Source organism: Nonomuraea sp. NPDC051298 (assembly GCF_055586305.1).
The window spans coordinates 285,809-343,479 of record NZ_JBVJIM010000011.1 but is presented as its reverse complement, the minus strand read 5'-3'; the positions used below and the strand labels follow the sequence as shown (position 1 = coordinate 343,479).

Annotated in this window: 46 protein-coding genes and 1 riboswitch (2 of these 47 running past the window's edge); of the genes, 19 read left to right on the top strand and 27 right to left on the bottom strand. The window is 71.4% G+C overall.

Annotation, left to right across the window (positions count from 1 at the left end; genetic code table 11):
• Positions 1-278: the 5' end (the start) of a permease prefix domain 1-containing protein gene (locus tag ACZ6S0_RS29965; RefSeq protein WP_465922648.1), read on the bottom strand. It extends 412 nt beyond the left edge of the window; 278 of the gene's 690 nt are visible here — the first part of the coding sequence; the start codon lies at positions 276-278; the stop codon falls past the left edge of the window.
• A 104-nt stretch (positions 279-382) separates the two neighbouring features.
• Between ACZ6S0_RS29965 and ACZ6S0_RS29960 the strand changes: the two genes are divergently transcribed.
• From ACZ6S0_RS29960 to ACZ6S0_RS29950, 3 genes are read left to right on the top strand one after another with little or no spacing between them, the layout of a single operon-like run.
• Positions 383-736, top strand: a complete 354-nt coding sequence (locus tag ACZ6S0_RS29960; protein WP_465922647.1) for a VOC family protein — start codon at positions 383-385, stop codon at positions 734-736.
• Positions 733-1,062 (top strand): ArsR/SmtB family transcription factor, encoded by a 330-nt coding sequence (locus ACZ6S0_RS29955; RefSeq protein WP_465922646.1) that lies wholly within the window; start codon positions 733-735, stop codon positions 1,060-1,062. The genes ACZ6S0_RS29960 and ACZ6S0_RS29955 overlap by 4 nt, the downstream gene beginning before the upstream one ends.
• Positions 1,052-1,510 (top strand): SRPBCC family protein, encoded by a 459-nt coding sequence (locus tag ACZ6S0_RS29950; RefSeq protein ID WP_465922645.1) that lies wholly within the window; start codon positions 1,052-1,054, stop codon positions 1,508-1,510. Before ACZ6S0_RS29955 ends, ACZ6S0_RS29950 begins: the two co-directional genes overlap by 11 nt.
• A gap of 86 nt (positions 1,511-1,596) precedes the next feature.
• Here the strand turns inward: ACZ6S0_RS29950 and ACZ6S0_RS29945 are convergent, their stop codons facing one another.
• Positions 1,597-2,961, bottom strand: a complete 1,365-nt coding sequence (locus ACZ6S0_RS29945; protein WP_465922644.1) for a pentapeptide repeat-containing protein — start codon at positions 2,959-2,961, stop codon at positions 1,597-1,599.
• A gap of 288 nt (positions 2,962-3,249) precedes the next feature.
• Between ACZ6S0_RS29945 and ACZ6S0_RS29940 the strand changes: the two genes are divergently transcribed.
• Complete coding sequence (locus tag ACZ6S0_RS29940) at positions 3,250-3,621, top strand: thioredoxin family protein (protein WP_344886924.1); 372 nt, start codon at positions 3,250-3,252, stop codon at positions 3,619-3,621.
• 156 nt (positions 3,622-3,777) lie between these two features.
• Here ACZ6S0_RS29940 and ACZ6S0_RS29935 read toward each other — a convergent pair whose 3' ends face one another.
• The 3 genes from ACZ6S0_RS29935 to ACZ6S0_RS29925 all read right to left on the bottom strand — a co-directional run bounded on the left by ACZ6S0_RS29935 (position 3,778) and on the right by ACZ6S0_RS29925 (position 7,372).
• Positions 3,778-4,545, bottom strand: coding sequence for an SAM-dependent methyltransferase (locus ACZ6S0_RS29935; protein WP_465922643.1), 768 nt, complete (start codon positions 4,543-4,545; stop codon positions 3,778-3,780).
• 195 nt (positions 4,546-4,740) lie between these two features.
• Positions 4,741-6,078: a class II 3-deoxy-7-phosphoheptulonate synthase gene (locus ACZ6S0_RS29930; protein ID WP_344886928.1), complete on the bottom strand. Its 1,338-nt coding sequence runs from the start codon at positions 6,076-6,078 to the stop codon at positions 4,741-4,743.
• A 91-nt stretch (positions 6,079-6,169) separates the two neighbouring features.
• A complete protein-coding gene (locus ACZ6S0_RS29925) occupies positions 6,170-7,372 on the bottom strand; it encodes an FAD-dependent oxidoreductase (RefSeq protein ID WP_465922668.1) in 1,203 nt (400 codons plus the stop codon).
• A gap of 76 nt (positions 7,373-7,448) precedes the next feature.
• Between ACZ6S0_RS29925 and ACZ6S0_RS29920 the strand changes: the two genes are divergently transcribed.
• The 3 genes from ACZ6S0_RS29920 to ACZ6S0_RS29910 all read left to right on the top strand — a co-directional run bounded on the left by ACZ6S0_RS29920 (position 7,449) and on the right by ACZ6S0_RS29910 (position 11,443).
• Entirely contained in the window at positions 7,449-8,432 is a 984-nt protein-coding gene (locus ACZ6S0_RS29920; RefSeq protein WP_465922642.1) for an anti-sigma factor, read from the top strand.
• Between the two features lie 214 nt (positions 8,433-8,646).
• A complete protein-coding gene (locus tag ACZ6S0_RS29915; protein ID WP_465922641.1) occupies positions 8,647-8,979 on the top strand; it encodes an alpha/beta fold hydrolase in 333 nt (110 codons plus the stop codon).
• A gap of 232 nt (positions 8,980-9,211) precedes the next feature.
• Positions 9,212-11,443, top strand: coding sequence for a M64 family metallopeptidase (locus ACZ6S0_RS29910; RefSeq protein WP_465922640.1), 2,232 nt, complete (start codon positions 9,212-9,214; stop codon positions 11,441-11,443).
• On the opposite strand, the gene ACZ6S0_RS29905 is transcribed toward ACZ6S0_RS29910, so the two are convergent.
• From ACZ6S0_RS29905 to ACZ6S0_RS29850, 12 genes are all read right to left on the bottom strand, one after another.
• On the bottom strand, positions 11,387-12,382 hold the full coding sequence (locus ACZ6S0_RS29905) for a phosphotransferase family protein (protein ID WP_465922639.1): 996 nt from the start codon (positions 12,380-12,382) through the stop codon (positions 11,387-11,389). The genes ACZ6S0_RS29910 and ACZ6S0_RS29905 overlap by 57 nt on opposite strands.
• A gap of 71 nt (positions 12,383-12,453) precedes the next feature.
• Positions 12,454-13,452 (bottom strand): LacI family DNA-binding transcriptional regulator, encoded by a 999-nt coding sequence (locus tag ACZ6S0_RS29900; protein WP_465922638.1) that lies wholly within the window; start codon positions 13,450-13,452, stop codon positions 12,454-12,456.
• Positions 13,433-14,842, bottom strand: a complete 1,410-nt coding sequence (locus ACZ6S0_RS29895) for a GH1 family beta-glucosidase (RefSeq protein ID WP_465922637.1) — start codon at positions 14,840-14,842, stop codon at positions 13,433-13,435. Before ACZ6S0_RS29895 ends, ACZ6S0_RS29900 begins: the two co-directional genes overlap by 20 nt.
• Positions 14,839-15,669: a carbohydrate ABC transporter permease gene (locus ACZ6S0_RS29890; RefSeq protein ID WP_465922636.1), complete on the bottom strand. Its 831-nt coding sequence runs from the start codon at positions 15,667-15,669 to the stop codon at positions 14,839-14,841. Before ACZ6S0_RS29890 ends, ACZ6S0_RS29895 begins: the two co-directional genes overlap by 4 nt.
• The gene (locus ACZ6S0_RS29885) at positions 15,666-16,622 is read right to left on the bottom strand and encodes a carbohydrate ABC transporter permease (protein WP_465922635.1); all 957 of its coding nucleotides are present in this window, start codon (positions 16,620-16,622) and stop codon (positions 15,666-15,668) included. The genes ACZ6S0_RS29890 and ACZ6S0_RS29885 overlap by 4 nt, the downstream gene beginning before the upstream one ends.
• Positions 16,623-16,679: 57 nt before the next feature.
• Positions 16,680-18,017, bottom strand: coding sequence for an ABC transporter substrate-binding protein (locus ACZ6S0_RS29880; protein WP_465922634.1), 1,338 nt, complete (start codon positions 18,015-18,017; stop codon positions 16,680-16,682).
• Between the two features lie 367 nt (positions 18,018-18,384).
• The gene (locus ACZ6S0_RS29875) at positions 18,385-24,579 is read right to left on the bottom strand and encodes an RHS repeat-associated core domain-containing protein (RefSeq protein ID WP_465922633.1); all 6,195 of its coding nucleotides are present in this window, start codon (positions 24,577-24,579) and stop codon (positions 18,385-18,387) included.
• Positions 24,580-24,780: 201 nt separating this feature from the next.
• Positions 24,781-26,031 (bottom strand): RNA polymerase sigma factor, encoded by a 1,251-nt coding sequence (locus ACZ6S0_RS29870; protein WP_465922632.1) that lies wholly within the window; start codon positions 26,029-26,031, stop codon positions 24,781-24,783.
• 55 nt (positions 26,032-26,086) lie between these two features.
• Complete coding sequence (locus ACZ6S0_RS29865; protein ID WP_465922631.1) at positions 26,087-26,527, bottom strand: YciI family protein; 441 nt, start codon at positions 26,525-26,527, stop codon at positions 26,087-26,089.
• A gap of 215 nt (positions 26,528-26,742) precedes the next feature.
• Complete coding sequence (locus ACZ6S0_RS29860) at positions 26,743-27,456, bottom strand: CHAP domain-containing protein (RefSeq protein WP_465922630.1); 714 nt, start codon at positions 27,454-27,456, stop codon at positions 26,743-26,745.
• A gap of 12 nt (positions 27,457-27,468) precedes the next feature.
• Positions 27,469-27,606, bottom strand: a riboswitch (cyclic di-AMP (ydaO/yuaA leader).
• A 116-nt stretch (positions 27,607-27,722) separates the two neighbouring features.
• Positions 27,723-28,676 (bottom strand): Gfo/Idh/MocA family protein, encoded by a 954-nt coding sequence (locus ACZ6S0_RS29855; RefSeq protein WP_465922629.1) that lies wholly within the window; start codon positions 28,674-28,676, stop codon positions 27,723-27,725.
• 94 nt (positions 28,677-28,770) lie between these two features.
• A complete protein-coding gene (locus tag ACZ6S0_RS29850) occupies positions 28,771-29,592 on the bottom strand; it encodes an aldo/keto reductase (protein ID WP_465922628.1) in 822 nt (273 codons plus the stop codon).
• 97 nt (positions 29,593-29,689) lie between these two features.
• Between ACZ6S0_RS29850 and ACZ6S0_RS29845 the strand changes: the two genes are divergently transcribed.
• Complete coding sequence (locus tag ACZ6S0_RS29845) at positions 29,690-30,634, top strand: hypothetical protein (protein ID WP_465922627.1); 945 nt, start codon at positions 29,690-29,692, stop codon at positions 30,632-30,634.
• Positions 30,631-31,809 carry a DUF6716 putative glycosyltransferase gene (locus tag ACZ6S0_RS29840; RefSeq protein ID WP_465922626.1) on the top strand — a complete coding sequence of 393 codons (1,179 nt, stop codon included), beginning with the start codon at positions 30,631-30,633 and terminating at the stop codon, positions 31,807-31,809. Before ACZ6S0_RS29845 ends, ACZ6S0_RS29840 begins: the two co-directional genes overlap by 4 nt.
• Here the strand turns inward: ACZ6S0_RS29840 and ACZ6S0_RS29835 are convergent.
• The 5 genes from ACZ6S0_RS29835 to ACZ6S0_RS29815 form a co-directional block, all read right to left on the bottom strand.
• Positions 31,793-33,034: an alpha-2,8-polysialyltransferase family protein gene (locus ACZ6S0_RS29835; protein WP_465922625.1), complete on the bottom strand. Its 1,242-nt coding sequence runs from the start codon at positions 33,032-33,034 to the stop codon at positions 31,793-31,795. The two genes, ACZ6S0_RS29840 and ACZ6S0_RS29835, sit on opposite strands and share 17 nt — an antisense overlap.
• On the bottom strand, positions 33,034-34,014 hold the full coding sequence (locus ACZ6S0_RS29830) for a glycosyltransferase family 2 protein (RefSeq protein ID WP_465922624.1): 981 nt from the start codon (positions 34,012-34,014) through the stop codon (positions 33,034-33,036). Before ACZ6S0_RS29830 ends, ACZ6S0_RS29835 begins: the two co-directional genes overlap by 1 nt.
• A gap of 31 nt (positions 34,015-34,045) precedes the next feature.
• Positions 34,046-36,082 (bottom strand): N-acetylneuraminate synthase family protein, encoded by a 2,037-nt coding sequence (locus ACZ6S0_RS29825; RefSeq protein ID WP_465922623.1) that lies wholly within the window; start codon positions 36,080-36,082, stop codon positions 34,046-34,048.
• Between the two features lie 73 nt (positions 36,083-36,155).
• Positions 36,156-36,830, bottom strand: a complete 675-nt coding sequence (locus ACZ6S0_RS29820) for a response regulator (protein WP_465922622.1) — start codon at positions 36,828-36,830, stop codon at positions 36,156-36,158.
• Positions 36,827-38,320: a sensor histidine kinase gene (locus tag ACZ6S0_RS29815; RefSeq protein ID WP_465922621.1), complete on the bottom strand. Its 1,494-nt coding sequence runs from the start codon at positions 38,318-38,320 to the stop codon at positions 36,827-36,829. Before ACZ6S0_RS29815 ends, ACZ6S0_RS29820 begins: the two co-directional genes overlap by 4 nt.
• Before the next feature lie 108 nt (positions 38,321-38,428).
• Between ACZ6S0_RS29815 and ACZ6S0_RS29810 the strand changes: the two genes are divergently transcribed.
• Positions 38,429-39,772: a cation:dicarboxylate symporter family transporter gene (locus ACZ6S0_RS29810; RefSeq protein ID WP_465922620.1), complete on the top strand. Its 1,344-nt coding sequence runs from the start codon at positions 38,429-38,431 to the stop codon at positions 39,770-39,772.
• 157 nt (positions 39,773-39,929) lie between these two features.
• On the opposite strand, the gene ACZ6S0_RS29805 is transcribed toward ACZ6S0_RS29810, so the two are convergent.
• On the bottom strand, positions 39,930-41,336 hold the full coding sequence (locus ACZ6S0_RS29805; RefSeq protein ID WP_465922619.1) for a sensor histidine kinase: 1,407 nt from the start codon (positions 41,334-41,336) through the stop codon (positions 39,930-39,932).
• Positions 41,337-41,434: 98 nt separating this feature from the next.
• Positions 41,435-42,928 (bottom strand): glycoside hydrolase family 13 protein, encoded by a 1,494-nt coding sequence (locus tag ACZ6S0_RS29800; RefSeq protein WP_465922618.1) that lies wholly within the window; start codon positions 42,926-42,928, stop codon positions 41,435-41,437.
• A 361-nt stretch (positions 42,929-43,289) separates the two neighbouring features.
• Between ACZ6S0_RS29800 and ACZ6S0_RS29795 the strand changes: the two genes are divergently transcribed.
• The 3 genes from ACZ6S0_RS29795 to ACZ6S0_RS29785 all read left to right on the top strand — a co-directional run bounded on the left by ACZ6S0_RS29795 (position 43,290) and on the right by ACZ6S0_RS29785 (position 45,437).
• Positions 43,290-44,540 carry a right-handed parallel beta-helix repeat-containing protein gene (locus tag ACZ6S0_RS29795; protein ID WP_465922617.1) on the top strand — a complete coding sequence of 417 codons (1,251 nt, stop codon included), beginning with the start codon at positions 43,290-43,292 and terminating at the stop codon, positions 44,538-44,540.
• A 68-nt stretch (positions 44,541-44,608) separates the two neighbouring features.
• Complete coding sequence (locus ACZ6S0_RS29790; RefSeq protein WP_465922616.1) at positions 44,609-44,905, top strand: hypothetical protein; 297 nt, start codon at positions 44,609-44,611, stop codon at positions 44,903-44,905.
• Between the two features lie 136 nt (positions 44,906-45,041).
• Positions 45,042-45,437 (top strand): VOC family protein, encoded by a 396-nt coding sequence (locus ACZ6S0_RS29785; protein WP_465922615.1) that lies wholly within the window; start codon positions 45,042-45,044, stop codon positions 45,435-45,437.
• 61 nt (positions 45,438-45,498) lie between these two features.
• Here ACZ6S0_RS29785 and ACZ6S0_RS29780 read toward each other — a convergent pair whose 3' ends face one another.
• A complete protein-coding gene (locus ACZ6S0_RS29780; protein ID WP_465922614.1) occupies positions 45,499-46,062 on the bottom strand; it encodes a TetR/AcrR family transcriptional regulator in 564 nt (187 codons plus the stop codon).
• A gap of 56 nt (positions 46,063-46,118) precedes the next feature.
• On the opposite strand from ACZ6S0_RS29780, the gene ACZ6S0_RS29775 reads away from it, so the two are divergent.
• The 3 genes from ACZ6S0_RS29775 (at position 46,119) to ACZ6S0_RS29765 (ending at position 51,454) form a co-directional block, all read left to right on the top strand.
• Complete coding sequence (locus ACZ6S0_RS29775; RefSeq protein WP_465922613.1) at positions 46,119-49,229, top strand: bifunctional cytochrome P450/NADPH--P450 reductase; 3,111 nt, start codon at positions 46,119-46,121, stop codon at positions 49,227-49,229.
• Positions 49,230-49,441: 212 nt separating this feature from the next.
• A complete protein-coding gene (locus ACZ6S0_RS29770; protein WP_465922612.1) occupies positions 49,442-50,101 on the top strand; it encodes an ACT domain-containing protein in 660 nt (219 codons plus the stop codon).
• Between the two features lie 189 nt (positions 50,102-50,290).
• Entirely contained in the window at positions 50,291-51,454 is a 1,164-nt protein-coding gene (locus tag ACZ6S0_RS29765) for an acyl-CoA dehydrogenase family protein (protein WP_465922611.1), read from the top strand.
• Positions 51,455-51,458: 4 nt separating this feature from the next.
• On the opposite strand, the gene ACZ6S0_RS29760 is transcribed toward ACZ6S0_RS29765, so the two are convergent.
• Entirely contained in the window at positions 51,459-51,815 is a 357-nt protein-coding gene (locus ACZ6S0_RS29760; RefSeq protein ID WP_465922610.1) for an ArsR/SmtB family transcription factor, read from the bottom strand.
• Between the two features lie 415 nt (positions 51,816-52,230).
• Between ACZ6S0_RS29760 and ACZ6S0_RS29755 the strand changes: the two genes are divergently transcribed.
• From ACZ6S0_RS29755 to ACZ6S0_RS29745, 3 genes are all read left to right on the top strand, one after another.
• The gene (locus tag ACZ6S0_RS29755; protein ID WP_465922609.1) at positions 52,231-53,232 is read left to right on the top strand and encodes a cation diffusion facilitator family transporter; all 1,002 of its coding nucleotides are present in this window, start codon (positions 52,231-52,233) and stop codon (positions 53,230-53,232) included.
• A 377-nt stretch (positions 53,233-53,609) separates the two neighbouring features.
• Complete coding sequence (locus ACZ6S0_RS29750) at positions 53,610-55,049, top strand: acyltransferase family protein (protein ID WP_465922608.1); 1,440 nt, start codon at positions 53,610-53,612, stop codon at positions 55,047-55,049.
• A 425-nt stretch (positions 55,050-55,474) separates the two neighbouring features.
• Positions 55,475-56,671, top strand: coding sequence for a CysS/YqeB C-terminal domain-containing protein (locus tag ACZ6S0_RS29745; protein WP_465922607.1), 1,197 nt, complete (start codon positions 55,475-55,477; stop codon positions 56,669-56,671).
• Between the two features lie 163 nt (positions 56,672-56,834).
• Here the strand turns inward: ACZ6S0_RS29745 and ACZ6S0_RS29740 are convergent, their stop codons facing one another.
• Positions 56,835-57,671 carry the 3' portion of an ABC transporter ATP-binding protein gene (locus ACZ6S0_RS29740; protein ID WP_465922606.1) on the bottom strand. Its footprint extends 453 nt past the window's final position, so the window shows 837 of its 1,290 coding nt (coding positions 454-1,290); the start codon falls outside the window, past its right edge — the gene reads right to left on this strand; its stop codon occupies positions 56,835-56,837.

Below are 57,671 nucleotides of genomic sequence, written 5' to 3'. Positions count from 1 at the left end.
ATCGCCACCGTGATCGGCACGCTGACCAGCAGCAGCACCCCGAGCCGCCGCCCCGTCGCGGCGGTCAGCTCGGCCTGGTAGCCGGGCGCGACCTCCGAGACCCGTCCGAACTCCGCCACGGCCAGCCGCTCGGCCTCCGCGCGGTCGAGCCCGTCGGCCTCCAGGGCGTCGGCGGTGTCGACCAGGCTGTCGCGTGCCTCGACGACCATGTCGCGCTTGGGTCCCTGGGGGCCGGACAGGGCGTCGTCCAGCTCTGCCATGTAGTCGTCGATGAGCATGACCATCAGTTTACGGACGGTGATCTCGGGGTCTCATCGGGGAATTCCCTGATATTTTCCTGAGGTCTTGATGTGTAGGAAAAAACCTACGTATAGTGTCTGACATGCTGATCTCCTCCATCCTCACGATCACCGTGCCGGTCGCCGATCAGGGTGCGGCACTCGACTTCTACACGCGCGCGCTCGACTTCGAGGTGCGTTCCGACAATCCCTTCCCCATGGGGCGCTGGCTCACCGTCGCGCCCAAGGGCGAGACGACCACGCTGCTGCTGGCCTCCTGGTTCCCCGACATGGCGCCCGTCGGCGGGCTCGTCGTGGGCTCGTCCGACCTCGACGCGCTCGCGACCCGGCTGCGGGAGCACGAGGTCGCCTTCGAGGGGCCGAGCGAGCAGGCGTGGGGCCGCCAGTTGCTGTTCCACGACCCGTACGGCAACGGCTTCGTGGTCAGCCAGGCGTGACCGCCGACCACGTCTTCACGGCCCTGGCCAGCCCGGCCCGGCGCGAGCTGCTGCGCCTGCTCCTCGACGAGGGCGCGCAGCCCGCCGGGCGGCTGGCCGAGCGGTTCGACATGAGCAGGCCCAGCGTGTCGGAGCACCTCAGGGTGCTCAAGGACGCGGGCCTGGTGGCCGAGACCCGCAAGGGGCGCGAACGGCACTACCGGCTGGAGGCGGGACCGCTCATGGACATCCGCGACTGGCTGACCCCGTACGAACGGTTCTGGCGGGAGAGGCTCGCCGACCTCACCACGCTGCTCGACGAAATGGAGGACGGCGATGTCTCATGACACGTCCCACGGCAGGAGCGCCGAAGACCTGGGCGCGATCAGGCTCGACCAGTTCATCGCGCACCCGCCCGCCAAGGTGTGGCGCGCGCTCACCGAGCCCGAGCTGGTGGCCAGGTGGCTGATGCCGAACGACTTCAAGGCCGAGGTGGGGCACCGGTTCACCTTCACCACGACGCCCAAGAAGCAGGTCGGGTTCGACGGCGTGGTCCACTGCGAGGTGCTGCGGATCGAGCCGGAGAAGCTGCTGCGGATCAGTTGGAGCGACGGCAAGCGCGCCGACTGGACGGTCACCTGGCGGCTGGAGCCCGAGGGGAAGGGGACCCGGCTGTTCCTGGACCACGAGGGCTTCGACCCGGGGGACGAGCTCCAGCAGCTCTCACGCCGCATCATGGGCGGCGGCTGGCCCCGCCACTTCGGCGCCATTGCCACCATCGCCGCCGAGCTGTGACCCACCTGCCGGACGGCCCAGGGCGGGCCGTCCGGCAGGGGCGTCCGGCGGGGCCGTATGACAAGGGTGTCCCGGCCGGGCCGAGGTCAGGGGTACAGGGACGGTGGTGAAGTCGCGGGGGCCGAGGTGGCGTGCGAGGTGGACGACCACAGGACGGCCGCCGCCATGAGCGCCGCCAGGAGCGTGAACCAGGCCGCCGCCCGGCCCATGCGCATCCCGTACCCGAACAGCAGCCACGACACCGACAGCCACCACCCGTGACCGGCCTGTCGCCGCATCTCCATGGCGGCGACGGCGAAGTCCGCCGAGGTGGCCCGGTCGCTGGGGCGCAGGCCCGCGTAGAGCGCGGCCAGCCGGTCGGGTGTGACCCCGGGTTCGTCGGGATCGGCCCCTCCCCGCAGGGGATGCTCGTCGGCCAGCGCCCGCCGCCGGGAGAACCACCGCAGCATGGGCCAGCGCAGGCTCACCCGCACCCCGCGCGGCGTGAGCGCGAACGTGCAGTCCTTGACCCGCACCCCCGCCGGATGGGACAGCCCCGCGAACCGGCACGCCGACAGGTCGAGCCCGGACAGCCCCAGGTCGTCGGCCTCGACCTGGCGCAGCGAGGTCAGCGCGGACGCGCCCCGCCCCGTCACGGTGGCCGGCCCGCGCAGCACCGCGCCCTCCAGGTCGGCCTGTGAGTCGGTCAGGCGTACCGTCGTGGGCCCGGCCACCTCCACCCCGCGCAGGTCGACGCCGCACCGAGCCGCCGCCACGTCGAGCAGCCCGTCGGCCCGCGCCCTGGCGACCGAGAGCCGCCCGGTCGCCGACAGGTACGCGTCGGCCGCGAAGTGCGCCGCCTCGAACCCGGCGTTCCCGCTGACCTTGCGAAACGACAGAGTACGGCCGAAGCGCGCCCCCCTGAAGACGGCCCCGTCGCCGAGCCGGGCCCCGTCGAAGGTGGCGTACCCGTCGAACCTGGCCCGCTCGCACGACAGCCCGTGACCGAACACGGCCTGGCTGAACAGCGCGTCGCGGGCCATCACGGCCCGGTCGAGCGAGACGTGCCCGCGCACGGTGACCCCGTGGAAGGACAGCTCGCGGGCGAAGCGGACGCCGGCCAGGGACACGTTCCCCTCGAACCGGGCGCCGAAGAACGAGGCCAGCCGGTCGAACGCGGCCCCGTCGAGCGACACGTCACCGGCGAACGTCACCCCGGACAGCCGGACGTCGCCGGTGAACCTGGCGCGGTCGAGCCGGGCCCTGCCGGGCCTGCCGCCCGTGGCCTCCAGGACTCTGGACAGCAGGTCGCTGGTGACGGTGATGCCGCGCAGGTCGAGCAGGCGGCCGGGGGAGAGGTCGCCGAGGGCCGCGCCGAGCTGGTCGGAGGTGAGGTGTGCGAGGCAGCAGCCGGACGGCCGGCTAGCGATTCCGGTGCAGGCAGCCGAATACGCGCAGGTGACCCAGTCCATGCATGGGTCATACCCGCCGGGGCCCGTGTCAAGGTTCGATGATTTAATGTTCTTTCCACTTTTATGTGGAAATATGCAGTCTAAATTAGTGCAAAAGTGCCGGATATGCGAAATTTGTCCTGAATATCCCTGTCTGTCCTGGTCGCAACCGGACAGACCGTGACCGGTCCTCCGGCCGTGATCTCCCGCCCGCTCCGGCGCCCGCGGGGCGGCGGAGCATGGAATGCTGGATACGGGTACGTGGTTGAGACGGATGCACTGCTAGCGACAACGAGCGAGGAGCCACTTGTGGCGACCATCGAAGTAACCGAGAAGAACTTCAACGACATCGCCGACAAGGGGATCGTGCTGCTCGACTTCTGGGCCGAGTGGTGCCCGCCGTGCAAGAAGTTCGGGCCGATCTTCGAGCAGGCGTCGGACAAGCACGACGACATCACCTTCGGCAAGATCGACACCGACGCCGAGCAGGGCCTCGCGCAGGGCTTCGACATCACCTCGATCCCCACCCTCATGGCCATCCGCGACGGCATCGTGGTCTTCGCCCAGGCCGGCGCCATCCCCGGGCCCGCGCTCGAAGATCTGATCCGGCAGGTCAGGGCGCTCGACATGGACGCCATCAGGACCGAGCTGAGCGAGGAGCTGAAGCAGGCCCAGAACTGACCGCGGGGGAGCGGAGGCGGGCCCGGCAGGAGCGGCCCCCGGCGACCGGCCCCGCCCGCGTGGCGGGGCCCGCGGGCGTCATGGCCCGCGCGTCAGGGTTTGCGCGTCAGGGTTTGCGCCTCGCCTGAAGCTTGCGCTGCGCCTGAGGCTTGCGCGTCAGGGCTTGCGCCCGACTCCTACGCAGCCGAAGGTGATGGCGTTCCCCGGCGGCTCGGGGTCGTCGGGACGCCAGCCCGCAGGATACGTCAGCCCCGGCGAGGCCAGCTCGTACCCGTCGAAGAAGCGCTCGATCTCCTCGGGGGTCCTGATGCTCAGCGCGGCCGTGGCCTTGCGGTAGATCTCCAGCGCCTGCGGGGTGGTGTCGGGCGTGGTGTCCACGGCATGGCTGATCACCAGGTGGCTGCCGGGCGCGCTCGCCTCGCGCAGCTTGGTGACCACGTCGTAGGCGCTGTCGTCGGGGATGAAGTGCAGGATCGCCAGCGCCAGGAACGCCACCGGCCGGTCGAAGTCCACCAGCGAGCCCAGCTTGTCCAGCAGCGCGTCCGGCTCGCGTACGTCGGCCTGTAAGAAGTCCACGTTCGCCGCCCTGGCCAGCAGCGCCCGGCCGTGCACGCACACCACGGAGTCGTAGTCCACGTAGACCACGCGCGCCTCGGGGGCGATCTCGTGGGTGTTGCCCTGGGTGGGCAGGCCGGCGCCCAGGTCCACGATCTGGGTCACACCCTGGCTCACCACGTGGCGGACGGCGCGGCGCAGGAACGCCCGGTTCGCGCGGGCGCCCTCCTTGGTGTCGGGGAACGTTTTGAGTATCTGCTCCGCGGCCGCCCGATCGGCCGCGAAGTTGTCCTTGCCGTCGAGGAAGTAGTCGTACATGCGTGCGACGTTGGGGATGTTCGGGTCGACCCCCTCCGGAGCTTTCTCCACGCTTTTGTCTCCCGGTAATTGGTCTCTTTTCGGGGGATCATAGCCGTGAAACGGTTGATTACCCGAGATTTCGGTTTATCCGGGAAATGAGACGTAGATCACGCCCGGCTTCCGGTAACCGCGTGGATGCCGGGCGTGTCCGGGGAGCGGGTGAGCGTGCGGCGGCCGCGTGGGGCGGCCGCCGCCCTGACGGTGTCAGCCGCGGTACAGCTCGGCCACGCGGAAGGCCAGGTCGAGCGACTGGCTGCGGTTGAGCCTGGGGTCGCAGGCCGTCTCGTAGCGGGTGGCGAGGTCGGTCTCGCCGATCTCGTGACCCCCGCCCACGCACTCGGTCACGTCGTCGCCGGTGAACTCGATGTGGATGCCGCCGGGGTGCGTGCCCAGCGACCGGTGCACCTCGAAGAAGCCCGCCACCTCGTCGAGCACGTCGTCGAGCCGGCGGGTCTTGTGCCCGCTGGGCGCCTCGAAGGTGTTGCCGTGCATCGGGTCGCAGATCCACGCCACCCTGGCCCCGGTCGCCGTGACCTCCTTGACCAGCGCGGGCAGGTGCTCGCGGATCTTGGAGGCGCCCATCCGGGTGATGAACGTGAGCCGCCCCGCCTCGTTGGCCGGGTTGAGCCTGTCGATCAGCGCCAGCGCCTCGTCAGGAGTGGTCGTCGGGCCGAGTTTGACGCCGATCGGGTTGCGGATCTTGGCGAAGAAGTCGACGTGGGCCCCGTCGAGCTGCCTGGTGCGCTCGCCGATCCAGACCATGTGGGCCGACACGTCGTACGGCAGCCCCGTACGCGAGTCGATGCGGGTGAGCGCCCGGTCGTAGTCGAGGATGAGCGCCTCGTGCGAGGAGTAGAACTCGACCGTGTGGAACTCCTCCGGGTCGGCCCCGCACGCCCGCATGAACGCCAGCGCCTGGTCGATCTCCCTGGCCAGTTGCTCGTAGCGGCGCCCGGCCGGCGACTCGGCCACGAAGTCCTGGTTCCAGGCGTGCACCTGCCGCAGGTCGGCGTAGCCGCCCTTGGTGAAGGCCCGCGCCAGGTTGAGCGTCACGGCCGAGGAGTGGTACGCCTTGAGCAGCCGCCACGGGTCGGGATTGCGCGCCTCGGCGGTGAAGTCGAACCCGTTGACCATGTCGCCCCGGTAGGCGGGCAGCTCGACGCCGTTGCGGACCTCGGTGCCCTTCGAACGCGGCTTGGCGAACTGCCCGGCCACGCGGCCGATCTTCACGACCGGCACCCGGCCGGCATAGGTCAGCACGATGGCCATCTGCAGCAGGGTCTTCAGCTTTTGCCGTACGTTGTCGGCGGTCGCGCCCGAGAAGGTCTCGGCGCAGTCGCCGCCCTGAAGGACGAACGCCTCGCCGCGGGCCACCGCGGCCAGTTGCTCCTTGAGCTGGTCGCACTCGCCGGCGAAGACCAGCGGGGGCAGGCCGCCGAGTTCGGCGACAACCTTGTCGAGCTCGCCGCGGTCTGGCCAGTCAGGCTGCTGCGCCGCGGGGAGGGCTCGCCAGGAATCGAGATCCACTAGATTGCTGCTCACGAGATACGAGGGTATTCCACTGGCTCGGCGGCACCGACCCTCTTGTCCACGTTGTGAGAATGCGGTTATACGGGTACGAACCCAGAGCCGGTCAAGCTTCCTTTACCATCACGTGCTCGGGCCGCACACCCCGGCCGATGAAGCGCCGCGTCAGCCGGTTGACCACCGGGATCCTGGTCAGGTCGCGCGGCAGCCTCGACGGGTCGAAGCGCCTGCTCAGCGCGGGCGTGATCACCCAGTTCTGCATCACGCGCTGGGCCGCCTGCGTGATCCGGGTGGGCAGCATCCGCCGCCGCCGCACCCGGTCGAGCAGCGTCCCGGTCATCGGCGCGCCCGACCGCAGCGGGCCGGTGAGCAGGTTGGCGGCGGCGACGGCGTCCTGCACGGCCAGGTTGATGCCGACCCCGAAGACCGGCGACATGGCGTGCGCGGCGTCCCCGACGCACAGGAAACCGGGCCGGTGCCAGCGGCGCAGCCGGTCGAGCACGACCGTGAGCACGCTCACGTCGTCGTAGCTCTCGATGAGGTGCACCCGGTCGCCCAGCCAGGGGATCAGCTCGGACACCGGCCCGCGGAGCGCGTCGATGCCGCGCGCGTGCAGCTCGCCGTAGCCGCCCTTGACGATCAGGTACGCGAGCTGCCAGTAGCTCCCCCGGTTGATCGCGACCATCATGTGCCCGCTCGAGACGCGCAGGAACATGCCGCTCCGGTCGGTTTCGTACCGGGGCAGGCGGAACCAGAGCACGTCCATCGGCGCGCCGAGGTTCCGCGGCGTCAGCCCGGCCCGTTCGCGCAGCACCGAGGTCCGGCCGTCGGCGGCGACTGTCAGGTCCGCCCTGAGCTCGTGCTCGCCGGACGCGTCCCGGTAACGCAGCCCGCGCACCGCCCCGCCCTCGCGGATCAGGTCGTCCGCCTCGGCGTTCATCAGCAGCCGGAACGTCGGGTAGCGCTCGGCGGCCGACGTGATGAGCTTGAGGAAGTCCCACTGCGGGACGAAGGCTATGTAGTTGTACTTGCCGGGCAGATCGCGCAGGCTCGCCAGCGGGACCTCGCCGACGTCGGTGACCATGGTGAGGCCGTACTCCTTGTGGTGCGGGAGTTTCAGGAACTCCTCCACGAGGCCCAGCTCGTCCATCACCTGCAGCGTGGAGGGGTGGATCGTGTCACCCCGGAAGTCGCGCAGGAAGTCGCCGTGCTTCTCCAGCAGCGTCACCTCGATGCCCGCCCTGGCCAGGAGCAGGGCGAGCATCGCGCCCGCGGGGCCGCCGCCCGCAATCACACATCCCATGTTCATCACCTGGTGAGATTGTTCCGCGTCGGGAATTGAGCAAGCACCGTGGCCATCCGACCTGCCCGAGCAGCCGAAGTACATGCGTGAGCCCCTCTCAGGCAGGGAGTGGATGATGCGGGACGACCTCCACGCCCTCTCTGGCGCCTACGCCGTGCACGCGCTGCCGTATGCCGAGTGGGCGCTTTTCGAGCGGCACCTGCCCGCGTGCCCGGGATGCTCGGCCGAGGTCCTGCGCCTGCGGGAGACGGCCGCGCGGCTGGCCGAGTCGGTGGCCGTGCCGCCGCCCGCCGGCCTCCGCGCCCGCGTGCTCACTGCCGCGCGCCGTTCCCGCGCCGCCGGCCGGCGGCCGGACCCCGCCAGCGTCCCGGCCGTCTGGACACCGCCACGCGAGCCCGCGTCCCGGCAGCCGCACGAGTTCCCGGTGGTGCCGGAGTTCCCGGTGGTGCCGGAGATCCGGGTGGCGCGGGAAGCGGCGGCGGCGACGCCTGAGGACGTGCGGGCGGCGTCTGAGGACGCGCGGGCAGCGCCTGAGGACGCGCGGGCGGCGTCTGAGGACGTGTGGGCGGTGCCGTCGCGGTCGCGGTCGCGGTCGCGTTCGCGGTGGCGGAAGGCGACGGCGGCGCTGGCCGCCGTGTCGGCGGCGGCCGCGATCGTGCTCGGAGTGGTCGCCTTCGACGCCCGCCGCGACTTGGGCGAGCTGGCCGCCGGTCACGAGGAGCTGGTCGCGCTGCTGGCCGCGCCCGACAGCGAGACGGTACGGCAGCCCGTCACCACCGGCGGCACCGGCACGCTCGTGATCTCGCGCTCGCGGGGACGCATGGTGTTCGCCTCGTCGGGCCTGCGCGAGTTGCCGGAGTCGATGGCGTACGAGCTGTGGCTCATGGGCCCGGACGGCCCACGCCCGGCCGCGCAGCTCGAACGCCGCCCTGACGGCCTGACGCGCCCCGTCGTACTGGCCCCGCTGGAACGCGACGACCGCCTGGCGCTCACCGTCGAGCCCGCACGGGGCTCCACGGAACCCACGACCCAACCCGTCCTGCTGGCCGAGCTGCCCCAGCCGTAGAGCAGCCCGGTTCGGCGGGGTTCGTCGGGTGGCCTCACCCGTCCAGGGCGAGGGGTTCGCCCGGCAGGCTTCCCCGGCCCTTCAGGACATCGGCGAGCAAGGCATTCACCCGGCTCGGCGCCCTGTTCAACCAGGTGATCACCATCCCGCTGGCGAGGACCGGACTGCTGGGCCTGCTGACCGCTCGCCGCCTGTACCGGGAGTTCCCGCGGACATGGTCGACGAGATCCGCAGGGAGGAGTTCTCCTCGGCCGCGTTCCGCGCGCACGAGTCGGAAACGCGGCACCTCGCGGACGGGTTCCGCGCCCTGCGTCTGGTGAGCGCGGCGAGAACACTGCCGGACGTACCCGTCTGCCTCATCTCCGGCAGCACCGGCAGAGACCGCGCCCGCGGCATGTGGGCACAGCTCGCTGCCGACCACCAGCGGCTGGCGCGATCCCTCCCTCAGGGCAGGCACGTCTGGGCCGAGGGGAGCGGTCACATGATCCCGATGGAGGCGCCCGGACTGGTCGCCCGGGAAACGAGAAACGTCCTGAGGCGGCCATGACGGTCGCCGGAGCGCTGCGAGCGGTGACGTCCGTGAGTGGCCGGGGGCGTCGGAAAAGGCGGTCGGATCTCGGCGGGCCGCCGGGCTACGATGCGTTCCGATGAACGCCAGGGGAGCTGGGCCACCGGCTCACGCGCCCCTCCTGCAGCTCACCAACCTGGCATTCGCTATTGCCTCAGAAGTAATCAAAACGGGATGGACTCCCGCCTCGCTCGGCCCGATAGTGCTGCTCATGCGTATCATCGCGGCCCTGACTTTGGCCGCCGCCATGTTAGGCGTGTCGCCGGCGATCCCCGCGCACGCCGCCGGACCCGGCTCGGCCACCGTCGTGCCCGTGCAGGTCACCGGGACCCCGGCCCAGCGCTTCAACCTGATCGTCATGGGCGACGGCTACACCGAGGCAGAACAGGCCGACTTCGCGGCCGACGTCGACCGGCACCTCAACGTGATGTGGTCGATCGAGCCGTTCAAGTCCTACCGGAACTACATCAACGTCTACCGCATCGATATCGTCTCCGGCGAGTCGGGCATCAGTTGCGACCCCGGCCTGGACGCGCCGCGCCGTACGACGCCACTGTCCATGGGCTTCTGGGGCCGCTGCAACCCGAACAGCGTCCAGCGGCTGATCACCATGGACAACGCCGCCGCCACCCGCTACGCCGACCTGGTGACCGGCACCGCCTCCGGCAACCGGCAGATCCTCGCCCTGGGCAACAGCGGCACGTACGGCGGCGCGGGCGGCTCGTACGCCACCGCCTCCGGCAGCAACAGCATGTCGGCCCTGATCAGCCCGCACGAGCTGGGCCACTCCCTGGGCGGCCTGCAGGACGAGTACGACTACTACCAGCGCGGCGTCCCCGGCGGCGCGTACGCGGGCCCCGAGCCGTCGAGCGCGCACCACTCCCTCCTGACCGAGCAGCAGTTGCTCGACCAGCGCAAGAAGTGGTGGCGCTGGCTGGGCGAGCCCAGCGAGTCAGGCGGCCCGATCGGCCGCTACGAGGGCGGCCTCTACTACACCAGCGGCGTGTGGCGGCCGAGCGCCCACTCGATGATGAAGACCCTCGGCTACTACTTCGACCAGGTCAGCCGCGAGGTCATGGTGCAGCGCATCACCGCGAAGACCCTGGTGATCCAGGGCTCCACGCCCACGGAGGCGCCCGTCGGCGCCGACCGGGTGCTGTGGGTCGAGCCGATGCGTCCCGTCAGCCACTCCCTGGTCACCACCTGGACCGTGGACGGCAAGGAGGTGCCGGGCGAGCGCGACGAACTCGACCTGCGCACGCTCGGCCTGTCGCCGGGCAGGCACACGGTCACGGCCACGGTCTCGGACCCGACCGAGTTCGTCAGGGACCCGGCCGTCAAGGCGGCCATCACCAGGAGCCGCACCTGGACCGTGGACACCGCCGTCACCACCCCGCCGGACGGCGCCGAGCCCGAGATCGTCTCCTCCACCCCCACCGACCGGCCGCTCGGCCGCGACGAGGTCGTGTACGTGGAGACCACCCACCCGGCCACCACCGTCCCCGAGGTCACGTGGACGCTGGACGGCCGCCGCCACAAGGGCTCCGACCTGGACCTCGGCGAGCTGGACCTGGAGCCGGGCACGTACACCCTGACCGCGAGCCTGGGCGGCAGGACGCTGACCTGGACGGTCGACGCCACCACCCCCGCCACCGCGTACGAGCTGTCGCGCCCGCTGGCCAGGTCCGGCGACACCTACGTCTACAACGCCCCCTTCACCATGCGGCTCACCGGCGACGACGACCGCGACGGGTACGTGGTCTCGGAGTCGCGGGTGGACGGCGACGGGTGGTTCAACTACTTCGGCTGGCCCACCTCCTCCAGCCTGCCCTGGACGTTCTCCGAGCAGGGCACGGAGATCGACTCGCTCGTCTATGGCAAGCTGCCGCGCGGCCGGCACACGATCGAGTACCGCTCCATCGACGCCGCCGGCAACCACGGCGAGCCGAAGAGCTTCACCGTCACGACCATCGCCCCGCCGCCGGCCTGCACGCGCACCGTCACGGGCGTGCACCGTGGCGCGCTGACCGTGGCCGACGGCGTCACCTGCCTCGACGGCGCCGAGGTCACAGGAGCGGTCACGGTGCGGCCCGGTGCCTCGCTGGTGGTCGACGGCGGCCGGATCGGCGGGGCGCTCACCGCCGCCGGGGCCGCCGAGGTGCACGTGCTCGGCGCCCGCGTCGCCGGCGCGCTCAGCGTGAGCGGCGCGCGGGTCCTGACCGTGGTCGGGGCCGAGATCGACGGCGCCGCGCTGCTCAGCCGCAACACGGCGCCGATCCTGTCAGGGACGACGGTCGACGGCGCGCTCTCCTGCACCGGCAACACGCCCGCGCCGGTGGACCTGGGCGTGCCCAGCAGCGCCGAGGGCGCCGGGCAGTGCGCGAGCCTAGCCGACGGGGCCCGCGGCCGCGCGTACGAGGCGGTCCAGAACGTCGCCCAGTGAGGCGGTGGCCCGATCACGGACCCTGGCGTACTCGTCCGGCGGGTACTGCCGGGGTCCGTTCTCGACCAGCAGGATCAGGTACAGGTAGGCGCGGTAGAGGTCGATCCTGGTGCGCGCGGAGGGGGTCAGCTCCAGCGGCGTCACCTCGCGGTAGCCCGCCAGCAGCGGATCGTCATCGGTCAGCTCGCCGAAGATCGTCGGCGTGACGAACTCGGCGAGCGGATCGCCCCAGAAGGCCCGCTCGTGGTCGATGATCGCCTGGATCCGCGGCCGGCCGCGCACGTCGAGGAAGACGTTGCCCGGCCAGATGTCGAAGTGCACCAGGCACGGCGTCGTCACCTCGTCCAGCGCGGGTGCCGCGGCCTCGAACACCGCCCGCAGCTCACCGGCCGGGCGGGGCAGCGGCGTCGGGTAGCGTTCGGTGTCGCCGAGCAGCGCCGACACCATCGCCAGGAACGCCTCCCGCCACGTGGCGCCCACGATCCCGGCGTGCGGATAGCCGAAGACCTCGCCCGTCACCGCGTTGAACCGGGCCAGGTGGCCGCCCAGCTCCCTGCGCAGCGCGGCCTCGCCCGCCGGTTTGACGTCGTTCCAGGACACCCCGTCGAGCGCGGCCAGCACCAGGTAGTCGCCGCCCAGCACCGGATCGTCGAACCCGGCCCGCACCAGCCCGGCCACCGGCACGCCCGCCGCCACCGCCAGGCCGATCGCGGCGGCCTCCGTGCGCAGCAGGTTGCGCTCGTAGCTGAGCTGCTCCAGCTCGGGCGGGGGCGACAGCTTGAGCACCACCTCGCGGCCGTCGTCGAGCCGGAGCCGCCAGACGGCGTTGGCGAACCCGTCGGTCAGCTCGGTGGCGGCCGCGACGCCCGCGCCCACCGCCCGGCGCAGCAGGGCATCCAGCTCGGTCTCTGATAAACGGCGCTTCGTCCGGCTGTCCACGGTGACCTCTTTCGCGACTTCAGGCGGTCTCGGGCGGTCTCAGGGCGGCCTCAGGCGGTCGCGGGACGGTCTCAGGCGGTTTCTCGGCGTACGAGGTGGGTGTCGAGGATCACCACGGGCTGGCGCAGCTCCTTGCCGTTGATCCGGGCCACCAGGAGCTGCGCCATCTGCCGCCCCATCGCCTCGGTCGGCTGGTGGACCGTGGTCAGCGGCGGGTCGGCGTGCAGCGCCGCCTTGGAGTCGTCGAACCCGATCACCGCCACGTCGCCGGGCACCGCCCGGCCCTCGGCCTTGAGCACGCGCATCGCGCCCAGCGCCATCGGGTCGGAGGCGGCGAAGACGGCGTCGAGATCGGGATGCTCGCGCAGCAGCTCGGCCATCGCCGTGGCGCCGCTCTGCTCGGAGAAGTCTCCGTAGGCCACCAGCTCCCGCAGGCCGGAGGGCAGCAGCGCGTCGCGGTAGCCTGCGAGCCGGTCGACGCCCACCCCCATGTCCTGCGAGCCGGCGATCGTCGCGATCGCCGTGCGGCCGAGGCCCAGCAGGTGCTTGACCGCCTGCCGGGCCCCCGCCCTGTTGTCCATGTCGACGTAGCTGTAGGGGTCGAGGCCGACGGGCCGGCCGCCCAGCACGGTCGGCACGCCCATCGCCTCCAGCCTGCCCGGCAGCGGGTCGGCCCCGTGCAGCGACAGCAGCAGCACGCCGTCGACGTGCTGGCCCGTCAGGTAGTGCTCCAGCCGGGCGTGCTCCTCGGGGGTGCGCGCCATCGCCAGGATGAGCTGCAGCCCGGTCTCGGCCAGCGCCGAGCCGATGCCGCGGATGGTGCCCGCGAAGTACGGCTCGTCGAAGACCCGGTGCTGCGACTCGGACACGACCAGCGCCACCGTGTCCGTGCGGCGCGTGACCAGCGCCCGTGCCGCCCGGTTGGGGACGTAGCCCAGCTCGCGGATGGCCAGCTCGACGGCCTCGCGGGCCTTGGCGCTGACATTGGGCGAGCCGTTGATGACTCTCGACACCGTGCCCCGGCCCACACCGGCCCGGGCCGCGACTGCCTCAAGAGTCGGTCGGTTCATGGCGCCTATTCTGCCGGATGATCTCCGAGTACCAGAGCGCGCTGTCCTTGAGCAGCCGCTCCTGGGTCTCGAAGTCCACCCGAACCAGGCCGAATCGCTTGCCGTAACCCCAGGCCCACTCGAAGTTGTCCATCAGCGACCAGGCGAAATAGCCCTCCAGCGGCACGCCCGCCTCGATCGCCGCCTTGCAGGCGCCCAGGTGCGCCTCCACGTACGCCCTCCGCTCCCGGTCGTGGACGCGGCCGTCGTCGAGGACGTCCTCGAAGGCCGCCCCGTTCTCGGAGACGACCATCGGGATCGGCGGGTACTCCCGCGCCACCCTGGTGAGCACCTCCACCAGGCCGCCCTCGTCGATCTCCCAGCCCATCGCCGTCACGGGACGCCCCCCGTGCACGAACGACACGTGCTCGCTGCCGACCCACGGCGAACCCGTCTCCGTGGGGGCCGCCGCCGCCGACTGCCTGCCGCCTGGTGCTCCCGAGACCGTGAAGCGGCTGTAGTAGTTGACGAGCAGCACGTCGATGGGCGCGTTGATGATCTTCATGTCGCCCGGCCTGATGAAGTCGGTCTCGACCCGCAGGTCCGCCAGCACGTCCTCCGGGTAGCGGCCCAGCAGCAGGGCGTCCAGGAAGAACCGGTTCTGCAGGCCGTCGATGCGCCGGGCCGCGTCCAGGTCGCGCTCGCCGCCGGTGGCGGGGGTGACCGCGTACAGGTTGACGCAGCCGCCGACGCGGCGGGCGTTCATCGCCTCGACGGCCAGGCCGTGGGCCAGGTTGAGGTGGTGAGCGCCCCTGATCGCGTTCTCCGGCTCGCGCCGGCCAGGGGCGTGCTCGCCCGAGGCGTAGCCGAGGAACGCGGCGCACCACGGCTCGTTGACGGTGCCGAAGGTGTGGACGTGGTCCTTCAGCGCCTCGTGCACGGCCGCCGCGTAGTCGGCGAAGCGGTGGGCCGTGTCGCGGTTGGGCCAGCCGCCCCGGTCCTCCAACTCCTGCGGCAGGTCCCAGTGGTAGAGGGTCAGCCACGGGTCGATGGCGTGGCCGCGCAGCTCGTCGGTGAGCCGCTTGTAGAAGTCCAGGCCCTTCTGGTTGACGGGTCCCGAGCCGGTCGGCTGGATGCGGGGCCAGGAGACGGAGAACCGGTAGGCCGACAGGCCCAGCTCCGCCATGACCGCGACGTCCTCCCGGTAGCGATGGTAGTGGTCGATGGCCACGTCCGCGTTCTGCCCGCCGAGCACCCGGCCCGGCGCCCTGGCGAAGGTGTCCCAGATGGAGGGGCCGCGCCCGTCCTCGGCGACCGCGCCCTCGATCTGGTACGCCGACGTCGCCGCCCCCCAGGCGAAGCCCGCGGGGAAGCGCAGCCCGGAACGCGTCTGTTCCTCTTGTGTCGTCACGCCTTGACCGCACCTTCCATGAGACCGCCGACGATCTGGCGGCCGAATGCGACGAATACCGCGATGAGCGGGATGATGGACAGCGCCGTGCCCGCGAAGATCAACGTGTAGTTGGTGGAGAACCTGGCGTTGAGCGAGGTGATCGCGATCTGCACGGTCGGGTTGTCCGGGGTCAGCACGATCAGCGGCCACATGAAGTCGTTCCACATGAGCATGAACGTGTTGATGCCGAGCACGGCCATGCCGGGCCGCACGGCGGGCAGCACGACGTTCCACCAGATGCGCAGCGTTGCGGCGCCGTCCACCCGGGCGGCCTCGACCAGCTCCATCGGCACGGCCTGCCGCGTGTACTGCGTCATCAGGAACACGCCGAACCCGTTGAGCAGGTACGGCAGGATGACCGCCTTGAGCGTGCCCGTCCACTCCAGGCTCACCATGAGCCGGTAGAGCGGCACCACGCCCATCTGCTGCAGCGGCACCGCCATCGTCAGCAGCACCAGCACGAGCAGCGCGTCGCGGCCCTTGAAGCTGAGGTTCGCGAACGAGAAGCCGGCCAGCGTCGAGATGACGACGACGGAGACGGTGACGACGCTCGCCACGACGAACGAGTTCGTCAGGCCCAGCAGGAACTTGGCGTCCTCGTTGTTCAGCACGGCGATGATGTTCTCGCCCAGGTTCCCGCCGGGCAGGAACGGCGGCGGCACCGCCACCGCGTCGGCGTTCGTCCGCGAGGCGATGACCAGCATCCAGTACAGCGGGAACGCCGACAGGAACACGGCGACCGCCAGCATGACCCTGGTGAGGACGGTCGGGGACCAGGCGGTCACGTGGTGCCTCCGATCCTGCGCACGAACAGGAAGTTGATCGCCGCGCCGATGAGGATGAGCAGGAACAGCAGCCAGGCGGCCGCGGCGGCGTAGCCGTAGTCGAACTCGCGGAAGCCCTGCTTGACGATGAACATGGCCACCGTCTGGAACTGGCCCTGCGATCCGCCGTCGACGTTGCCGTTGTAGAACGTGGTCGGCTCGGAGAACAGCGTCAGGCCGCCGATCGTGGAGTTGAGCACCACGAAGATCATGGTCGGGCGCAGCATCGGCAGCGTGATCTGCCAGAACTGCCTGCGCCTGGAGGCGCCGTCGATCGCCGCGGCCTCGTACAGGTCCTTCGGGATCGTCTGCATGCCGGCCAGGAAGATGATCGCGTTGTAGCCGGTCCAGCGCCAGTCGACCATGGTGGCGATGGCGATCCACGACGGGACGCGCTCGGCCCGCCAGTTGACGTTCTCGACGCCGAGCAGGCCCAGGAGCCAGTTGACCAGGCCCCAGTCACGGGCGTAGAGCTGCGTGAACACCACCGCGACCGCGACCACCGACGTGACCAGCGGCAGCAGCACGCTCATCCGGATCGCCAGGCGGAACCGGAAGCGCTTGTTCAGCGCGTTGGCCAGGAACAGCGCGAGCAGCATCTGCGGGACGGTGGCCAGGACGAACATGCCCACCGTGTTCACCACGGCCCGCCAGAAGTCGTCGTCCGTCAGCAGGGCGGCGTAGTTGCCCAGCCCGGCCCACTCCGTGGTCCCGGCCAGGTCGTAGTCGTAGAGCGAGTAGTAGAGGGTGAACGCCAGCGGGAAGAGCCCGAAGGCGGCGAACAGCAGGAAGTACGGGGACACCAGCGCGTACGGCATCGCCTTGACGTCCAGGTGGGAACGCCAGCGGCGGCCGGGCGGGCGGGCGCGGCGGCCGTCGCCGCGCGTCGCCCGCGGAAGGGTGTCGAGACTCATGGCAGACCTTTCGGCGGCGACGAGCCCGGCCCGCCGCTCGCGGGCCGGGCGGGAGGATCAGCCCGCGGCCTTCACCGCGTCGTCGACCAACTGCTGCCAGGCTCCGTCGTACGGGACGGAGCCGTCGTCCATGCCCTGGACGACCGACTCGATGGCGTTCTTGACCTGGGCGTGCTTCACGCCGAGGAAGACCGGCTGGAGGCTCGACGCCGACTTGGCGAAGATCTCGCCGATGGGGGCGTCGTTGAAGAACTCGTTCTTCGCGCCCTGCACGCTCGGGTCCTGCTGCGCCTTCGTGTTGCTGGGCATGTTGCCGAAGTCGGTGAAGATGCTCGCCTCGGTCTGCGCCTGCGTCAGGTAGTCGGCGACCATGGCCGCCTCCTTCGGGTGCTTGGACTGCTTGGGCACGGCCAGCCACGAGCCGCCCCAGTTGCCGCCGCCGCCCGGCACCGCGGCCACGTCCCACTTGCCCTTGCCCGCGTCACCGGCGTTGCCGCTGACCACGCCGAGCATCCAGGACGGGCAGCCCACCGTGGCGAACGCGTCCTTCTGGGTGCCCGCCGCCCACTCGTCGGTGAAGTTGCGCAGCTTGGCGGTCAGGCCCTGCCGGGTCATCTCCTGGGCGAAGTCGAAGGCCGTCCGCACCGCCGGGTTCTTGTCGACGATGAGGTTGTTCTCCCGGTCGAAGTAGGTGACGTTGCCGTTCTTGGCCGCCTCCTGGTACAGCACCACCTGGTACAGCGTGTTGGTGCCGTCGGCCCACCGGGTGTCCTTGACCTTCGCCTGGAACTGCTTGCCCACCTCCATGAACGCGTCCCACGTCGGCCACAGCGCGCCCACCGCCTCGCGGTCCGTGGCCAGTCCCGCCTGCTTGAACAGGTCCGTGCGGTAGCAGATGCTCATGCCGCCGATGTCGGTGCCCAGGCCGAACAGCTTGCCGTCGGCGGTGACGCCGTTCTCCCACTTCCAGGCGGGGAAGTCGGCCTTGCGCGACTCCAGGCCGTGCTCCTTCAGGTCGGCCCACCACTCGGGGTGCGCCTTGGCCAGGCCCATGCCGCCCTCGTCGATGCCGACCACGTCGCCCGCGCCGGTGCCGGCCTGCAGCCACTGGATCATCTGCGGCCAGTACTGCTGCTCGAACTGGTCGGTCAGGTGCTCCTCCTTGATCTGGATGTCCTTGTGCTCCGCGTTCCACTTGGCGATGGCGTTCTTGTAGCCGAAGTTGGTGCCGCCGCCGAAGGTCTGGACGCGGATCGTGACCGGCTCGGTCGCCGCCGAGGAGGCCGGAGCGCTGGACCCCGGGGTGCTGCCGGAGCCACAGGACGCGACGGCGAGGGCCGCCGCGGCCAGGGCCGAGGCCGCGGCAAGACCGCCGCGACGCCTGCTGATCATCATGGTGGACCCCTTCTCGGGTGACTTGTTGGGGGAGTGGAGTGCGCCGCGGTACGCGTTCCGTCGCGGCAATGTGGGAGCGCTCCCACAAAGGGTGCACTTGTGCGGTCGGCGCGGTCAATCCCGCGCAACGTAACCGTTACCAATGGTGCGATTTGCTGCCGTTGAACCGGATTTATCACCCCAAACGCCTCAAATGGCCGTTTGGGAGCGCTCCCATCACAAGAGGTCTCTTTCGTGTCGCATCAAGGGCATCTCACCCGCACGAACGGCCGCCACCCCACGGTGGCGGCCGCTCATGTCGTCCGGTGCGTGGCTGCGCCTCGGTCGGTCCGCCGGTGACCGAGGGTCACCGGCGGACCGGCCCGGGTCACCCGAAGGGCTTCTTGAGGAACCCTCGAATGAACCCGATGACGAACGCCCCGCCTCGGCCGACGTCGCTCATCCAGTCCCCGTACTTCGGGATCATGCCGACGCCGCTGCCGATGTTGGTGGCGTACTTGTCCTGATACTCGAGCCCGGTCTGCAGCCCCTTGTTGACCCGGGGGTGCCGGATCGCGACCCGCTGGACGGGACCCGGCCGCGACCCACTCGCGCTCGGCGGCCGGGTCGCCGGTGTGCGCGCCGCCCTGGGCGGCGACTGTCTCTGAGCCGCCCTCCGGCTGGACGGACGCGTGCCAGGCCGGTGCCTGATCGTGGTCTTGGGCCTGCTCGCGCGCCTGGTCACGGCCCTGGCCGCGGCCTGGGCCCGGCGCCTGTTCGCCGCGGCCTGGCGTGCGGCCTGCGCCGCTCTTCGCCGGGCCGCCTCGGCGGCGGCCCGCTGCCTGGCCTCCGCGGCCCGCCTGCGCGCCGCCGCCGCCATCCTGCGCCGCGCCGCCTCGGCGGCCCGCCTCCTGGCCGCCTCCACGGCCCTGCGCCTGGCGGCTTCCGCGGCCCGCCTCCTGGCCGCCTCCGCCGCCCTGCGCCGGGCCTCCTCCGCGGCCCGTCTCCTGGCCGCCGCGAGGGCCGCCCGCCGGGCAGCGGCCTGCGCCGCCCGCCTGGCCGCGAGGCTGACCCCGACCCTGACCACGACCGCGGCCGCGAACCAGAAGAGCTGCCCGTCGGGGTCGCTCGCGGTCACCGGGCTGTTGCCCGCGTAGGCGTAGGCGTTGAGTTGCTGCGGGTTCTCCGCGTCGATGATCGGGTCCACCGACAGGAAGCGGCCGAGCTTGGGATCGTACTCGCGGGCCCCGAGGTGGACGAGCCCGGTGGTCGGATCCTCGGTGCCGCCGACGAACCCGCGTTGCCCCGGCCACCAGGACGGTGGTGTCCCGCGATCCTCTCCGAACGGGGTCTGCCTGCGGACGGCCAGGTCCCCGGTGGCGGCGTTCACCGCGGCCTGTGCGGTGCCCTGGTGGTCGTTGGCCATGAACGAGACCTGGTTGTCCGGCGTGCGGACCGCGATGGCCTCGCCGCCGACGGTGTAGTAGCGGGTCTGCTCGACGACGTCCTTGGCGTGGTCGAGGCGCAGCTCCATGTCGTCGATGTAGAGGGTGGTGTCGGCCGGAGTCTTGCGGATGAGGCGGTCGCCGTCGGCGTCGTAGACGAACGACGTGGTCTTGCCCGCTTCCGTCACCGACTCCAGGTTGCCTTCGGCGTCCCAGACGAGGCTCTGGTCGGAGGCGCCGACCTTGCGCCTGGTGGTGTTGCCGGCGGCGTCGTACTCGAACAGGTCGGACCCCACGGCCTGCAGCGCGTGCGGCTGCTCGCCGCCGGGGGCGGGGTAGGTGTAGTCGCGGACCTGCTCGCCCGCGCCGCCGAAGGCGTGCTTGGTCTCCTTGGTCCGGTTGCCGGTGGGGTCGTAGGCGTAGCTGACCGCGTACGGGGCCACGCCGCCGACCTTGCCCGCGGCCGGGCCGGAGGCGCAGTCGTCCGTGGCCGTCCACGCCGAGGTCAGCCGGCGCAGGTGGTCATAGGTGAAGCACTGCGTGTCCTGGTTCGCCCGGTCGGTGATCTTGGTGATGTTGCCGATGGAGTCGTAGGCGTAGTTGAGGTCGAGGTCGGTCCTGGTCGTGCCCTCGCGGTCCAGCCGCATGCCGGTCAGCCTGCGGGTGGACTCGTCGTGCGTGTAGGTGAGCCAGGTCTTCCTGCCGCCTTCGCCCAGCTCGTACTGCAGGGTCTCGCCGAGCTTGGAGTAGCGGGTGGCCGTCACGTAGGCGGACAAACCGGTGACCTTGGTCGGCTGGCTCAGCTCGTCGTAGCTGTAGACGACCTGCTCCTCGGCCAGGCCGCCGGCGGCGGGGAAGCTGACGGACTGGACCTGGTCGTCGAGCGTGTAGCGGGTGTTGAGCTGGTAGGAACCGGCCAGCTTGCCCTCCCGCTCGGGGACGGTGACCGTCTGGCGCAGGGCGCGGTAGTCGGCGTCGATCGCGTTGATCTCGGCCCGGTACGCCTGCCCGTCCACGTAGCGGATGCTGGCGTTCATGTGGCCCCTGGCCAGGGCGTCGTACTTCCACTCGGCCAGCAGCGGCCCCGTGGACGACCCCTCGCGCAGCTCCGTCTTGCGGCCGAGGGTGTCATAGCCGTACCACAACGTCTTGCCGCGCGAGTCGGTCGTGGAGACCAGCTCGTCGGCGTCGTTGTACGTCATGGTGGTGACGCCCTTGTCCGGGTCCTCGGTCCTGATCTCCCGGCCGCGCAGGTCGTAGTGGTGCCGCCACACGTTCCCGGCGGGGTCGGTCACGGTGGACAGGCGTCCGGCGTGGTCGTAGGTGTACGTGGTGGACTCGTACGCGCCGGTCGGGGTGGCCCCCTTGTACTGGCGCAGCTCGATCAGCCGGTCCTCGGCGTCCCCGATCCGGGTGGTCGCGGTGCCGCCGGGCGGCGGCGTCACGTGCACCCGGTCACCCTCCTCCTTGACGGTGACCCGGTACTTCTCCACCCCCTTGGCCTTGAGGATCTCCGCGTTGACCTCGCCCGCGCCGTCGAACGCCGACACGACCTGAGCGGGCACGTCGGCGTCGGCCACCGCGAGCAAGCTGGTGGACGGCGTGCCGGTGGCGAAGTAGCCGGTGTTCTCCTTGTGCTTCTCACCCTGGGAGTTGTAGAAGGTGTCGGTGATCGTTCGGCCGTCACGCAGCGCGGGATCGGTCGTCTGGTCGTCCCTGGGCGCGGGTTCCTGGGTCTGGCGCTCGCGCATCAGGCCGTCGTACAGCTCGTGGCTGCTGGTGTAGGTGCCGTCGGCGTTGAGCGTCTTGGTGGTGACGACGCTGGGGCCGTTCGTGCGCACCGTGTAGGAGTATTCCGTGTTCGGCGACTGGCCCGCCGCCTTGCTGCGGTCGGGCTGCCAGACCTTGGTCAACCGGCCGAGGGCGTCGTACTCCAGGTCGACGCGCCGGTTGCCGGCGTCGATCTCGGCGACCGGCTCGCCCCAGGCCGGGTTGATCAGGGTGCGCTCGACGTGGCCGAGCTGGTTGGTCTCCGTGGTCTCCGTCGCGGGAGCGCCCGAGGACGGGCTGTAGACGGTGACGGACCTGGTGCCGACCGGATCCGTCTCGCTCGTCTCCCGGCCGTACACGTCGTAGGTGTGGGCGCGATCGGTGATCGTGGTCCCGTCCGCCGAGACCAGCTCCTGCACCGAGGTCACGTCACCCTTGGTCGGGGCCTGCCCGAACGCCTTGCCGTCGTAGTGGACCTTCTCGTCCGAGATGATCTCGCCGGCGGACAGCGTGGACAGGGCCGTGCCGCAGCCAGCCGCGACCTTCTGGACCCTGCTGGGGTAGTCGAGCATCCACGACGTGTCGTTGCGGGCGTAGGTGAACCGGGTGCACTGATCATCGTCCCCGTCGGCCAGGTCGCCCCGCTCGTCCACCTGGAGGAGGAGGCCCTTGGCGTCGTACGAGCGCTCCTCACCGGTACGCCGCCACCCGCCGCCCGCCACGGCGGTACGGGTGACCATGGACTTCGCCTCCACCAGGTGCGCGGCCTTGGTGACGCCGCCCTGCGTGGACTCGGCCGTCTTCACCGACCACGGTTCCTCCAGGGACGCGGTCAGCACCGACCCGCCGTCGCCGTCGAAGAGGATCTCCTCGCGCTCCAACCCGGCGTACTGGTCGAGGTCGTCGAGCTTGACGCCCTCGGAGTCCTCGACCTGCGCGCTGCGCTTGGAGCCGTCGGCCAGCTTGTCACCGTGCAGGCCCCGGAAGTAGCGGAACTCCGTGAGGGTCCGCCTGGTGTCCTGCCCGTCGCCCTCGCGCACGCGTACCCGGCCGAAGCCGCGGAAGTCGGACCACGTGCGGTGCTCGGGCTTGACCAGGATGTTCTCGGCGTAGCGCCAGCCGGCGCCGCCGAGGTACTCGTAGTCGGTGACCAGGTCGGGGGAGCCCGCGACCCGGTCGACCTCGACGGTCTGCGTGACCACGTACTTGTGGAACCAGTCGGTGACCTCGGCCTCGTTCGGCGGGGCCCACCGCTGGGGGAAGCAGCGCCTGGCGTTCTTGTCCGCCGCGGGAACGTCGCCCGGCTTGCAGTCGGCCGCCGAGTAGTTGATCCGCAGCTCGCCGCCCGACTCGTTGCCGATCGCCTGCACCCGCCACTTGACCAGCGGAGCGCGGCCCTCGAGCGCGTCCACCCGGTTGGGAAGCTGGACGCCGGTGAACGTGACCGGAGGCAGGGAGAGCGTGCCCCCGACGTGGCCGGTCTGCTGGATCGAGGCCAGCCACAGGGCCGGGCTCATGCCGTCACCCGAGGCGGGGAACTGGTGGGTCAGGGTCCAGGAGTCGACGGGGGTGTACTGGCCGGCGCCGTTGCCGAGCTGGGTGGTGACCTTGGTCAGCCGCTTGCGGCTGAAGAACGTCGGCGCCAGCCTGTCCGTGCACTTCACCCCGGCGTCGCAGATCTGGTCGAACGGCACGTCCGGCCAGCGGCTCGCGGTCTCCTTCTTCAGCTCTCCTGGCGCGCACGTCACCGTGCCGCCCGGCAGGCACCGCTCGGCCACGTCGAACACCACCCGGGCCGCGGGGGCCCTGGTGAACAGCTCGCCGCTCAGGTAGCCGTAGTCGATGCGCGTCAGGTAGGCGGCGCGCACGTACGAGGTGCCCAGCTCGGGCTTCATGCTGCGGCCGTAGTGGTTGGTCTCGCGCTCGTACCAGTAGGTGGTGGCGTTGCCGTGGGTGTCCACGGCCAGGTCCAGGTTCCACCGGTACGCCTGCTGGCACCAGGCGTTGGCCGGGGTGCTGTTGTAGCAGGGTTCCCCGCTGTTGTTGCCGAACACCGGCACCGTCTGCACGGACTTGGTCTCCGCCTTGCCGGTCGCCCAGCCGGGCAGCCGGTTCAGGCCGAAGGTGTACTGGGAGCCGTCGGGCGTGGTGACCCGCCAGTACTCGCCGTTGTTGTCGCCGTTCGTCGCGCCGGTCAGCGCCTCGATCCTGGTGCCGTCGTCGCGCTTGGGCCGCCACTGCTTCGTGGTGGCGTCCTTGACCAGCTCGACCGACGAACTGCCCAGCGACAGAACCGCGTTGTCCTGGTCCCAGCACAGATCGCCGGTCTTCTTACCGTCGATCATGCACGACTTGTAACGACGCTCGACGAAGCCGCCGGGACCGAGTTCGAAGCCCTCACCCGCCCAGGACGCCTGGTTGTTGGTGGAGGCGGTGCGCCCGTCCACGCTCTGCGAGGAGTAGCCGAGCGAGATCTGCGGCTCGTCCCCGCCCAGCGACGGCGGGGTACGCAGGTCGTAACCCCAGGTGAAGTCACCCGACTGGGTGCCCACGCTCCAGTCGGCGGAGGCGGCCAGCGAGGTGGCCGAGTGGTCGCCTGACTGGCCGGAGGCGGCGGCCGTCACCGCGTAGACCGCGCCGGTCTCGAACTCCGCGGTCAGCGTACCGGCCTGGGGATCGTTCCTGCCGGCGACCGGCTCGGGTTGCGGGCAGGCCGCGGTGGCGGTGGCCGCCTTCAGGCCGCACTCGGCCAGCTTGACCAGCCGCAGCCGAGCCCCGTAGTCGCCGCCGTAGGCGTACCGGAAGCCGGAGTAATCGATCTCCAGCCGGGTCTGCCCGGCGGCCTTGGCCGCGGGCACGCCCTGACCAGGAGAGACGCGCAGCGCCAGGCCGAGCAGGTCGGTGTCGAGCAACTCCACCGTGACCGGCTCCACCTCGGCAGCGGCCGCGGTCTTGGCCTGTTGCGGAGCCAGGCGGACCGGGAAATCGGCCGCGAGGGTCTTGGCGGCGCTCCCGCCGAGCTCCGCCTTCTGCGGCTTCGGCCAGGTGACGCCCGGCGGTGCGCTCCATGCCTGCTTGGCAATCGGATTCTCGAGCGGCGCCTTGACGGGCACCTGCCCGCCCGTGACCGGCGTCTCCTTCTGCACGGACGGGGCCGGACGGGGAGCCGCATAGGCGGGCACGGCGTACGCCATCTCCACCAGCAGGACGACGGCGAGAACCGGAGCCAGCCTGCGCGGCCAGCGCGATTCACGCTTGACGCCTTCGAAACGATTCCAGGAGGCGTCCGGGTGAACGGGATCGGGAGGTGTCGGCTGAAGGCCGTTCCATCGGGACTCGGGCAGGTCTAACTCACTGGGCAGATCCATGAACCTTCTCCAGAGGGCTGCCGGTCGGGACGTACGGGGGCGGGGCCTCACCCGTTTCGAACAGGAGCTGGCGCGTGAGGCGATGAGCCCTCGAGCGTGTCCGCGATCACAGATTGGTGATCGGATCGTCGCGCTCGTCCGGCCGTAGGTCCAGACTTCTGCGCATTCTGCTCACCCGCTTCTCGGCGGCAGAGGCGGCCCCTACGCGGTCGAGGGGCGGCAGGCGGCGGCGCGGTCCTCGAGGAGGGCGCGTTCGCGGGAGTTGCGGGTCAGGCCCGCCGCCCGCTCGAACTCCGCCCGCGCCTCCTCCGTGCGGCCCAGCTTGGCCAGCAGGTCCCCGCGTACGCTCGGCAGCAGGTGGTAGCCCTTGAGCGACGGCTCGTCCACGATCTGGTCGAGCAGCTCCAGCCCGGCCGCCGGCCCGTAGGCCATCGACAGCGCCACGGCCCGGTTGAGCTCCACCACGGGCGAGCGCGACAGGCGGGCCAGCGACTCGTACAGGCTCGCGATGCGCCCCCAGTCGGTGTCCTCCGGGTCGACGGCGCGGGCGTGGCAGGCGGCGATGGCGGCCTGCAGCGCGTACGGGCCGGGCGTGCCCGACAGCGACTCGGCGAGGTCGAGCGCGGCCAGACCACGGCCGATGAGGAGCCGGTCCCAGCGGGCGCGGTTCTGCTCCAGCAGCAGGATCGGCTCGCCCGACGGCCCCACCCGGGCGGCCGACCTGGACGCCTGGATCTCCATGAGCGCGACCAGGCCGTGCACCTCGGGCTCCTTGGGCATGAGACCGGACAGCACGCGGCCGAGCCGCAGCGCGTCCTCGCACAGCGCGGGACGCATCCAGTCGTCGCCGGCCGTGGCCGAGTAGCCCTCGTTGAAGATCAGGTAGATGACCTCCAGCACGGACGACAGGCGGCCCGCCAACTCCGCCCCCTGGGGCACCTCGAACGGGATCCCCTTGTCGGCCAGCGTGCGCTTGGCGCGGACGACGCGCTGCGCCACGGTGGACTCCGAGACCAGGAACGCCCGCGCGATCTCGTCGGTCGTCAGGCCGCCGAGCACGCGCAGGGTCAGCGCCACCCGCGCCTCCATCGACAGGGCGGGGTGGCAGGCCGTGAACACCAGCCGCAGCAGGTCGTCCTCGATCTCGTCGACCTCGGGAAGCTCGTCCTCCAGGTCGATGCGGTGGCCGAGTTCGACGAGGTTGCGCTGGAGGCGTTCGTTCCTGCGGATGAGGTCGATGGCGCGGCGTTTGGAGACCGTCATCAGCCAGGCGCCGGGGTTGCGCGGCACGCCGGACTCCGGCCACTGCTCCAGCGCGGCGACCAGGGCGTCCTGTGCCAGCTCCTCGGCGAGGCCGACGTCGCGCACCAGCCCGGCGAGCCCGGCGATGAGCCGGGCCGCCTCGATCCGCCAGACCGCCTCGATGGCGCGATGGGTGTCGGAAGCCGTCACCGGCCCATGAGACCAGCCCCGCCCCTCCCGCCGCAACCCGAGCCGGTGGGACGGGTCACGCGTCGGGGGTGTCCACGCCCAGGCGCTCGCGCAGCGCCTCCTCGCGCTCGCGCTCGTCCGCGGGCATCGAGTCGTCCGGTACGTCCGAGGCGTCGAACACCTGCCACACGTCCAGCCCCACCCCCTCGTGCCCCGGCGGCACCGGCACGCGCAGGGCCCACTCGACGGCCTCCTCCCGCGACTTGACCTGGATCAGCCAGAACCCGGCGATCAGCTCCTTGGCCTCCGTGAACGGCCCGTCGATCACGCTGGCCCGGCCCCCGCTGTAGGCGATCTGCGCGCCGTGCGAGCTGGGGTAGAGCCCCTCGGCCGCGAGCAGCACCCCGGCCTTGGCCAGGGACTCGTTGTAGGCGTGCATGTTGTCCACCAGCTCCTGGCTGGGCAGCGTCCCGGCCTCTGTCTCGGCGTTGGCCTTGCCCACGATCATGAACTTCATCGGTGTCGTCTCCTTCGGGGCGTGGCGGCCTCGGTGGCCGTCCTCGTCGACGCGTCGAACGGCCGGGCCGCGGATCGACACTACGCCGTCGTGGGGTCGTGGGGTCGTGGGGTCGTGGGGTCGTGGGGTCGTGGCGTCGTGTGCGCGGGAACGCGCCGAGCGCGCGGCCCCGGGATGGGGCCGCGCGCTCGGCGGAGGGGGTGGGGGGAGGCGGGTCAGACGGCGTAGTCGGGGTAGCCGTAGCCGACGACCTGCGACTTCGGACGGACGCGCTCCTCCACCTTGCCGTTGCCGGTGTTGCCCTCGACGGTGGAGATGGTGCCGTCCTGGTTGTCCTTCAGCACGAAGCCGACGTGCTCGATGTCGCTCAGCGCCTTGCTGCCGCCCCAGGAGAAGAACACCACGGCGCCGGGCTTCGGGACGGTGCCGAAGCGGTTGTTGGCCGCGAACCACTTGGCGTGGGTCACGGTGTAGGCGTCCCAGCCGATCTGCTGGCGGGCGCCGGTCTGGTCGCCGACCCAGGAGACGAACATCGCGCACCAGGCGGCGTTCAGGTACGCGGCGCGGTTGCCGCCGTCACGGGCGATGGTCTCGGCGGCTCGCTGCGAGGCGGCGTACCACTGCTGGTACTTGGTGCCGCCGCCGTAGGAGTTCTCGGAGGTGCCGATCTGGGACTTGGCCAGGGCCAGGACCTGCTCGGCGGTGACGTTGACCTTGTTCTCGCTCGCCGCGCCGTCCTTATGGGCGGCGACGGCGGCGTCCGGGTGCCTGGCTCCGGTGGCCGCGGCGACGCCGATCGCGGAGTCGGCGCTGGCCGTGACGGCGTGGGAGCCGAGGGCCGTGGCGATGACGGTCGCGCCGACGAAGGTGCTGACGAGGGCGCGGACCAGAGGGCTCTTCGAGGTATCGGTAATACGGTGCTTGGCCATCGAGGGGGTTACTCCTTGCTTCCATGCCGCTTACCGGGTTAGCTGACGGGTTCGGACGTGGAAGCTGCCCTACGGCACCGAAGTGCCGATTCACCCCAAGGAACGTGGGTCCCCGGTTCCGCCCGCAGGCGGATTCAGCGGTCACAGGACGATCCTGTGATCTGTCGTGCGATGGTCGACACAGCCGGACAAACCGGTCATATGCCTCAAGTAGTCATCTAAGGTAATACATGAGGCAAGGGGATGACAAACCCCTAAACGCGATGTCAGTCCAGTTGTCTCCGCGCGGCGGCCAGAAGCCCCATCATGGCAAGGGATTCGTCGAGGGGCATGATCGAGGATTCGGTCTTTCCCTCGGCCACCGCGGCGCGGACCTCGCGCAGCTCACCGGCGTATCCGTTGTCGGCGGGATCGAGCACCAGCTCCTCCGGCTCCATGCCGGGCCCGGTGAGCAGGATCCGCTCCGGCGCCCAGAACGGCGCCGCGAGGTCCGCTCGCATCGATGTCCCGACAACGCCGGCCTGGTTCGGGTAATTCCCCAGCAGCGACGACGCCACGAGCGCGTGCCGCCCTCCGGGGTAGAGCAGGAGCCCGGCCACCTCCGCGTCCACCCCGGTCGGGGCCAGCGAGCCGGTGACGCGCAGCTCGGAGGGCGCGCCCAGGAGCAACTGGGCCAGGCCGAACGGGTAGATCCCCAGGTCGAGGAGGGAGCCGCCGCCCAGCTCCGGCGCCCACAGCCGGTGCGCGGGGTCGTACGGCGCGGCGAACCCGAACGTGGCCTGCACCGACCGGATCTCGCCGAAGCGCGGGTCGGCCGCGATCCGCTGGATGAGGGGGTTGAACCTCATCCACATCGCCTCCATCAGGAACACGCCCGCCTCGCGCGCCAGGCGTACCATCTTCGCCGCGTCGTCCACGGTCGCGGCCAGCGGCTTCTCGCACAGCACGGCCTTGCCCGCGGCGATGGCCGCCTCGGCCACCTCCAGGTGCTGCGCGTGCGGCGTGGCCACGTAGACGGCGTCCACGGCCGGGTCGGCGCACAGCTCGGCGTAGGAGCCGTACGCCGACTCCGCGCCCAGTGTCGAGGCCAGGTCCTGCGCCCTGGTCAGGTCTCTGGATCCGACGGCGGCCACCCGCATACCGGGCTCCGCCACGATCGCCGTGCCCACCCTGCGGGCGATGGCTCCGGTCGCGGCTATTCCCCATGTGAAATCTCGCACGCGGGAGATCGTATATGGAAGGTAAAAAATCAGGTAAAAGAGGTGCTCGTTACTAAGAAATGCTGTCAAATGACACATCGGTCACAGGGGTCACTCACATCATGTTGAACGTCTCCGGATCCGGCCCCAGTCGCAGCCCCTTGTTCAGCGCGCCGATGGCCGCAATGTCCTCGGCGTCGAGAATGAAGTCGAAGACGTCGATGTTCTCGGCGATCCGCGTGGGCGTCACCGACTTCGGGATCACCACGTTGCCGAGCTGAAGGTGCCAGCGGAGCACGATCTGGGCCGGTGTCCTGCCGTACTTGTCCGACAGCACCCCCAGCGCCGGGTCGTCCAGCAGCCCCCTGCCCTGGCCCAGCGGGCTCCACGCCTCGGTGAGGATGCCGTTGGCCTCGTGGAAGGCCCGCAGCTCCCGCTGCTGCAGGTACGGGTGCAGCTCGATCTGGTTGATGGCCGGGGTGATGTCGGTCTCGTCCATGAGCCGGGTGAGCGTGGCGACCGTGAAGTTCGAGGTGCCGATGGCCCTGACCCGGCCGTCGCGGTAGAGCTTCTCCAGCGCCCGCCACGCCTGCACGTACTTGCCGTGCTGCGGCATCGGCCAGTGGATGAGGAACAGGTCCACGTAGTCGAGACCCAGCCGGGCCAGGCAGTCGTCGAACGCCGCCGCCGCGCGGACGTGGTCGGCGTTGCCCAGCTTCGTGGTCACGAAGATCTTCCCGCGCGGCAGCCCGCTCCCGCGTACGGCCCGGCCCACGCCCTCCTCGTTGCCGTAGGCGGCGGCGGTGTCGACGTGCCGGTAACCGGTCTTGAAAGCGGTGGCGACCGCCTGTTCGGCCTCTTCGGCCGGAACCTGCCAGACGCCGTATCCGAGCTGCGGAATTTGCACGCCGTCCGTGTTGAGCATGAGCGAGTTCATACCCTCCATTGTTCACGTCGCGTTTCTGAGCGCTTAAGCCGGTGGGGCTACCTTGGAGCGGTCGTGACGGGCCATCACCCCGCTGGGAGGACAACGAGTGGTCGAACAGGCGTCGGCCTGGGTGGAGTCCCCGCTCCAGATGCTGTGCGCCGTCGAGGCTCACCACGCCGGGCTCCTCGGCCCGGCGACCGCCGTCGTGCCGCGTGCCGGTCTGCGCCCGCTGAAGGCCACCCGGCGCGAGCTGTGCGCCCTCGGGCTGCCCGAGGGGCTCGAGCTGGCCGAGCCGCGCGAACGCATGCCCAGGCGCGTCCAGGCCGTCGGAGACGCCTTCTCCGGCCGGGTGCAACTGCGCTGGCTCATCTCCCGTCCCGGCCACATCGTCATCGTGGACGACGGGCTGGCCACGCTGCGGCTGCTGGAGCTGCTGGCGGCGGGCCCGTACCGGCCGCTGCTGCGCGCCCGCGCCGAGCCGACTCCGCTGCGCAGCGCCCTGGGCCTGGCCGCCGCGCTGCGGCTGCGCCTGGCCAGGGTGTCCGTCTTCACCGCGCTGACCGTGGACGACAAGCTCGAGGAGGCCGTCCGCGCCGCCGGGGTCGACCTCGTCCGCCACGACTTCGCCTGGCTGCGCGCGCAGCCGCCCAGCGCCGAGGGCCCCGCGGAGCGCACGGTCGTGCTCGGCACCTCGCTCGTGCGCAACGGCCTGGTCCACCGCGACCACTACCTGCGCTGGCTGACCGAGCTGGCCGCCCGCGAGCCGCTGGCCTACTACCCGCACCGCCGCGAGGACCCCGTGGACGTCGCGCTGATCCGGGAGCGCCCCGGCATCACCGTCCACGACGCGGGCGCCCCCGCCGAGCTGACGCTGCGCGGCCTGGACGCCGGCCACCGCGTGCTCAGCCTCCCCTCGACCGCGATCACCTCGCTGCGGGTGCTGCTCAGCCCCCGGGGCGTCGCCGTCGAGCCCGTCGACGTTCCCGATGACTGGTGGACCAGCAGGGCAGCCCCCGCCCTGCGATCACATTTGACTGGAGTGTCCGGGTGAGAGTGCTGGCGGTCGCCGACTCCGACTCCTATTTGAAGTGGGCGGCCTGCCTGCTCGGTGACCTGCCTTCGGGCTGCGTGACGGAGCTGGTCGTGGTGCGCACACCGATCGCGCCGTCGCCGGAGCAGATCGCCGCCGCCGTGGGCGGGCGCGAGGTGCCGCCGGTGCTGTCGGCGCGGTCCGTACGCCGGCTGGCCGAGCGTACGCAGCCCGACGTGATCCTGCTGGCCTGCACCGGCCCCGTGGTCGACGTGCTGGTGGCCGACGTGCTCGACGAGCTGCGGCCACGGCCGGTGTTCGTCAGCGGGCTGCCGGGCATCTCGGTGCCGGCCACGGAGAAGGCGTGGCTGTTCCGCAGCGGCTGCGACCTGTTCGTGGTGCACAGCGAGCGGGAGGTGGCCGAGTTCTCCGAGATCGCCGCCCGGCTCGGCGGGGGAGGGGCGGTGGGCCTGGCCCGGCTGCCGTTCCTGCGTACCCGCTCCGGCGGGCCGGCCGCCGTGCCCGGCGGGAACCGGGTGGTCTTCGCCACCCAGGCCAAGGTGCCGCGCGTGCGGGAGCAGCGCGAGCAGATCCTGCTGTCGCTGGCCGAGCTGGCCGAGCGCCGTCCCGAGCTGGACGTGGTGGTCAAGCTGCGCGCCCTGGAGGACGAGCGGCAGACGCACAACGAGCGCTTCCACTACCAGCGGCTGTGGCGGGAGATGGGCGAGCCCGGCCGGCTGACGTTCGCGGCCGGGTCGATGCAGGAGCAGCTCGAACTGTCGGCCGGGTTCGTGACGGTGAGTTCGACGGCGGCGCTGGAGGCCATCGCGATGGGCGTGCCGTCGCTGGTGCTGAACGACTTCGGCGTCAGCGCCGAGATGATCAACCTGGTGTTCGAGGGCAGCGACCTGCTCGGCTCGATGGAGGAGCTGGCCGAGGGCGCGTTCCGCCTCGCCTCACCGGCCTGGTGCGCGGCCAACTACTTCCAGCCGGCCGAGCGCAACGACTGGTCGGGCCTGCTGGCCGGGCTCGTGATCGCCCGGCCGCGGACGCCCGCCAAGTCACTGCTCGACGGGCCCGAGCACGCCGCCGCGCGGCGCAGGGCCCGCCTCCGGGTGGAGGTGCCGCCCAAGATGCTGCGGGCGGGATACCGGGCCAAGCGCCGCATGCGCCGCTATCTCAAATCGCTGACCTGATCTTCCTGCGGATCCTGGTGAACGCGCTGGGCTTGCCGGCGTCGGCGAAGCCCAGCGTCTCCAGGCGCTTGCGCTTGAAGTAGCGCGGATCGAACTCGATGTGCTCGGGCCGCAGCTCGGGATAGGCCTCGGCCTGCATGCAGTAGCCCACCGCGCGCACCAGCTCCGGCAGGTCGACCGCCGGCGGCTGCTCGACGTGCCCCTCGGCCGACAGCCTCGGCAGCACGGCGTCCACGATCGTGGCCGGGATCCGGTTGCTGTTCTCGTACGGGGTCAACCGGCTCAACACCAGATCGGTGCCGTACGAGGCCACCCGCAGCCCGAAGTAGCGCTGGGCGGTCACCAGCCCCGTGGAGAAGCAGCCCACCACCAGCTCGGGCCGCAGCGCCGCGAAGCAGACCTCGGCCGGCACGCTCTCCCCGGCCACCGACAGGCGCACCCCCAGCGGTCCGGCGGCCGAGCGCAGGAGCTGCGCGTGCCGGCGGCCGGCGGCCGGGTGCGGCTTGAAGACCACGTCGGTGCAGCCGCGCGCGGCCAGGGCCTTGAGCATGGTCTCGTGCAGGCCCGCCTCCTCCTCCGGCGTGACGATGTCGAGCGCCGACAGGTACTGCCCGAGGATGATCGCCTTCCCGGCCATCATGTCGGGGGCGGTGGCGGTGACCTCGTGCACGATCGCCAGGAACCGCTCGTCCGGCAGGATCTCGGGGGCGACGTCGTACTCGCTGAGCAGCAGCGGCGTGAGGCCGGGCACCAGGTCGAGGTGGATCAGGCGGCCGATGCGGCGGAAGATCTCGGCGGGCAGCGGGTCACGGGTGGGGCCGTAGCTCATCAGCCCGTCGGAGTAGACCGTGATCGGGCAGTCGCGCACGAGGCCCGCGATCGTCCGCGCCGGCGGCACCGCGATCGACTCGAGCACCAGCTCCTCGACGTCCTCCAGCCTCCAGTGGGAGCGCAGGAGGCGCTCCATCATCGGCACCTCGATGACGCGCGCCCGCCAGTCGGACGGGTGCAGCGGCGCGATGAGGTCGTTCCAGGAGAACACCTCGTCGAAGCGCGAGCGCAGCACGGCGAAGCCGGGCGTCCTGTCCAGCGGCGTCGACACCTCGGGGACGGCCGCGTTGTTGGACACGATCAGCACCCGGCGGCCGTCGCCGAAGCGGCCGTCGTCGATGGCGGCCGCGAGTGACATCGCCCCGAACAGGGTCGAGGCGTAGAAGACCTTCACTAGGACTCCTCCCGGTCGCGGCGGACCCGGACGTTCGGGCTTGAGGGCAGGTCGGGCACCAGGTCCCGCAGCGTCGCCTCGCGTTCGACGGACATCCGCGCCACCGACTCGGACACCAGCTCGGCCGGCAGCGCCCGCACCATCTGCGCGCCCCGCTCCTCGAAGCGGGCGCGCAGCGCCGGGGTGAACCGCTCGCCGATCTCCAGATGGTGGGCCAGCAGCGCGCAGAAGTTGCGTACGGCCTTGGGCAGGAACCTCGGCTCGAGGTCCTTGAAGACCAGCTCGAACGCGTCGAAGAAGTGGAGCTGGCGCTCGTCGCCCACCTGGGTGAGCGACCCCGACACCATGCGCCGGTAGAACACCCCGGCCAGCGACACCACCGCGAACGTGGCGGCCTCGCGGTGCAGCCGCCAGATCCACGGCCGGTCCTCGGCCGTGTGCAGCGAGCCGGGGAAGTGCAGCAGGTCGTGCAGCGAGCGCCGGTAGACGCCCGCCCACGCGTAGGGATAGTCGACCATGGTCCGCACACTCGCGGGCAGGATGGCGTCGCGGGGGTCGTGCACCACGCCCCGCCGCGCCAGCGGAGCGCGGTGCACGACCCGTTTGCGGCCCTCCACCTGCACGTGGTCGACGCGGACGAAGTCGCAGTCGAGCCCGTCGATCGCCTCGACGAGCTGTGCCAGGTAACCGGGGGCGAGCCAGTCGTCGCCGTCCATGAACGTGACGTACCGGCCCGAGGCGGCCGACAGGCCCGTGTTGCGCGCGTCGGCTAACCCCACCGGGGCGGGGTTGCGCAGCGTGATCAGCCCGGGGAGGTCACCGGCGAAGTCGTCGATGATGTCTCCCGTGGCGTCCACGGACCCGTCGTTCACGACGATGAACTCGAAATCGTGGCGCGCGTTGCGAGACAGCGAGGTGAGCGCGTCCGCGATGAAGCGCTCGCCGTCCCGCACAGGCACGACGACCGAGAGCGTGATCAATGTGTTGTTTCTCCTGGGGGGTGGATAACGGTCAGACGGTCACGCGGCGCAGGCGGGCCTTGGGCGCCTCCTCGCCGGGGAAGACCCGCTTGACGCCGTCGCCCAGGGCCTGCTCGATGATGCGGATGTCGCGGACGAGGTGCTCGAGCCCGGACGGCTCCAGCGAGGCCGCGTGGTCGGAGCCCCACATCGTGCGGTCGAGGGTGATGTGCCGCTCCACGCAGACCGCGCCCAGCGTGACCGCGGCCAGCGAGATCTGCAGGCCGCGCTCGTGCCCGGAGTAGCCGACGGGCACGCCGTAGCGCTCCTTGAGCGTGGTGATCGTACGCAGGTTCGCCTCTTCCGGCGGCAGCGGGTAGGTCGACGTCGCGTGCATCATGATGAGCTTATCGGTGCCGAGGATGTCGACCGCCGTGTCGATCTCCTGGAGCGTGGACATGCCGGTCGACAGGATGAGCGGCTTGCCGGTGGCGGCCAGGGCGCGCAGCAGCTCGTGGTCCGCCACGCTGGCCGAGGCCACCTTGTGCACCAGGACGTCCATCTCCTCCAGGAACTCCACCGACGGCACGTCCCACGGGGAGGCGAACCAGTGCAGCCCGCGCTCGTCGCAGTACTTCGCGATCTGCCGGTACTCGTCGCGGCCGAACTCGGTGCGCTCCTTGTACTCCAGGTACGTCATCTCGCCCCACGGCGTCTGCCGGATCTGGCCCTTCTGCTCCTCGGGCACGCAGATCGCGGGGGTGCGCTTCTGGAACTTGACCGCCTGGCAGCCGGCGTCGGCCGCCACGTCGATGAGCCGCCTGGCCAGGTCGAGGTCGCCGTTGTGGTTGATGCCGATCTCGCCGATGACGTACACCGGCTCGTCGTCGCCGACCAGCAGGTCACCGATCGCCACGGGGCCGAGGCGCGGCCGGGCGCGCAGCTCGGCGGCGGGCTGCGCGGGCCGGGCGGCCAGCACGCGGTCGCACAACTCGCGCACCGCGCCGGAACCGCCGGGCGTGGTCAGCACCACGCGGGCGGCGGCGCGCGCCTGCGGGTGGGCGTCGGGCGTGGCGACGGGCCAGCCGACCTCGGCCATCGGGCCCAGGTCGTTGACGTCGTTGCCGACGTAGGCGACGCGGGCGGGGTCGAGGCCCTCGTCGTTCAGCCAGTCGCGCAGCACCGAGCGCTTGTCGGCCAGCCCCTGCAGCACGGGCACGCCCAGCTTGTGGGCGCGGGCGGCCACCACCGGGTTCTGCTCGGTGGACAGGATCAGCACCTTGACGCCCGCGCGCCTGAGCAGCGACACGCCCATCCCGTCGGAGCGGCTGACCTGCACCGTCTCGCGGCCCTCTGAGTCGATGTAGGCGCGGTCGTCGGTGTGCACCCCGTCGAAGTCGGTGACGACGGCGTCGACGTCGATCGGCTCGGGCGAGTCGACGAACGGGGCGAGCGCGCGCACCAGCGCGAGGTCCTCCGGGTTGTCGATCTCGATCGCGTGCTGCGGCGGCACCGGCTGCACGGCGACCCGGCCGAAGAAGCGGTGACCGTGCTCGCGCAGTCCGGAGGTGCGCATGACGTAGAAGGCGCCGTTCTCGCGGAACTGCTCGTCGCGGTCCTGGCGGCGCTGCCGGACGGCCGGGTCGTGGTTGATCCCGTCGCCCGTGGCCGTCCAGAGGAACTCGTGCGTGGGCAGCCCGGACACCACCGAGTCGGCCTCGCCGTCCAGCACCCTGCGCACCGCCGCCGACAGGTCCTCGGGGTCGATGAACGCGCTGGTGCACTGCACCAGCACGACGACCTCCGGGTCCTCGCCGAGAGCGTCGAGCGCGTGCAGCACCGCGGACTCGCTGGAGGCGGTGGCGCCGCTCAGCTCCTCCGGACGCTCCACCACGACCGCGCCCGCCTGCCTGGCGGTCTCGGCGATCCCGCCGTGGTCGGTGCTGACCACGACCTGGTCCACCAGCTCGGCGCGCACACAGGCCCGCACCGCCCGGGTGACCAGCGGGACGCCCCCGACCAGGGCGAGGTTCTTCAGGGGTACGCCCGCCGAACCTCCGCGGGCGGGAACAACGGCCAGGACTCGCAAGATGTGTCTCCTAAGTGCATCGGACTGCACCCAGAAGCTAGAGGGCCGGATTGAACAGCCAGCGTCACCGTCATTAACTTTCCATGGGGATCCGGTAGAGCAACTCTGGCCGGCCCACCCCTCCGTACTGCGGGATGCGGACCGCGACACCCAGCTCGACCAGGTATTCCAGGTAGCGGCGGGCCGTCACCCTCGACACTCCGACCCCGTCCGCCACGGCCTGCGCGCCCATGCCGCCGGGGTGCGCGCGCAGTCTGGCCGCGACCGTGTCCAGGGTGTCCCTCGCCATGCCTTTGGGCAGCTCCGAGGGGCCTCGGAGGGTGCCGAGGATCCGGTCCACGTCGCCCTGCCCGACCGCGCTGATGCCCACCCCGGCCTCCTCCTTGAACCGGGCGTAACGCAGCAGCTTCTCCGCGAGTGTCGCGTACGTGAACGGCTTGAGCAGGTATTGGGAGATTCCGAGCGACACCGCTGAACGCACCATTGCCAGATCGCGAGCGGAGGTGACCGCGATCACGTCGCACATGAGCCCGCTCGCGCGCACCGCCCGGCACACCTCCAGGCCGTGCATGTCGGGCAGGTAGAGGTCGAGCAGGACGAGGTCGACGGGCCGCCGGCGGAGGAACCGCAGCGCCTCCCCGCCCGACCTGACCACCCCGGCCACCTCGAAGCCCGCCACCCGCTCCACGTAGATGCGGTTGGCCTCGGCGGTGATCTCCTCGTCCTCGACGACCAGTACGGAGATCATCGCACCCGCTCCCGCACCGGCAGCCGTACGGTGAACACCGAGCCGGTCACCTCGATCGTCCCGCCGAGGCGGCGTACCGACTGGCCCACCAGCGCCAGGCCCAGCCCGTGGCCGTCGCCCTTGGTGGTCCAGCCCTTCTCGAAGGCGGCCGGTTCGGTCAGCCCGGGGCCGTCGTCGGCCACCCTGATCACCACCTCGCTCTCGTCCGCGCTCAGGTGCACCTCCACGCGGGTGGCCGCGTCGATCGCGTTGTCGATCAGGTTGCCCACGATGGTGACCAGCTCGCGCGGGTCGAGGCCCGGGTCGTCCAGCTCGCTGTCCGGGCTGATCACCAGCTCCCCGCCGCGCTCCGCGGCCTCGGCACTCTTGCCCAGCAGCAGCGCCGCCAGCACCGGCTCGCGTACCGCGCCCACCACCCGGTCGGTCAGCTCCTGCGCGGCCCGCAGCTCGGCCGTGCCCAGCGCCACCGCCTGCTCGGTACGGCCCAGCTCCACCAGCGTGATGACCGTGTGCAGCCGGTTGGCCGCCTCGTGCGCGGCCGAGCGCAGCGACTCGGCGAAGCCGCGCTCGGCGTCGAGCTGTCCGGTCAGCGTCTGCAGCTCCGTGTGGTCGCGTACGGTGATGACCGTGCCGAGCCTGCTGGGGGCGCTGTTGACGGCCAGCACCCGGTCACCGGCCAGGTGCACCCGCTCCTCCTGGCCGGACAGCATGCCCGCCAGGCCCAGCTCGGACACGTGGCGTCCCTCGGCGTCGGCGGGCAGGCGGAGCAGCAGCCGGGCCGCGTCGTTGCACAGCGTCAGCGTGCCGTCCCTGCCGACCAGCAGCAGCCCCTCCCGTACGGCGTGCAGCACGGCGTCGTGGTGCTCGTGGATGCGGCCCAGCTCGACGGGGCCCAGCCCGTGTGTCTGACGCCGGAGCCGGGCCGTGACCAGCCACGTTCCCGCGGCTCCGAGTGACAGCGCGAGCGCGACGACGAGGCCGCCCCAGGCGAACTGGTCGCGCAACCTGGCGCTGATCCGGTCGATCGTGATGCCGGCGGCGACCAGCGCCCGCACCTGGCCGTCGGCCACGACCGGCGTCACCGCGCGCTTGGAGGGGCCCAGCGTGCCGGTGTAGGTCTCGGTGAACGTCTCTCCCGCCAGCGCCCGATCCGTGTGGCCGAGGAAGCGGCCGCCGATCTGGTTGGGGTTGGGGTGGGTGTAGCGGGTGCCGTCGGGCTTCATGATCGTGACGAAGTCGACGCCCGTCGCGGCGCGCACCCGTTCGGCGTACGGCTGCAGCCGCGTGCTCGGGTCGCGTTGGCCGAGGGCCTCCATGACGTCGGGGGAGGCCGCCACGCTGACCGCCACGGCCCTGGCCATGGTGCCCGCCTCCTCGGTGAGCAGCTCGTGGGCCTGCACCAGGGTGAGCACCGCACCGCCGGTCACCGTGACGGCGACCACGAGCAGTTGCAGGACCAGCATCTGCCCCGCCAGGCTCCAGCGCCGCATCCTGCTTCCCTTCTGTGAACGAAACTTACGCAATGGTGACCTACATCACTGTGAGGCGCATAGTCGCAGAACCAGAAGTTCATTCCAAAACTGCCGGAGAGCCCCGCTATGCGCGATCGCACTCACTATCTCTACGTGGCCGTCATCGTGGCGGTCCTGCTCGGGATCCTGGTCGGCTTCGTCTGGCCGGACGTGGGCCAGGCGCTGAAACCGCTCGGCACCGGCTTCGTCGCGCTGATCAAGATGGTGATCGGTCCCATCATCTTCTGCACGATCGTGCTCGGCGTCGGTTCGGTGCGCCAGGCCGCGAAGGTCGGCAAGGTGGGGGGCCTCGCCCTGGTCTACTTCCTCGCGATGTCCACGATAGCGCTGGTCATCGGCCTGATGGTGGGCAACGTCATCGACCCGGGCTCGGGCCTGCACATCACCGACGGCGCGCGGCAGGCCGCCGAGGCGGAGGCGGCCAAGGGCGGTGAGGCCAGCACGGTCGACTTCCTGCTCGGCATCATCCCCGAGACGCTCGTCTCGTCGCTCACCGACGGCTCGGTGCTCCAGGCGCTGCTCGTGGCGCTGCTGGCCGGGTTCGCGCTGCAGGCCATGGGGTCCAAGGGGGCGCCGATCCTGCGCGGTGTGGAGCACCTGCAGCGGCTCGTGTTCCGCATCCTCGCCATGATCATGTGGGCGGCGCCGGTGGGCGCGTTCGGGGCGATCGCGGCCGTCGTGGGCGCCACCGGCGTCGAGGCGCTCAAGAGCCTGGCCATCATCATGATCGCCTTCTACGTGACGTGCGCGCTCTTCGTCGGCGTGGTGCTGGGCACGATCCTCTGGGTGGTCGCCCGGATCAACCTGTGGTCGCTGCTGCGCTACCTCGGCCGGGAGTTCCTGCTGATCCTGTCCACCTCGTCCTCGGAGACCGCCCTGCCCCGGCTCATCGCCAAGATGGAGCACCTGGGCGCCAGCAGGACCGTGGCCGGCATCACGGTGCCGACCGGCTACTCGTTCAACCTCGACGGCACGGCCATCTACCTGACCATGGCCACGCTGTTCATCGCCACGGCCACCGGGTCGCCGCTGGAGTTCGGGGAGCAGGTGGCGCTGCTGCTGTTCATGATGATCGCCTCCAAGGGCGCGGCCGGCGTGACGGGCGCCGGGCTGGCCACCCTCGCGGGCGGCCTGCAGGCGCACCGGCCCGAGCTGGTGGACGGGGTGGGGCTCATCGTGGGCATCGACCGGTTCATGTCGGAGGCCCGCGCGCTGACGAACTTCGCCGGCAACGCGGTGGCGACCGTACTGGTGGGGACGTGGACGGGCGAGTTCGACCGCGACCGCGCCACAGAGGTCCTGGCCGGACGGGCGCCCTTCGACGAGGCCACCCTGCTCGACGACGAGGACGAGCGGCCGGGCGAGGAGGGGCCGCGCGAGGAGGCGGCACGGCAGATGTCGCCCGCCTGACGCCCGCCCGTACCGACGGGCTCGGCGGGGGTGCGTCCCCCCGCTCCCGCCGAGCCGTCCCGGAGGCCCGCCGCGCGGTCGTGCGGCGGGCCTCCGGGTGTCCGGGTGTCTGTGGGCGCTCCGGGGTCGGGCCGGTACCGCCCTCAGGGTGGGGGTGTCACACGGCAGGCAGGCGCAGGACGAAGCGGGCGCCGCCGGTGAAGTCCTCCACGCGGATCTGGCCGCGGTGCGCCATCGCCACGTCGCGCGCGATGGCCAGCCCCAGCCCCGTCCCGCCCGAGTCGCGGCTGCGGGCGGCGTCGAGGCGGGTGAAGCGCTCGAAGATGCGCTCCCGGTCCGCGCCGGCGATCTCCATGCCGTCGTTCTCGACCGCCAGCACCGCCGTGCCGCGCGGCCCCTCCACGACCTCTCTCCCGGCCCTGTCCTCGGGCCCGTGCCTGGCGTCCCTCCCGGGCGGCTCCCTGAACAGCTCGACCCGCACCATGTGCTCGGCGTGCCGCTGGGCGTTGTCCAGCAGGTTCGTCAGCACCCTGGCGAGCTGCAGCCGGACGCCCTCGACCGCCACCCCCTCCGAAAGGTCCACCCGCACGGGCACCTTGTCGCAGCGCACGGCCAGCTCGTGGCGCACCAGCTCGGCCAGGTCGATCCGTTCCCTGACCATGTCCACCTGCGATCCGATGCGGGCCAGCAGCAGCAGGTCGTTGATGATGGCCTCCAGCCGGTCGGCGTCGCGCAGCGCGCTGCCCACCACCGCCTCGACGTCGGTGTCGTCCGGGTAGAGCTGGGCGGTTTCGAGCTGGGCCCGCAGCCCCGCGACCGGGGTGCGCAGCTCGTGGGAGGCGTCGGAGGCGAACTGGCGCTGCTGCTCGGCGGAGCGTTCGAGCCGGGCCAGGGTGCCGTTGATGGAGCGCGCGAGCTGGGACACCTCGTCGTCGCCCGGCGGCTGGGTGACGCGCTTGCTCAGGTCGCCGGCGTACACGGCGTCCAGCTCCGCCCGCATGGTCGCCACCGGGTGCAGGGCGCGGCCGGTGACCAGCCACGTGGCCCACCCCGCCAGCGCGGTCAGCAGGATGATCTCCGAGAACACGACCCCTTCCAGGGTCCGCGTCTGCAGCACGTCGGGGCTGCTGCGGCCGGCGTAGACGATGGGGGAGTCGGAGTACAGGGTCACCCGCACCGCCGACAGGTGCACGCACTCGGTCGGCAGGCAGCTCGTGGTGTTGATGACGCGGTCCCTGGCCGTGGGGCGTACGTCGCTCAGCGGCGGCAGGTTCCTGGCCGCGTCGCTCGTGGCCAGGACGTGCCCGTCGGGGCCGATGATCTGGATCAGGTCCACCGCCGGGTTGGGCACCGGGATGGCGGCCCCCATGGGCAGGGCGCCGCCGCGCATCTCGAAGGCGATGCGCTCGGCGGTGTCCCTGGTGTCGTTGAACACGGCGGCGGCCACCAGCGTCCTGGCCACGGCCATGCCGGCGACGCCCACGGGGATGAGCACGAGGGCTGCTACGGCCGTCGCGATGAGGGTGACGCGTCCGCGCAAGGACCTGGCCCACCGGGGTGCCACTCCCCGAGGCTACCGAGCGTGATTGCTGAGTATTGTCGGGTATTTACCGGGCAAAGGGAAAGATTCCCCCAACCGGCGTCCCGGAGTGACTCAGGTCGTCAGCGCTGCAGCCAAACCGTGGTGTCCGGCGGGATCGAGCCGTCGCCGGGCAGCGGCCCGCTGGCCAGCAGCACCTGTCCGTCCACGTCGAGCCGGGCCGGCTCCTCGCCGGTGTTGAGCACCACGACCAGTCCGGGGTCGCGCTCGATGGCCAGCACGTCCTCGGGGGTGTCGAGCCAGGTCAGCGTGCCGCCGCCGAGCGCCGGGTGCCGCCTGCGCAGCCTGAGCGCGGCCCGGTACAGGTTGAGCGTGGAGGCGGGGTCGTCCTGCTGGGCCTCGGCCGACAGCGCCGCCCACCCGGCCGGGATGGGCAGCCACGGGTTCCGCCAGCCGAGCCCCTCGGCGGAGGTCCACGGGAGCGGCACCCGGCAGCCGTCGCGGCTCTCGCCGCGCCGCAGGAAGGCCGGGTCCTGGCGCAGCTCGTCGGGCAGGTCGAGCACCTCGGGCAGGCCCAGCTCCTCGCCGTTGTAGAGGTAGGCAGAGCCGGGCAGGGCCAGCATGAGCAGGGTGGCCGCGCGGGCGCGGGCCAGGCCGCCGTGCCGGGTGACGTGGCGCTGCACGTCGTGGTTGGACAGCACCCACGTGGTGGGCGCGCCGACCAGCTCGGCCTCCCTGAGCGAGCGCTCGATCACCGTACGGAACGACTTGGCGTGGAAGTCCGCCATCATGAACTCGAAGTTGAACGCCTGGTGCAGCTCGTCGGGCCCGACGTAGCGGGCCAGCCGCTCGGGAGACGACACCCACGCCTCGGCCACCGCCATCCGCCCGCCCGGGTAGGAGTCGAGGATCGGCCGCCACTCGCGGTAGATCTCGTGCACGCCGTCCTGGTCGAAGTACGGCACCTGCTCGTCGCCCAGCATCTCGGCCTGCGGGCCGTCCTTGCGCCCGACGTCCGGCAGCCCCTCGGCCTTGATCATGCCGTGGGCCACGTCGACGCGGAAGCCGTCCACGCCCCGGTCGAGCCAGAAGCGCAGGATGTCGCGGAACTCGGCGCGCACCTCCGGGTTCTCCCAGTTGAGGTCGGGCTGCTCGGGCGCGAACAGGTGCAGGTACCACTGCCCGTCCTCGACCTGCGTCCAGGCGGGGCCGCCGAAGATGGACTCCCAGTCGTTGGGGCGGTCGCGGAAGACGTACCGGTCGCGTAGCCCGGCCTGGAACCAGGGGTGCCGGTCGGAGGAGTGGTTCGGCACCAGGTCGACGATGACCCTGATGTCCTTGGCGTGGGCGTCGGCGACGAGCGCGTCGAAGTCGGCGAGCGTGCCGAACATGGGGTCCACGTCCCGGTAGTCGGCCACGTCGTAGCCGCCGTCGGCCATGGGCGAGGTGTAGAAGGGGCTCAGCCAGATGGCGTCCACACCCAGCTCGGCCAGGTAGCCGAGGCGGGCGCGCACGCCCGCGAGGTCCCCGACGCCGTCGCCGTCGGCGTCGGCGAAGCTTCGGGGATACACCTGGTACACGACGGCGTCACGCCACCAGTCGTCGTTGCCGTGCATGGCTGTCCTTCCCCGGGTTGCCCGAGATGTCAGGTGATGTACGGATAAACGATGTCGCGGCGGCCCGCGTAGGGTCAAGTGAAAGTTTCGGAAAGTTGCGGTTTTCGTCAACCTTGTCGGCAAAGAGTGTGTTCGAGGTCAAATGGGATGGTTTCGCGGCCAGGTCCGATGAAGCCCTTGCGCAAGTTCTTGCGATCTCCGCACGACATCACGGAGGGTGACAATTTCATACCGGGTCGCGGGAGCCGCGCCACGCGCATGGCGTCGGGCGCGGCCGTCACGCTACGGTTTCTCCTGCTGATTCCCCGTAACTCCAACGAGATAGCGGTGTGCTCGCATGAGGTTGCTGTCCGTAACAGTCATGGCTTCGCTCCTGCCCGCCGTACCGGCCGAGGTCGCCGCGCAGACCCGTGCCCAGGTGGTCGCCCGAGCCGGCGCCACCTACTACGTCGACTCCCGCGCGGGCGACGACGCGGCCGCCGGCACCAGCGCGGGCACCGCGTGGAAGTCACTGGAGAAGGTCAACGCCGCCGAGCTGAAGCCGGGCGACACCGTCGCCGTCAAGCGCGGCAGCGGCTTCACCGGCCCGCTCACCCTGGCGGCCAGCGGCACCGCCGCCCGGCCCATCACGGTCAAGGCGTACGGCAGCGGCGCGCTCGCCAGGATCGGCGGCATCGGCGACGACTGCGTGGTCGTCAAGGGCAACCACTGGAGCATCGGCGGCCTGCGGGCCTCGGGCTGCCGCTGGGCCGGGTTCCAGATCGACGGCGACTCCAACGTGCTCGACGGCGTGCAGGCCGACCGCAACATCGCCGGTGTCTTCGTCACGCCGTCGGGCGCGCGCAACACCATCCGCGACAGCGTCCTGACCGGCAACAACCGGATGAGCGTCAACGACCGCGGGCGCGACAACGACTCCGGCGCCTTCGGCGTCCTGCTCAACGGCGACGACAACGTCGTGACCGGCAACACCATCACCGGCAGCTACGCCACGAGCAGCGACTACGGCACCGACGGGGCAGCCGTCGAGATCTTCGACGGCGACCGCAACCGGGTCACCCACAACATCGCCAGGGACAACGAGACCTTCGCCGAACTGGGCGCCAGGAAGGGCGGCACCGCGACGGGCAACCTGTTCGCCTTCAACGTCGTCACCTCCTCGCGCAGCCGCGGCTCGTTCCTCGTCACGCGCGGCCCCCGCCACGTCGTCGGCCCCGTCAAGGGCACCGTCGCCGTGCACAACTCGGTCCACCTGCCCGCCAAGGACACCGTCGGCTGGTCCTGCCACGACGGCTGCTCGCCGTCGATCCTGAAGCTGCGCAACAACGTGATCGCGGTCGGCGGCGAGGCGGGCTGGGAGGACGGCGCGGGCGCCGACGAGGACGGCAGTGTCTACCAGGGCCGCACGACCCGGTTCAAGCTGGGGCCGAAGTCGGTCGTCGCCGATCCGAGGTTCGTCTCCCGTACCGACCTGCGCCTGCGCCCCGGCTCCCCGGCGCTGGGCCGTGGCGTGCCCCTGACCTCCAAGTGGTACGGCGGCAGGGCGATCGGCAAGGACGTCGCGGGCCGGCGCGTGACCGGCGCGCCGGACGCCGGGGCCTACCAGCGCTGAGCGGTCCGAGACCGGGGGACGGCGGGCGCGTCCGGTGTCCCGGTGGTGGTTGGGGCTAGAGTGGCGCCGTGGTACCTGACCTCCGCCTGCCGCTGGTCCGGCAGCTCGCCGAGTCCGAGGCTCCCCGGCACTTCTGGCACCTGGGCGACGAGGACGGCCGGGCCTGGCTGTTCGAGAGCGTCGAGGGCGACGGCGAGCACTGGGCGGTCCGCCAGGTCGTGGTGGGCGCCGACCGGGGCGCGCGCCGCTACTGGTGGCGTCACCTGCAGGACGAGCACGGCTTCCTCACCGACCAGCCGCTGGAGATCTGGGAGTTGACCGAGATCCCCCAAGAGGCGTTCGAGGCGGTCTGGGACGCCACCTGATTCCCGCGGAATTTTCGCGGATTTCCCTCGGAGCGACGGTCGATTCCCGGGTGTCCCGTTCGACGTGTTGGTGACGGAGACCGGCACGGTGGTCAGGACGAGGGCCCTTTGACAGGGCCAGGGAAGGAGCGGACCGATGGACTGGAAGCTCGAGGTGGTGTCGATCCCGGTGGCCGACGTGGAGAGGGCGAAGCGGTTCTACAGCGAGCAGCTCGGGTTCGTGGTCGACCACGATACGCAGATCAGCCCCGGCGCACGGGTCGTGCAGCTCACCCCGCGCGGGTCGGCCTGCTCGGTCGTCATCGGCGCTCCGGCGGGGGGCGTCGCCAAGGGGCTGCAGCTCGTGGTGCCCGACATCGACGCGGCGCGGGCCGAGCTGGCCGGGCGCGGCGTCGAGGTCAGCGCTGTCCAGCACTACGGGCGGGACGGCACCCTGGCCGAGGGCAAGGGCGGCCGGTGGAACTCGTTCGTGTTCTTCAACGATCTCGACGGCAACGGGTGGGTCCTGCAGGAGCGTCCCGAGGGCGAGTGACGGACGGCGGGGGAGGGCCCGGGTTCGCGGCCCTCCCCGCCACGGGTCCGGGCCGGGAGGGTCAGCCGGACATACCGGACAGGCCGTGCGTCATGAGGCGGATGGCGGCGTCGAAGTCACGCTCGATCTCCCGCCCGTCGCCCGGGAGGTGCCCCCGCGTCTCCGCCATCACGAACCCCGACACGAACGCGTACAGCACGTCACCGGTGCGCCGCAGCTCCGGCTCCGGCACCCCCGCGAGCCGCAGGACGCGGTAGAGGGCCTGCCAGATCGGCATTTCCCGGTCCGCGATGGCCTCCGGATGGTTGTGCAGGTACGCCCACATCGCCGGATGCGCCGTCACGTGCCGATGGTAGGCCAGCGCCAGCTCCCTGAGCTGGTGCTCCCAGGGGGAGCCGTCGTCCGGCGGCAGGGCCATGCGCTCGGCCGCCCCGTGGCAGATGAGCCCGAGCAGCGCCTCCTTGCTCTCCACGTGGTGATAGAGCGACATCGGGTTGACGTCGAGTTCGGCAGCCAGTTTGCGCATGGACAAGCCCTCCATGCCGCCCTCGTCCACCAGGCGCAATGCTGTGGAGCCGATCTCTTCCAGAGTCAGGGGGGCGCCCCTGCGCGCGCTCGCTGCCATACGCCGTATGGTAGCGTCCGCCATACGGTGTATGGCTACTCAGGAAGGGTGCACCCATGGCACGGATCCCCGCCCCGCAGGGCCTGCCCATCGTGGGCAACACGCTGCAGATTCCCTCTCACTCTCCGGTCCAGCACTTCGTCGAGGTGGCCTCCCGGTACGACGAGGGCATCTTCCAGCTCGAGATCGCCGGTCGCCGGGTCGTGCTGGTCTACGACCCCGACCTGGTGGCCGAGGCGTGCGACGAGAGCAGGTTCATCAAGCGCATCAACCCGCCGCTGACGATCGTGCGCGACTTCGGCGGCGACGGCCTGTTCACGGCCGAGGCGCACGAGCCGGTGTGGGGCCACGCGCACCGCATCCTGATGCCGGCCTTCAGCCAGCGGTCGATGAAGGCGTACTTCCCGCAGTTCCTGGAGGTCGCCGAGCAGCTCGTCGAGTCGTGGGCGGGCCGCCAGGGGGAGGACCTGCCCGTCGCCGACGACATGACCCGGCTGACCCTCGACACGATCTCGCTCACCGGGTTCGGCTACCGGTTCAACTCCTTCGACTCGCCGGAGCTGCACCCGTTCCTCCAGGCCATGGGCGGCGCGCTGACCGAGGCCATGCTGCGCAACCAGCAGCTCCCGTTCGTCACCAAGCTCAAGAAGCGGCACGAGGAGACCTACCGGCGCGACATCGCCACGATGCAGGCGCTGGTCGACGAGGTGATCAAGCGGCGCCGCGCCGAGGGCGGCGGGGGCGCCAAGGACCTGCTGGGGCTCATGCTGGAGGCGTCCGACCCGCAGAGCGGCGCCCGGCTGTCGGACGAGAACATCCGCAACCAGGTCCTCACCTTCCTCATCGCCGGCCACGAGACCACCAGCGGCCTGCTCTCCTTCGCCCTGTACAACCTGCTGCGCGAGCCGCACACCCTGGCCCGCGCCTACGACGAGGTGGACCGGCTGCTCCCGGGCGACGAGCCGCCGACCTACGAGACGATCATGAAGCTCGACGTCATCCCGCGCGTCCTGGAGGAGACGCTGCGGTTCTGGTCGCCGATCCCCGTCTTCGGGGTGAGCGCCATCGAGGACACCACGGTCGGCGACTACCCCGTCCCGAAGGACCAGGCCCTGGCCGTGCTGCTGCCGCCGCTGCACCGCAGCCCCAAGGCGTGGGAGCGGCCGGACGAGTTCGACATCGACCGCTGGCTGCCGGAGCACAGGAAGCACCACCACCCCGGCGGGTACAAGCCGTTCGGCAACGGCGAGCGGGCCTGCATCGGCCGCCAGTTCGCGCTGACCGAGGCCAGGCTCGCGCTGGCGATGATCCTGCGGCGCTTCGCCGTGTCCGACCCGAACGTCTACCGCATGAAGATCAAGCAGATGCTCACGCTCAAGCCCGACGGCTTCACCCTGCGGGTACGGGAGCGCCGCGCCCACGAGCGGGTCGTGGTGAGCGCGCAGCCGGAGGAGGAGAGCGAGCGGCAGGACCTCGCGGTGACCGGCGTGCCGCTCACCGTCGCGTACGGCTCCAACCTCGGCACCAGCGCCGACCTCGCCGAGCGCCTGGCCGAGCGGGCCGGCCGGGCCGGCTTCGCCACCACGCTGACCACGCTGGACGAGCTGACCCCGCCCACGGAGGGCCTGCTCGTCGTCGTGGCCTCCTCCTACAACGGCAAGGCCCCCGACAACGCCCAGCGCTTCGACGCCCTGGAGTCGCTGCCCGACCTGTCCGGGGTGCGCCTGGCCGTGCTGGGCTGCGGGAACACGCAGTGGCCGACGTACCAGGACTTTCCGCGGCGGGCGTACGAGAAGCTGACGGCGGCGGGGGCCGTCCCGCTCGTCGAGCGGGGCGAGGCCGACACGGACGGTGACTTCGACGGCGACGTCTCCGCCTGGACGGCGCGGCTGTGGGCGGCGCTGGCCGAGGAGTACAGCGCCTCCGCCGGGGCCGCCGGGCCGCGTTACGAGATGGAGGTGCTCACGGAGGCCGAGGTCAGGCCCTCGGTCGTCTCCGAACGCGCCTTCCCGCTGACCGTCGTCGCCAACGAGGAGCTGACCGCCGACCCCACCGGGCTCTGGGACTTCTCCGTCGAGGCCCCGCGTCCGGGCGTGCGCGCGATCACGGCGCGGCTGCCGGAGGGGGTGACGTACTCGGCGGGGGACCACGTGGCGGTCTTCGCCAAGAACGACCCCGAGCTGGTGGAGTGGGCCCTGCGCTGCCTGCGCGTGCCCCGCGACCAGGTCGTACGCCTGCGTGCCGCCGGCGCCACCCACCTGCCGGTGGACACGCCGGTCACCGCCGGGCTGCTGCTGACCGAGTTCGCCGAGCTGCAGGAGGTGGCCACCAGGTCCGACCTGGAGGCGCTGGCCGCGCACACCGCCTGCCCGTGGACGACGGGCCGCCTGGCCGAGCTGACCGCCAACTACGCCGACGAGATCCTCGCCAAGCGGGTCTCCCCGCTGGCGCTGCTGGAGCGGTTCCCGGCGATCGAGCTGCCGCTGCCGGTGTTCCTGGAGATGGCCGGGCCGATCAAGCCGCGCTACTACTCGGTCTCCTCCTCGCCGCTGGCCGAGCCGGGACTGGTACGGCTCACCGTCGGCCTCGTCGAGGGCCCGGCCTGGTCGGGCACCGGCACGTACCAGGGCATGTGCTCGGCCTACCTCGCCGGGCTGAAGGAGGGCGAGGTCTTCTACGGCTACGTCCGGGTGCCCGCGCCGCCCTTCCGGCTGCCGGACGACCCGGCCACGCCGGTGATCCTCGTCGGCCCCGGCACCGGGTTCGCGCCGCTGCGCGGCTTCCTGGAGGAGCGGGCGCTGAGCGGGGCGACCGGGCGCGCGGCGGTGTTCACCGGGTGCCGCCATCCCGAGCACGACCTGCTGTACGGGGACGAGCTGGCCGTCTGGGGCGCGGCCGAGGGGGTGACCGTGCACCGGGCGTACTCGGCTGTGGCGGGGCATCCGTACCGGTTCGTTCAGGACGCGGTGGCGGCGCACGCGGACGAGGTGTGGGAGCTGCTCGCGCAGGGCGCCCACGTCTATGTCTGCGGCGACGGCCTGCGGATGGCGCCGGCGGTGCGGCAGACCCTGCTGGACGTCCACCGCGAACGGACCGGTGAGGACGGCGCCGCCTGGCTGGCCGAGCTGGAGGCGGCCGGCCGTTACCAGCAGGACGTGTTCGCCTGACACGGTTGATGGAAATCTTCCGGCCTGGCCCCGATCGGTGGAAGGTGATGGTCGGGGCTTTGTCGGGCGGTGTGCCTTAGTGAACCACACTTTAGCGACAAATCAGACTTAATCCGGCATTTTTGGATATAACCGCAGCAAGCGCGATATATCCGTGGAACATACGCGAAACCTTTCCACGGCACTGTGAGAGCCTCTGGGAAGGGGGCGCCATGCTGCTGCGACTGAGGGTGTCGTTGCCCGACCGGCCGGGTGGTCTCGGCCAGGTCGCCAAGGCGTTGGGCGCGCTGGGAGCGGACATCCTCCAGGTCACCGTGCTGGAGCGCGAGGCCGGGCGCGCCGTGGACGACTTCACCGTCACCTGGCCGGGTCTGGCGGACGCGACCGAGGCACGCGAGCGGCTGTCGGCCGTGCCCGGCGTACGCGTCGAGGGGGTCTGGGTGACCAGGGACGTACCCGGCTCGGCACCCGACTACGACCTGCTCATGCACGTCGCGGCCGAGCCCGCCCGGGGTTACGCCACCCTCGTGGACGCCCTTCCCGCGCTGTGCGGCGCGGAGTGGTCGGTGGCGGTGGCCGACGGCGCCGTCCGGCACGCCTCGCTGGCCGCGCCCGCCGAGTTCGACCTGCCCGAGCCGCCGCCCCGGGCCATCACCATGGACGCCGAGGAACTGCGGCTGATGCTCCTGCCGGTCGTCGCCGCCGGGCTGCACGTGGTGGTCGCCCGCGCGGAGGGTCCGGTGTTCCACCGCGCGGAGGTGGAGCGCGCCGCCCGCATCGTGGACGTGGTCTCCAGGATGGCGGCCCGCGTCCAGGCCGGCTCCTCGCCTGCGGAGAACGGGCTCGGCGCTCGGGACGAGGCCCGACGCTGATCGACCGGAGCGCTGCTTGACCGGGGGCGCTGCTTGACCGGCGGCGGCGATTGACCGAACAATCATCTGGTCACTAACGTGGTCGATCTGATCGTGTTTCTGCTGGTCGGTGTTCCGTCTGGTCGTGTTCCGATCGTGCGAGCAGGGGCAGCCCGTGACCGTCCGGCCCGCTCCGGGGATTTGAGGCACATGGACTTCGAGCTGACCGGCGAACAGAAGGCGTTCCGAGAGACCCTGCGCGCGTTCGTGGACAAGGAGATCGTGCCGGTGGCCACCGAGTGGGAGCGCTCGGGGCGCTATCCCACCGAGATCGTCGACAAGATGAAGCGCATGGGGCTGTTCGGCCTGTCCGTGCCCGAGGAGTACGGCGGCATGGAGGCCGACATGGTCTCGTTCGCGCTGGTCTTCGAGGAGATCGCGCGCGGCTGGATGGGCGTGGCGGGCACGATCGGGTCCCATTCGCTGGCCTGCTGGATGATCGCCCGGCACGGCACCGAGGAGCAGAAGCGGCGGCACCTGGCCGACCTGGCGACCGGCGCGCGCCGTACCGCGATCGCGCTGACCGAGCCCGGCGCGGGCACCGACCTGCAGGGCATCCAGACCCGCGCGGTACGCGACGGCGACCACTACGTCGTCACCGGCACCAAGACCTGGATCACCAACGCCCGCCACGCCGACCCGCTCCCCGTGCTGGTGAAGACCTCGATCGCGGACCCGGCGCACAAGGGCATGTCGGTGCTGCTCGTCGACCCGTCGTCGCCGGGCTTCAGCGTCAGCCGCGACCTGCCCAAACTGGGCTACAAGGGCACCGAGACGTGCGAGGTGGTGCTGGACGGGGTCCGCGTGCCGGTCTCCTGCCTGCTCGGCGGCGTCGAGGGGCGCGGCATGCAGCAGGTGCTCGGCGGACTGGAACTGGGGCGGATCAACATCGCCGCGCGCGCCGTCGGCGTCGCCCAGGCGGCCTACGACGCCGCGCTGAGCTACGCGCGCGAACGTACGGCCTTCGGGCAGCCGATCGCCGAGTTCCAGGCCATCCAGCTCAAGCTCGCCGACCTGGCCACGGAGATCCAGGCCGCCCGGCTGCTCACGTACTGGGCCGCCGCCCAGGCCGACGGGGGCAGGCGGGTCGACATGGAGGCGGGCATGGCCAAGTACTTCGCCTCGGAGGTGGCACTGAGGGCGTCGCTGGAGTCGATGCGCATCCACGGCGGCTACGGCTACTCCCAGGAGTACGTGGTCGAGCGCCTCTACCGGGACGCGCCCCTGATGGCGATCGGCGAGGGCACCAACGACGTGCAGCGCCTGGTCATCGCCCGGGCGCTCATCTCGGGCAAGGGAAAGGTCGGCTGGTAGCCGCTCAGTCGTGCCGTGGCAGGCCGGACACCTCGTGGTCGGCGTGGAACAGGGCCTCTGCGATCACCGTCCGTACGTGGGAGTCCGTGGCCCGGTAGAGCACGCGGCGGCCGTCCCTGCGGGTGGTCACCAGCCCGGCCAGCCGCAGCTTGGCCAGGTGCTGCGACACCGACGGGCGGGCCACGCCGATGTCCTGGGCAAGTGAGTTCACATCCCGCTCCCCGGACGACAGCAGCCACATCAGTCGTAGGCGTGTGCCGTCGCTCAGCATGCGGAAGGCGTCGACTGCCGCGTCCACCTGGGCCGGGGTGGGCTCTTGTTGCGATGGTGTGGCACCTGAGACGTTGTCGCGTGCGTACATGACTACATATCCTGCCCAAAAGGGATGAATTGCGCAAGCGGGGGGTGCCATGTCCGACCAGCGAGACCCGTCCTCGGCCCCGCACGAGCCCGCATCCGAGCACGAGCCTGTACCTGAGCACGAGCCCGCATCTGGGCGAGAGCCTGTACCTGAGCGCGAGCCCGTGTCTGAGCGCGAGCCCGTGTCTGAGCGCGAGCCCGTGTCTGAGCGCGAGCCCGTGTCTGAGCGCGAGCCCGCGCCTGAGCGCGGCCCCAGACATGGGCATGGGCACGGACCCGGACATGGAGAGGGGCCTGGGCTCGGGCAGGGGCATGGGCACGGAGAGGGGCCTGGGCGCGGGCAGGGGCAGGGACGTGGAGATGGGGCTCGGCAAGTGCGTGGGCGGGGGCGGGGGTGGGGGTGGGGGATCGGGGTGGTGCTTGGGCGGATCGGGCACGCTCTCGCGCCCCACAGCCACGACAGCGCCGACAAGACGGACGCCGCCCTGGAGACCAGCAGTCGCGGGATGCGCGTGCTGGCCATCTCGTTCGCCGTCCTCATGGCGACCGCCGCCGTTCAGGCGGCCGTCGTCGTGGCCTCCGGCTCGGTCGCGCTGCTCGGCGACACGCTGCACAACCTGGCCGACGCGCTGACCGCCGTGCCGCTGGCGATCGCGTTCTCGCTCGGACGGCGGGCCGCCAACCGCCGCTACACCTACGGCTACGGGCGGGCCGAGGACCTGGCGGGCATCGTCATCGTCGCGCTCATCGCCGCCTCGGCCGCCCTGGCCGGGTACGAGGCCGTCCGACGGCTGCTGGAACCCCAGGAGATCAGGAACGTGGGCTGGGTGGCGGTGGCGGCGCTGATTGGATTCGCCGGGAACGAGTGGGTGGCCCGCTACCGCATCAAGGTCGGCAGGGAGATCGGCTCGGCCGCGTTGGTGGCCGACGGCCTGCACGCCAGGACGGACGGCTTCACCTCGCTGGCCGTGCTGCTGGGCGCGGGTGGAGCGGCGCTTGGCCTCCGGCTCGCGGACCCGGTCGTCGGGCTCCTGATCACGGTCGCGATCTGCTTCGTCCTGCGCGACGCGGCCCGCGAGATCTACCACCGGCTCATGGACGCGGTCGATCCCGCCCTGGTGGACGACGCCGAGCGCATCCTCGCCACGGTGGACGGGGTGCGCCGGGTGGAGTCCGTACGGCTGCGGTGGATCGGGCACGCCCTGCACGCCGAGGTGGAACTGCTCGTCGACCACGACGTGTCGGTGGTGGTGGCGCACCGGATCGCGGTGGAGGCCGAGCACCGGCTCATCCACGACCTGCCGCGCCTGCGGGCCGCCACAGTGCACACCGACCCCGACGGCCCGGACGGCGCCGACCACCACGCCTCACTGACCCCGCACCGGGTGAGCGGCCGCGACCCGTCCCGCCGAGGCTGACCTCCTCCCTGGCTCGCGTAAGCCTCCCCGGCTCGCATAAGCCTCCTCGGCCTGCGGTAAGTGTCCCCGGGCTGCGTGAGTCTCCTCGGCTTGCGTAAGTGCCTCCGGCCTGCGGATGCGTTCTTGGGCTGTGTGAGTCTTCTTGGCCCGTGTATGCGTCTGCGGCCTGGGTAAGCCTCCCTGGCCCGTATGAGCCTTCTCGGCCTGCGTCCTCCTGGCGCATAAGCCCCCCGGGAGGGGGTAGCTCTTCGCGAGTGTCCGCCGCCTCCGTGCCCCCGGATTCCGCTGTGCCCGCCGGGCCGCCCACGCCTGCCGCGCCCCCGGCGTCCGCCCCGACCCCCGCCGCCGCTGTGCCGTCCGCGTCCGCCGAGGCTTCCATGGCCGCCGTGCCCTCCGTACGCCCCGTGGCCTCCGTACGCCCCGTGCCCGCCACGCACCCCACGGTCGCCGCGTCCCCCGGACCTCAAACGGCTGTCGCTGTGCCGTCCGTGATCCCCGCGTCCGCCCTGCCCGTGGCCGATGCGGTGGCCGTGCCCAGGCTGGCCTGGCTGGACGCGTTGCGCGGCATCGGTGCGCTCGCGGTGGTGATGGAGCACCTGCTGCCCTGGTTCGTCCCGGTGCTGCGGCCCTACTGGTTCAGCCTCGGCATCTACGGAATCCTGGTGTTCTTCCTGGTCAGCGGCTACATCATCCCGGCCTCGCTGGAGCGCCACGGCGACGTGCGGGCCTTCTGGATCAGCCGCTTCTTCCGCCTCTACCCCCTCTATCTCGCCGTCATCGCGCTCGTGCTGTCCCTGGCGTGGTGGGTGCCGGTGCGGGCGGAGGCGCCCCGCGACGGCAGCGCGGTGGCGGCGCACGCGACCATGCTGCTCGACGTCGTCAGCATCGGCGGGGTGGCCGACACCATGTGGACGCTGTCGTACGAGATGGTGTTCTACCTGGTGGTCACGGCGCTGTTCCTGACCAGGGGGCACGAGCGCAGCGGGTTGCTGGCGATGGTGTTCGCGGGCGCGGCGGTGGTGGTCGGGCTGGTGGCGTCGGGGGCGGTGCTGCGGGGCGGGTGGCCGGCGTACGTGTCGTGCGCGGTGTTCGCCGTCGGGCTGGCGGGCGTGCTGCTGGGCCGCCTCCGTACGGTCGCCGCCTGCGCGCTCGGGCTGATGGCGGTGGCGTCGCTGCTGCTGACCAGCCGGATCCCGTGGCTGGGGATGGCGGTGCTGGGGGTGATGTTCGCGGGCACAGCCATCCACCGGTGGGAACGCGGCACCGGCGGGCTGTGGCCGGTGGCGGCCACCGCGTTGCTGGTCGCGATCGCGCCGACGCCCCTGTGGGCCGTCGAGGGCGGCTGGTGGTGGGCGCAGGCCGATGTGTGGATCACCACGATGGTGCTGGCCGGGGCCACGTTCGCGGGCGGGATGGCGCTGCGCGGGCGGCGGCTGCCCCGGCTGCTGGTGTGGTTCGGGCTGATCAGCTACTCGCTCTACCTGGTGCACCATCCGCTGCTGAAGTATTTCGCGCAATTCGTCGGCGACCTGCGGTGGGCCGCCCTGCCGTACCAGCTCGGCATGGCGGCGCTGGCCGTGGCCCTGGTCGTGGGCGTGAGCGCGCTCACCTACCGCTACGTCGAACGGCCCATGCAGGCGCTGGGCCGCCGGGTCTCACGCCGGGTCTCATGCCGGGGCCGTGACGGGGGCGAGCGCGGGGGCGATGCCCGGATGGCCGGCCAGGGCACGCGCGACGACCGGGTCCTCGGCCATGAGGAAGGCCAGGTGCCTGATCGCGTGGGCGACCACGTTGGCCAGGGCGACGTGCTCAGGTGACGGCGTCGCGGGGGCCCGGCCCCTGGCGATCTCCAGCACGGGCACCTCGACGGCGGGCAGCCAGGGCGCCGGGTCGGGGCAGACCACGTAGGTCAGGACGACCCGGCCCTCGGGCTCGTAGCGCCAGCTCGTGGAGTGCACGACGACGCCGGGGTCACCGGCCGCGACGCCGCCGAGCCTGCGGGCCGTCTCGTCGGGGTGCTCCCCGGGCCGTGGCCGGGTGCGGGCCTGCCGGTAGGACCAGCGACTGTCGGTGCCCACCCGTAGCATGAGCGTCTCAACCGAGACCACGTGTCTTCCCGTCACCGGCAACAACTTACTGCTCATCATGCGCAGGTGCGTTCCATACGCATGTCGACCGTGCTCTTGAAACACTGTGGCGGGCCGGGTTGTAGTCGAGGCGTGGGGAAAGGAAGGCCGACGACATGCCCGGTGTGCTGGTGTTGATGGGGTCGGGCGAGACGAGCCCGACCATGGTCGAGGTCCACCGCGCGGTGGCGCGGACATTGCGTACGGGTGCGCGGGCCGTCCTGCTCGACACCCCCTACGCCTTCCAGGAAAACCGGGCCGACATCTCCGCCCGCGCCTGCCGCTACTTCGCCCGCAGCGTCGGGCTCGACGTCGAGGTGGGCGCCGCGATCACGGGCGCCGACTGGGTGTTCTCGGGGCCCGGCAGCCCCACGTACGCGCTCGACCGGTGGGCCGACTCCGGCGTGGCCGGTGACCTGCGGGCCCGGGTGCGCGCCCGCGAGGGGGTGACCGTGCTGGCCTCGGCGGCGGCCTGCACGGCGGGCCTGGCCACGGTGCCGGTCTACGAGATCTACAAGGTGGGGGCCGAGCCCCACTGGCGCGAGGGCATCGACCTGCTGGAGCCGCTGGGGCTGCGGGCCGTGCTCATCCCGCACTTCGACAACGCCGAGGGCGGCACCCACGACACGCGCTACTGCTACCTCGGCGAGCGACGGCTCTCGCGGATGGAGCGGGAGCTGCCGCCGGGCACGGCGGTTCTCGGGCTCGACGAGCACACGGCGCTGGTGATCGACCTCGTGGACGAGTCGGTACGGGTGGCGGGGCGAGGCGGGCTGACCGTGCGGCGGCCGGGGTCGGTGGCGGTTCTGCCCGCGGGCACCCGTACCGGTCTGGGGGAGTTGCGCCGTCTGGCCGAGGGGGGCGGCGGTGGCCTCGCCGTCGCGCCTGGGGTGGCGGGCGAGCCGTACGACGTTCCCGCCGAGGTGACGCTGGAGGAGTCCGTCCGGGCGTGCGAAGAGCTGTTCAAGGCCGCCGTCGCGCGCTCCGACCTGGTGGCGGCGGCGCAGGCCGTCCTCGACCTGGAGGCGGAGATCGTCAAGTGGGCGGCCGACACGGAGGAGGACTCCGGCGGGGTCGAGCAGGCCAGAGAGCTGATGCGGCTGCTGATCGCCCGGCTCGGCGAGTTGGCCGCCACGGCCGGGCACCGCTCGCGGAGCCTGCCCGCCCTGGTCGATCCGCTGCTGGCGCTGCGAGCGCAGCTACGCCGCGACGGCCGCTACGACGTGGCGGACACGCTGCGCACGGCGATGGCGCGGGGTGGCGTCACGATCGAGGACACCCCCGACGGCCCGCGCTGGACGACCGCATCCTGAAAAGGAGGGCCGCCATCGGAATGGTGGGTCAACCGCCCATGCGGTCAGTGGAGCGGCGGGTTGATGTCGGTGCCGTGCCTGCGGTCAGTGGAGCGGCGGGCTGATGTAGGTGCCGTGCCTGCGGTCGAGGGAGCGGGGTCGATGTGGGTGCCCCTGTATGCGGTCAGCGGCGTGGGGGGTCGATGCGGGCGCCGTCCATCGTGAAGATCATGATGCGGGAGAGGTCCACGCCCACCTTGGCGGCGTCCCCGGCGCGCCAGACGGGGCGGTTGCCCAGCCGGATGATCAGGTCGGAGCGGCGGTGGATGCCGCTGTTCGGGTTCGCGCCGACCTGCTCCTGCTCCTGGTGCTCCACTTCCTGCGAGAACAGCCGGCGCACCAGCCCGGAGACCCTGCCCGACCCGTTCTTGCCGCCGTTGCCGCGGCCCGCGCGGCGGCGCGGGTCCGGCGGCTCGGGCACCGGTACGGCCGGCATCCCGCACTCCAGGTACGCCAGCCACTCGTGCCCGTGGTACTCCAGCGTCCGCACGCGCCCGTAGAACGAGGGCCCCTCGTACGACTCCGGCACGGGGGCCAGCCCGTCCGGCCGCAGCCCCACCAGCACCTGCCCGCCCGTGTGCTGCGAGATGGCGTACGCCCTGGGATCGCTCCACGGCATCGTGAGCCGGTGCGGTCCGAAGTCGAGCTGCACGTACTGGTTCTGGGGGGTTCTGACCCCGGCGGCCAACAGGTTCAACTGCTGGGAGTTGAGGAAGGCCGCCACGAAGGCCGTCGCTGGATCGTTGTAAATCTGGGCCGGGGTGCCCACGTCCTGCAGCACTCCGCGATTCAGGATCGCGATCCGGTCCGCCAGGGTCAGGGCCTCCACCTGGTCGTGGGTGACGTAGATGGTGGTGACGCCGAGCGATCTGACCAGCGCGGAGATCTCCATGCGCAGCTCGGTGCGCATGCCGGCGTCCAGGTTCGACAGCGGCTCGTCCATGAGGAACAGCTTGGGCTG

What these genes read in the sequence shown, in the direction of transcription:
- ACZ6S0_RS29960 (WP_465922647.1), top strand. Translation starts at nt 383, where the DNA reads ATGCTGATCTCCTCCATCCTCACGATCACCGTGCCGGTCGCCGATCAG.
- ACZ6S0_RS29950 (WP_465922645.1), top strand. Translation starts at nt 1,052, where the DNA reads ATGTCTCATGACACGTCCCACGGCAGGAGCGCCGAAGACCTGGGCGCG.
- ACZ6S0_RS29945 (WP_465922644.1), bottom strand. Translation starts at nt 2,961, where the DNA reads ATGGACTGGGTCACCTGCGCGTATTCGGCTGCCTGCACCGGAATCGCT.
- ACZ6S0_RS29925 (WP_465922668.1), bottom strand. Translation starts at nt 7,372, where the DNA reads ATGAACATGGGATGTGTGATTGCGGGCGGCGGCCCCGCGGGCGCGATG.
- ACZ6S0_RS29920 (WP_465922642.1), top strand. Translation starts at nt 7,449, where the DNA reads ATGCGTGAGCCCCTCTCAGGCAGGGAGTGGATGATGCGGGACGACCTC.
- ACZ6S0_RS29915 (WP_465922641.1), top strand. Translation starts at nt 8,647, where the DNA reads ATGGTCGACGAGATCCGCAGGGAGGAGTTCTCCTCGGCCGCGTTCCGC.
- ACZ6S0_RS29910 (WP_465922640.1), top strand. Translation starts at nt 9,212, where the DNA reads ATGCGTATCATCGCGGCCCTGACTTTGGCCGCCGCCATGTTAGGCGTG.
- ACZ6S0_RS29900 (WP_465922638.1), bottom strand. Translation starts at nt 13,452, where the DNA reads ATGAACCGACCGACTCTTGAGGCAGTCGCGGCCCGGGCCGGTGTGGGC.
- ACZ6S0_RS29885 (WP_465922635.1), bottom strand. Translation starts at nt 16,622, where the DNA reads ATGAGTCTCGACACCCTTCCGCGGGCGACGCGCGGCGACGGCCGCCGC.
- ACZ6S0_RS29880 (WP_465922634.1), bottom strand. Translation starts at nt 18,017, where the DNA reads ATGATGATCAGCAGGCGTCGCGGCGGTCTTGCCGCGGCCTCGGCCCTG.
- ACZ6S0_RS29875 (WP_465922633.1), bottom strand. Translation starts at nt 24,579, where the DNA reads ATGGATCTGCCCAGTGAGTTAGACCTGCCCGAGTCCCGATGGAACGGC.
- ACZ6S0_RS29865 (WP_465922631.1), bottom strand. Translation starts at nt 26,527, where the DNA reads ATGAAGTTCATGATCGTGGGCAAGGCCAACGCCGAGACAGAGGCCGGG.
- ACZ6S0_RS29860 (WP_465922630.1), bottom strand. Translation starts at nt 27,456, where the DNA reads ATGGCCAAGCACCGTATTACCGATACCTCGAAGAGCCCTCTGGTCCGC.
- ACZ6S0_RS29850 (WP_465922628.1), bottom strand. Translation starts at nt 29,592, where the DNA reads ATGAACTCGCTCATGCTCAACACGGACGGCGTGCAAATTCCGCAGCTC.
- ACZ6S0_RS29820 (WP_465922622.1), bottom strand. Translation starts at nt 36,830, where the DNA reads ATGATCTCCGTACTGGTCGTCGAGGACGAGGAGATCACCGCCGAGGCC.
- ACZ6S0_RS29815 (WP_465922621.1), bottom strand. Translation starts at nt 38,320, where the DNA reads ATGCGGCGCTGGAGCCTGGCGGGGCAGATGCTGGTCCTGCAACTGCTC.
- ACZ6S0_RS29810 (WP_465922620.1), top strand. Translation starts at nt 38,429, where the DNA reads ATGCGCGATCGCACTCACTATCTCTACGTGGCCGTCATCGTGGCGGTC.
- ACZ6S0_RS29800 (WP_465922618.1), bottom strand. Translation starts at nt 42,928, where the DNA reads ATGCACGGCAACGACGACTGGTGGCGTGACGCCGTCGTGTACCAGGTG.
- ACZ6S0_RS29795 (WP_465922617.1), top strand. Translation starts at nt 43,290, where the DNA reads ATGGCTTCGCTCCTGCCCGCCGTACCGGCCGAGGTCGCCGCGCAGACC.
- ACZ6S0_RS29785 (WP_465922615.1), top strand. Translation starts at nt 45,042, where the DNA reads ATGGACTGGAAGCTCGAGGTGGTGTCGATCCCGGTGGCCGACGTGGAG.
- ACZ6S0_RS29780 (WP_465922614.1), bottom strand. Translation starts at nt 46,062, where the DNA reads ATGGCAGCGAGCGCGCGCAGGGGCGCCCCCCTGACTCTGGAAGAGATC.
- ACZ6S0_RS29775 (WP_465922613.1), top strand. Translation starts at nt 46,119, where the DNA reads ATGGCACGGATCCCCGCCCCGCAGGGCCTGCCCATCGTGGGCAACACG.
- ACZ6S0_RS29770 (WP_465922612.1), top strand. Translation starts at nt 49,442, where the DNA reads ATGCTGCTGCGACTGAGGGTGTCGTTGCCCGACCGGCCGGGTGGTCTC.
- ACZ6S0_RS29765 (WP_465922611.1), top strand. Translation starts at nt 50,291, where the DNA reads ATGGACTTCGAGCTGACCGGCGAACAGAAGGCGTTCCGAGAGACCCTG.
- ACZ6S0_RS29760 (WP_465922610.1), bottom strand. Translation starts at nt 51,815, where the DNA reads ATGTACGCACGCGACAACGTCTCAGGTGCCACACCATCGCAACAAGAG.
- ACZ6S0_RS29750 (WP_465922608.1), top strand. Translation starts at nt 53,610, where the DNA reads ATGGCCGCCGTGCCCTCCGTACGCCCCGTGGCCTCCGTACGCCCCGTG.
- ACZ6S0_RS29745 (WP_465922607.1), top strand. Translation starts at nt 55,475, where the DNA reads ATGCCCGGTGTGCTGGTGTTGATGGGGTCGGGCGAGACGAGCCCGACC.